54 protein-coding genes, 1 tRNA gene and 1 riboswitch (2 of these 56 running past the window's edge) are annotated in these 55,951 nt (G+C 67.4%); of the genes, 37 read left to right on the top strand and 18 right to left on the bottom strand.

The window, feature by feature from the left end:
• The 4 genes from purB to D6850_RS12335 form a co-directional block, all read right to left on the bottom strand.
• Window positions 1–118: the start of an adenylosuccinate lyase gene (gene purB / locus D6850_RS12350; RefSeq protein ID WP_121167359.1), read on the bottom strand. The gene continues 1,205 nt to the left of window position 1, outside the view; the window shows 118 of its 1,323 coding nt (coding positions 1–118); the start codon lies at window positions 116–118; its stop codon lies off the left edge, out of view.
• A 206-nt stretch (window positions 119–324) separates the two neighbouring features.
• A complete protein-coding gene (locus D6850_RS12345) occupies window positions 325–1,539 on the bottom strand; it encodes a bifunctional alpha/beta hydrolase/OsmC family protein (RefSeq protein WP_121167357.1) in 1,215 nt (404 codons plus the stop codon).
• Window positions 1,540–1,627: 88 nt separating this feature from the next.
• On the bottom strand, window positions 1,628–2,968 hold the full coding sequence (gene dddP, locus D6850_RS12340) for a dimethylsulfonioproprionate lyase DddP (RefSeq protein WP_121167355.1): 1,341 nt from the start codon (window positions 2,966–2,968) through the stop codon (window positions 1,628–1,630).
• 151 nt (window positions 2,969–3,119) lie between these two features.
• Window positions 3,120–3,204 (bottom strand) — tRNA-Leu (locus D6850_RS12335).
• Window positions 3,205–3,381: 177 nt separating this feature from the next.
• On the opposite strand from D6850_RS12335, the gene D6850_RS12330 reads away from it, so the two are divergent.
• Window positions 3,382–3,879: a Hint domain-containing protein gene (locus tag D6850_RS12330; RefSeq protein ID WP_121167353.1), complete on the top strand. Its 498-nt coding sequence runs from the start codon at window positions 3,382–3,384 to the stop codon at window positions 3,877–3,879.
• 9 nt (window positions 3,880–3,888) lie between these two features.
• Here the strand turns inward: D6850_RS12330 and D6850_RS19905 are convergent, their stop codons facing one another.
• Window positions 3,889–4,776 carry an NAD(P)H-hydrate dehydratase gene (locus D6850_RS19905; protein WP_121167351.1) on the bottom strand — a complete coding sequence of 296 codons (888 nt, stop codon included), beginning with the start codon at window positions 4,774–4,776 and terminating at the stop codon, window positions 3,889–3,891.
• A gap of 38 nt (window positions 4,777–4,814) precedes the next feature.
• Window positions 4,815–5,495 carry an NAD(P)H-hydrate epimerase gene (locus D6850_RS19900; protein WP_121167349.1) on the bottom strand — a complete coding sequence of 227 codons (681 nt, stop codon included), beginning with the start codon at window positions 5,493–5,495 and terminating at the stop codon, window positions 4,815–4,817.
• A gap of 173 nt (window positions 5,496–5,668) precedes the next feature.
• On the opposite strand from D6850_RS19900, the gene D6850_RS12315 reads away from it, so the two are divergent.
• From D6850_RS12315 to D6850_RS12305, 3 genes are all read left to right on the top strand, one after another.
• Complete coding sequence (locus D6850_RS12315; RefSeq protein WP_121167347.1) at window positions 5,669–6,007, top strand: P-II family nitrogen regulator; 339 nt, start codon at window positions 5,669–5,671, stop codon at window positions 6,005–6,007.
• 42 nt (window positions 6,008–6,049) lie between these two features.
• Complete coding sequence (gene glnA, locus D6850_RS12310; protein ID WP_121167345.1) at window positions 6,050–7,456, top strand: type I glutamate--ammonia ligase; 1,407 nt, start codon at window positions 6,050–6,052, stop codon at window positions 7,454–7,456.
• 300 nt (window positions 7,457–7,756) lie between these two features.
• Entirely contained in the window at window positions 7,757–8,449 is a 693-nt protein-coding gene (locus D6850_RS12305; RefSeq protein ID WP_121167343.1) for a hypothetical protein, read from the top strand.
• Window positions 8,450–8,468: 19 nt separating this feature from the next.
• Here D6850_RS12305 and D6850_RS12300 read toward each other — a convergent pair whose 3' ends face one another.
• The 3 genes from D6850_RS12300 to D6850_RS12290 all read right to left on the bottom strand — a co-directional run bounded on the left by D6850_RS12300 (window position 8,469) and on the right by D6850_RS12290 (window position 11,804).
• Window positions 8,469–9,104 carry an SH3 domain-containing protein gene (locus D6850_RS12300; RefSeq protein WP_121167341.1) on the bottom strand — a complete coding sequence of 212 codons (636 nt, stop codon included), beginning with the start codon at window positions 9,102–9,104 and terminating at the stop codon, window positions 8,469–8,471.
• Window positions 9,105–9,249: 145 nt separating this feature from the next.
• Complete coding sequence (ctaD, locus tag D6850_RS12295) at window positions 9,250–10,920, bottom strand: cytochrome c oxidase subunit I (protein WP_121167339.1); 1,671 nt, start codon at window positions 10,918–10,920, stop codon at window positions 9,250–9,252.
• Between the two features lie 218 nt (window positions 10,921–11,138).
• Window positions 11,139–11,804: an FAD-binding oxidoreductase gene (locus tag D6850_RS12290; protein WP_121167337.1), complete on the bottom strand. Its 666-nt coding sequence runs from the start codon at window positions 11,802–11,804 to the stop codon at window positions 11,139–11,141.
• A gap of 168 nt (window positions 11,805–11,972) precedes the next feature.
• Between D6850_RS12290 and D6850_RS12285 the strand changes: the two genes are divergently transcribed.
• The 4 genes from D6850_RS12285 (at window position 11,973) to D6850_RS12270 (ending at window position 13,738) form a co-directional block, all read left to right on the top strand.
• Entirely contained in the window at window positions 11,973–12,392 is a 420-nt protein-coding gene (locus D6850_RS12285; RefSeq protein WP_121167335.1) for an RrF2 family transcriptional regulator, read from the top strand.
• Window positions 12,393–12,407: 15 nt separating this feature from the next.
• Entirely contained in the window at window positions 12,408–12,791 is a 384-nt protein-coding gene (locus D6850_RS12280) for a DUF6522 family protein (RefSeq protein WP_121167332.1), read from the top strand.
• A gap of 105 nt (window positions 12,792–12,896) precedes the next feature.
• Window positions 12,897–13,238 carry a carboxymuconolactone decarboxylase family protein gene (locus D6850_RS12275; RefSeq protein WP_121167330.1) on the top strand — a complete coding sequence of 114 codons (342 nt, stop codon included), beginning with the start codon at window positions 12,897–12,899 and terminating at the stop codon, window positions 13,236–13,238.
• Between the two features lie 38 nt (window positions 13,239–13,276).
• Window positions 13,277–13,738, top strand: coding sequence for a group III truncated hemoglobin (locus tag D6850_RS12270; RefSeq protein WP_121167328.1), 462 nt, complete (start codon window positions 13,277–13,279; stop codon window positions 13,736–13,738).
• 18 nt (window positions 13,739–13,756) lie between these two features.
• Here D6850_RS12270 and nhaA read toward each other — a convergent pair whose 3' ends face one another.
• Window positions 13,757–15,571, bottom strand: a complete 1,815-nt coding sequence (nhaA, locus tag D6850_RS12265) for a Na+/H+ antiporter NhaA (RefSeq protein WP_166434061.1) — start codon at window positions 15,569–15,571, stop codon at window positions 13,757–13,759.
• A gap of 150 nt (window positions 15,572–15,721) precedes the next feature.
• Here nhaA and D6850_RS12260 point away from each other — a divergent pair, with 150 nt between their 5' ends.
• The 7 genes from D6850_RS12260 to tig all read left to right on the top strand — a co-directional run bounded on the left by D6850_RS12260 (window position 15,722) and on the right by tig (window position 23,220).
• Window positions 15,722–16,150: a DUF5602 domain-containing protein gene (locus D6850_RS12260; protein WP_206019257.1), complete on the top strand. Its 429-nt coding sequence runs from the start codon at window positions 15,722–15,724 to the stop codon at window positions 16,148–16,150.
• 1 nt (window position 16,151) lies between these two features.
• Window positions 16,152–16,667 carry a plastocyanin/azurin family copper-binding protein gene (locus D6850_RS12255; RefSeq protein WP_245964173.1) on the top strand — a complete coding sequence of 172 codons (516 nt, stop codon included), beginning with the start codon at window positions 16,152–16,154 and terminating at the stop codon, window positions 16,665–16,667.
• A gap of 2 nt (window positions 16,668–16,669) precedes the next feature.
• Complete coding sequence (locus D6850_RS12250; protein WP_121167324.1) at window positions 16,670–17,377, top strand: RNA polymerase sigma factor; 708 nt, start codon at window positions 16,670–16,672, stop codon at window positions 17,375–17,377.
• Window positions 17,378–17,471: 94 nt separating this feature from the next.
• Window positions 17,472–18,611 (top strand): metallophosphoesterase family protein, encoded by a 1,140-nt coding sequence (locus D6850_RS12245; protein ID WP_121167322.1) that lies wholly within the window; start codon window positions 17,472–17,474, stop codon window positions 18,609–18,611.
• Window positions 18,608–21,238, top strand: coding sequence for an AAA family ATPase (locus D6850_RS12240; protein ID WP_121167320.1), 2,631 nt, complete (start codon window positions 18,608–18,610; stop codon window positions 21,236–21,238). Before D6850_RS12245 ends, D6850_RS12240 begins: the two co-directional genes overlap by 4 nt.
• 39 nt (window positions 21,239–21,277) lie before the next feature.
• Entirely contained in the window at window positions 21,278–21,760 is a 483-nt protein-coding gene (locus D6850_RS12235; protein ID WP_121167318.1) for a flavodoxin family protein, read from the top strand.
• Window positions 21,761–21,888: 128 nt separating this feature from the next.
• Window positions 21,889–23,220: a trigger factor gene (gene tig / locus D6850_RS12230; RefSeq protein ID WP_121167316.1), complete on the top strand. Its 1,332-nt coding sequence runs from the start codon at window positions 21,889–21,891 to the stop codon at window positions 23,218–23,220.
• A 411-nt stretch (window positions 23,221–23,631) separates the two neighbouring features.
• Here the strand turns inward: tig and D6850_RS12225 are convergent, their stop codons facing one another.
• Complete coding sequence (locus D6850_RS12225) at window positions 23,632–24,651, bottom strand: Fe(3+) ABC transporter substrate-binding protein (RefSeq protein ID WP_121167314.1); 1,020 nt, start codon at window positions 24,649–24,651, stop codon at window positions 23,632–23,634.
• Window positions 24,652–24,870: 219 nt separating this feature from the next.
• Between D6850_RS12225 and D6850_RS12220 the strand changes: the two genes are divergently transcribed.
• Entirely contained in the window at window positions 24,871–26,754 is a 1,884-nt protein-coding gene (locus D6850_RS12220; protein ID WP_121167312.1) for an acyl-CoA synthetase, read from the top strand.
• Window positions 26,755–26,826: 72 nt separating this feature from the next.
• On the opposite strand, the gene D6850_RS12215 is transcribed toward D6850_RS12220, so the two are convergent.
• On the bottom strand, window positions 26,827–28,434 hold the full coding sequence (locus D6850_RS12215) for a 2-isopropylmalate synthase (RefSeq protein WP_121167310.1): 1,608 nt from the start codon (window positions 28,432–28,434) through the stop codon (window positions 26,827–26,829).
• Between the two features lie 241 nt (window positions 28,435–28,675).
• On the bottom strand, window positions 28,676–30,202 hold the full coding sequence (locus tag D6850_RS12210; protein ID WP_121167308.1) for an MORN repeat-containing protein: 1,527 nt from the start codon (window positions 30,200–30,202) through the stop codon (window positions 28,676–28,678).
• A 212-nt stretch (window positions 30,203–30,414) separates the two neighbouring features.
• Between D6850_RS12210 and D6850_RS12205 the strand changes: the two genes are divergently transcribed.
• Both D6850_RS12205 and wrbA read left to right on the top strand, forming a co-directional pair.
• The gene (locus tag D6850_RS12205; RefSeq protein ID WP_121167306.1) at window positions 30,415–32,073 is read left to right on the top strand and encodes an NAD+ synthase; all 1,659 of its coding nucleotides are present in this window, start codon (window positions 30,415–30,417) and stop codon (window positions 32,071–32,073) included.
• 108 nt (window positions 32,074–32,181) lie between these two features.
• Entirely contained in the window at window positions 32,182–32,775 is a 594-nt protein-coding gene (gene wrbA, locus D6850_RS12200) for an NAD(P)H:quinone oxidoreductase (RefSeq protein ID WP_121167304.1), read from the top strand.
• 9 nt (window positions 32,776–32,784) lie between these two features.
• Here wrbA and D6850_RS12195 read toward each other — a convergent pair whose 3' ends face one another.
• Window positions 32,785–33,180 (bottom strand): metallopeptidase family protein, encoded by a 396-nt coding sequence (locus D6850_RS12195; RefSeq protein WP_121167849.1) that lies wholly within the window; start codon window positions 33,178–33,180, stop codon window positions 32,785–32,787.
• 109 nt (window positions 33,181–33,289) lie between these two features.
• Here D6850_RS12195 and gltX point away from each other — a divergent pair, with 109 nt between their 5' ends.
• A complete protein-coding gene (gltX, locus tag D6850_RS12190) occupies window positions 33,290–34,615 on the top strand; it encodes a glutamate--tRNA ligase (RefSeq protein WP_121167302.1) in 1,326 nt (441 codons plus the stop codon).
• A 5-nt stretch (window positions 34,616–34,620) separates the two neighbouring features.
• Here the strand turns inward: gltX and D6850_RS12185 are convergent, their stop codons facing one another.
• The gene (locus D6850_RS12185) at window positions 34,621–35,229 is read right to left on the bottom strand and encodes a gamma-glutamylcyclotransferase family protein (RefSeq protein ID WP_121167300.1); all 609 of its coding nucleotides are present in this window, start codon (window positions 35,227–35,229) and stop codon (window positions 34,621–34,623) included.
• Window positions 35,230–35,411: 182 nt separating this feature from the next.
• A riboswitch (glycine riboswitch) is annotated at window positions 35,412–35,497 on the top strand.
• Between the two features lie 177 nt (window positions 35,498–35,674).
• Here D6850_RS12185 and gcvT point away from each other — a divergent pair.
• The 3 genes from gcvT (at window position 35,675) to gcvP (ending at window position 40,174) form a co-directional block, all read left to right on the top strand.
• Window positions 35,675–36,799 carry a glycine cleavage system aminomethyltransferase GcvT gene (gene gcvT, locus D6850_RS12180; protein WP_121167298.1) on the top strand — a complete coding sequence of 375 codons (1,125 nt, stop codon included), beginning with the start codon at window positions 35,675–35,677 and terminating at the stop codon, window positions 36,797–36,799.
• A 25-nt stretch (window positions 36,800–36,824) separates the two neighbouring features.
• Window positions 36,825–37,184: a glycine cleavage system protein GcvH gene (gcvH, locus tag D6850_RS12175; protein ID WP_121167296.1), complete on the top strand. Its 360-nt coding sequence runs from the start codon at window positions 36,825–36,827 to the stop codon at window positions 37,182–37,184.
• Between the two features lie 140 nt (window positions 37,185–37,324).
• On the top strand, window positions 37,325–40,174 hold the full coding sequence (gene gcvP / locus D6850_RS12170; protein ID WP_121167294.1) for an aminomethyl-transferring glycine dehydrogenase: 2,850 nt from the start codon (window positions 37,325–37,327) through the stop codon (window positions 40,172–40,174).
• 303 nt (window positions 40,175–40,477) lie between these two features.
• On the opposite strand, the gene fsa is transcribed toward gcvP, so the two are convergent.
• Window positions 40,478–41,131: a fructose-6-phosphate aldolase gene (gene fsa, locus D6850_RS12165; RefSeq protein WP_121167292.1), complete on the bottom strand. Its 654-nt coding sequence runs from the start codon at window positions 41,129–41,131 to the stop codon at window positions 40,478–40,480.
• 93 nt (window positions 41,132–41,224) lie between these two features.
• Here fsa and D6850_RS12160 point away from each other — a divergent pair, with 93 nt between their 5' ends.
• From D6850_RS12160 to D6850_RS12145, 4 genes are all read left to right on the top strand, one after another.
• Entirely contained in the window at window positions 41,225–43,423 is a 2,199-nt protein-coding gene (locus D6850_RS12160) for a primosomal protein N' (RefSeq protein ID WP_121167290.1), read from the top strand.
• 62 nt (window positions 43,424–43,485) lie between these two features.
• Window positions 43,486–44,718 (top strand): MFS transporter, encoded by a 1,233-nt coding sequence (locus tag D6850_RS12155; RefSeq protein ID WP_121167288.1) that lies wholly within the window; start codon window positions 43,486–43,488, stop codon window positions 44,716–44,718.
• A gap of 17 nt (window positions 44,719–44,735) precedes the next feature.
• On the top strand, window positions 44,736–45,608 hold the full coding sequence (locus D6850_RS12150) for a 50S ribosomal protein L11 methyltransferase (protein WP_121167286.1): 873 nt from the start codon (window positions 44,736–44,738) through the stop codon (window positions 45,606–45,608).
• Window positions 45,609–45,715: 107 nt separating this feature from the next.
• Entirely contained in the window at window positions 45,716–46,066 is a 351-nt protein-coding gene (locus tag D6850_RS12145; RefSeq protein WP_166434060.1) for a hypothetical protein, read from the top strand.
• Window positions 46,067–46,222: 156 nt separating this feature from the next.
• Here the strand turns inward: D6850_RS12145 and D6850_RS12140 are convergent, their stop codons facing one another.
• Window positions 46,223–46,423 (bottom strand): DUF1127 domain-containing protein, encoded by a 201-nt coding sequence (locus tag D6850_RS12140; protein WP_121167284.1) that lies wholly within the window; start codon window positions 46,421–46,423, stop codon window positions 46,223–46,225.
• A 322-nt stretch (window positions 46,424–46,745) separates the two neighbouring features.
• Between D6850_RS12140 and ruvC the strand changes: the two genes are divergently transcribed.
• The 4 genes from ruvC to D6850_RS12120 all read left to right on the top strand — a co-directional run bounded on the left by ruvC (window position 46,746) and on the right by D6850_RS12120 (window position 49,681).
• Entirely contained in the window at window positions 46,746–47,240 is a 495-nt protein-coding gene (gene ruvC, locus D6850_RS12135; RefSeq protein WP_121167282.1) for a crossover junction endodeoxyribonuclease RuvC, read from the top strand.
• Window positions 47,237–47,902: a Holliday junction branch migration protein RuvA gene (ruvA, locus tag D6850_RS12130; RefSeq protein WP_121167280.1), complete on the top strand. Its 666-nt coding sequence runs from the start codon at window positions 47,237–47,239 to the stop codon at window positions 47,900–47,902. Before ruvC ends, ruvA begins: the two co-directional genes overlap by 4 nt.
• A gap of 76 nt (window positions 47,903–47,978) precedes the next feature.
• A complete protein-coding gene (gene ruvB, locus D6850_RS12125) occupies window positions 47,979–49,007 on the top strand; it encodes a Holliday junction branch migration DNA helicase RuvB (RefSeq protein ID WP_121167278.1) in 1,029 nt (342 codons plus the stop codon).
• 47 nt (window positions 49,008–49,054) lie between these two features.
• The gene (locus D6850_RS12120) at window positions 49,055–49,681 is read left to right on the top strand and encodes a hypothetical protein (protein WP_121167276.1); all 627 of its coding nucleotides are present in this window, start codon (window positions 49,055–49,057) and stop codon (window positions 49,679–49,681) included.
• Window positions 49,682–49,716: 35 nt separating this feature from the next.
• Here D6850_RS12120 and D6850_RS12115 read toward each other — a convergent pair whose 3' ends face one another.
• Window positions 49,717–50,787, bottom strand: coding sequence for a tellurite resistance/C4-dicarboxylate transporter family protein (locus D6850_RS12115; RefSeq protein WP_206019256.1), 1,071 nt, complete (start codon window positions 50,785–50,787; stop codon window positions 49,717–49,719).
• A gap of 120 nt (window positions 50,788–50,907) precedes the next feature.
• On the opposite strand from D6850_RS12115, the gene ybgC reads away from it, so the two are divergent.
• From ybgC to ybgF, 7 genes are all read left to right on the top strand, one after another.
• Window positions 50,908–51,294, top strand: coding sequence for a tol-pal system-associated acyl-CoA thioesterase (ybgC, locus tag D6850_RS12110; RefSeq protein ID WP_121167273.1), 387 nt, complete (start codon window positions 50,908–50,910; stop codon window positions 51,292–51,294).
• 114 nt (window positions 51,295–51,408) lie between these two features.
• Window positions 51,409–52,104 carry a protein TolQ gene (gene tolQ, locus D6850_RS12105; protein ID WP_121167271.1) on the top strand — a complete coding sequence of 232 codons (696 nt, stop codon included), beginning with the start codon at window positions 51,409–51,411 and terminating at the stop codon, window positions 52,102–52,104.
• A gap of 3 nt (window positions 52,105–52,107) precedes the next feature.
• On the top strand, window positions 52,108–52,581 hold the full coding sequence (gene tolR / locus D6850_RS12100; RefSeq protein ID WP_121167269.1) for a protein TolR: 474 nt from the start codon (window positions 52,108–52,110) through the stop codon (window positions 52,579–52,581).
• Window position 52,582: 1 nt separating this feature from the next.
• Window positions 52,583–53,743: an energy transducer TonB gene (locus D6850_RS12095; protein WP_245964172.1), complete on the top strand. Its 1,161-nt coding sequence runs from the start codon at window positions 52,583–52,585 to the stop codon at window positions 53,741–53,743.
• Window positions 53,744–53,852: 109 nt separating this feature from the next.
• Complete coding sequence (tolB, locus tag D6850_RS12090; protein WP_121167841.1) at window positions 53,853–55,175, top strand: Tol-Pal system beta propeller repeat protein TolB; 1,323 nt, start codon at window positions 53,853–53,855, stop codon at window positions 55,173–55,175.
• A 100-nt stretch (window positions 55,176–55,275) separates the two neighbouring features.
• Window positions 55,276–55,788, top strand: a complete 513-nt coding sequence (pal, locus tag D6850_RS12085; RefSeq protein WP_121167267.1) for a peptidoglycan-associated lipoprotein Pal — start codon at window positions 55,276–55,278, stop codon at window positions 55,786–55,788.
• A 23-nt stretch (window positions 55,789–55,811) separates the two neighbouring features.
• Window positions 55,812–55,951, top strand: partial view of a tol-pal system protein YbgF gene (gene ybgF / locus D6850_RS12080; RefSeq protein WP_121167265.1) — the 5' portion only. The gene runs 694 nt beyond the window's last position; 140 of the gene's 834 nt are visible here — the first part of the coding sequence; it begins with the start codon at window positions 55,812–55,814; the stop codon falls past the right edge of the window.

Raw genomic sequence — 55,951 nt, 5'->3', positions numbered from 1 at the left:
TCACGCCGAGGTCGGCCATCGCGTCGCAGGCATGGGCCTCGATCTCGTACCAGATGCGGAACTTCTGCTCGGGCGACCAGATGGCGACCATGTCGGGGCGGGAATAGCGGGGAATCATGCGCGGGGTCCTTCTGGCAGGCAAGGGGTTGCGCGCGGTTTAGACGCAGCGCGCAGTCGCGGCAAGCCGCCACCCGCCCGCGCCGCTCCTCCGCCCTCGCGGGCGTCTCGCATCGGTAAGCGCCCGCTGCTTCTTCTTGCCGAGAAATATCCCCGCCGGGGGCGCCTGCCACAAGCCGCCGCCGCCTTGGGCTGAAAGAGCGCGGATCAGTCCGCGAGGGTGGTTTCGATGCGCGCGCTGGCCTCGAGCGTGCGGTGCACCGGGCACTTGTCGGCGATTTCGAGCAGGCGGGCGCGTTGATCCGCATCCAGATCGCCCTCGAGAAACACGGTGCGCGTGAATGTGTCCACCTTCGCGGCCTGGCCGGTTTCCGCGTCCTGCGCGTGAACCTTGTCATGGCTTACCTCGACCCGCACCCCGGCGAGCGGCCAACCCTTGCGCCGGGCGTACATGCGGATCGTCATCGACGTGCAGGCGCCCAGCCCAGCGGACAGGAACCCGTAGGGCGACATGCCGCGCCCGGCGCCGCCATAGGCTTCGGGTTCGTCGGCGAGCAGGTGGTGACGGGGGCCGGAAGTGATGTCCTGGAGGAAACCCTCGGGATCGGCTTCGGTGACGCGCACGATGCCTTCGGGCGCGCCCGGCGGCGGCGCGGGCGGCTGGAGGTCGAGGTAGCGCGCAGCCCATGCGGCGATCACCCCGGCGGCGTATTCCGCGTCCTCGGGGCGGGTGATCAGGTGGTCGGCCTCGTCGAGCGTGACGAAGCTCTTGGGATGTTTCGCGGCCTTGAATATCTCGGCGGCGTTCTCGATCCCGACGATGGCGTCGCGCGGAGCGTGCAGGATCAGCAGCGCGCCGCGCAGATTCGCGATCTCGGGGGCGAGGTTTTCGGCGGCGACGTCCCGCACGAAGGCGCGCCCGATGCGTACCGCGCGCCCGCCGAGGTCGACCTCGGCGGCGCCGTCCGCCTCGATCCGCTCGAGCGCCGCGCCGAAGTTGTGGGTCACGTGGCCCGGATCGAAGGGCGCGGCGATGGTGACCACCGCGCGCACGCTTTCGATCCGGCGCGCGGTGGCGAGCGCGGCCGCCCCGCCCAGCGAATGCCCGATCAGCAGCCCCGGCGCCATGTCGCGCTCGGCCAGCGCGGCCGCCGCGCGCTCGAGATCCGCGATGTTGGAGGTGAAGGTCGTGTCCTCGAACTCGCCCTGCGAATGGCCGAGCCCGGTAAAGTCGAAGCGCAGCACCGCGATCCCCGCCGCGGCCAGCCGCGCGGAGATGCGCCGCGCCGCGGGAATGTCCTTGGAGCAGGTGAAACAATGCGCGAAGAGCGCGGTCGCCAGGTGCGGCCCGTCGGGAAGGTCGAGCCGCGCGGCCAGTTCAGAGCCGTCGTGACCAGTGAATGTCAGGCGTTCCGTCGGCATCCGTTTCCTCCTGCGCGTAATGCTTGCGGCAGGATAGGCGCATGCTCGGCGCGCCGCCAGCTTGGTCACGGCAAGGTGACGCCCCGCCTCATTCGCCCATAAGCGCGGGATCGAAGGGATAGGTCGTGAGGTTCTCGTATCCGTCTTCGGTCACCAGCACCTGATCCTCGAGCTTGATCGAGAAATCACCGCCCTCGGGGCTGACCAGCGCCTCGACGCAGAGCACCATCCCGGCCTCGATCGGGTAGTCGTAAGCGCCCGCGACCGCGCGGTCCGGATAGGCCACCAGCGGCCATTCGTCGCAAAGGCCGACGCCGTGCATGAGGCAGCCGTATTTCTGCTTCTGGAATTGGGCGTCCAGGACATGGGTGTTGGCCGAAAGCTCGGGGATCATCACGCCGGGTTTCAGCATCTCCATGTTGGTGCGGATGTGGTCGACCGCGTGCCGCATGGCGTAGATCATGTCGTCGCGCGGGGCCGCGTCGCCGATCCACCAGCTGCGCGATATGTCTATACATATTCCGTAACTTCCGACCAGGTCGGTATCGAAGCTCACGATCTCGTTCTGCTGAACGATGCGCGGCCCGCATTCCTGGAACCAGGGGTTCGTGCGCGGCCCGGAGCTGAGCAGCCGGGTCTCGATCCATTCGCCGCCGCGGCGGATGTTCTCGGCGTGCAGCACCGCCCAGATGTCATCCTCGGACATGTCGCCATTCGGCACGCCGGCGCGGGCGGCGTCCTCCATCGCGCGCACGGCCGTGTGGCAGGCGTGGTTCGCGCAGCGCATCGCGAGGATCTCGTCCGGGCCCTTGACCGAGCGGGATTTCTCGGTGACTTCCTCGCCCTCCATGATCTCAAGGCCCTGGGCCTCGAGCGCGCGCAGCCCGTGAACCATCGGCTTGTCCACCGCGAGGCGCATGTTGCCGGGCGCGTGTTCGGCCATGAGCAGCCGCACCTCGTTGGAAAAGACGTCCGCCGCCACGTCGATCCTGTCGCCGCGATCGAAGTAGAAGAGATCCGCGCCGGAGCGCTGTTCGCGCACCAACGGGTTGAATGTGCTCAGGAAGGGCGAGTTCTTGTAATCCCAGATCACCATGTAGCCATCGGCGCAGAGCAGCACCGCGCGGAACGGGTTATGGGTGTTCCAGAGCTGCATGTTGGTGCTGTCGGTGGCGTAGCGGATGTTGAGCGGGTCGAACATCAGCAGGCCGCCGTAGTCGCGATCAACCACATGCCGCGTCAGCCGTTCCCATCGATAGCGGCGCATCGCCTGGAGGTCGGGCAATTCCAGCCCGGCGGCGGCCCATTCGGCAAAGGCGAGCTTTGTCGGCCCGATCTCGATCCGGTCGGCATTGTTGGGCGTGTTGTCGCCAAGCGTGGCGCCGCGGCTCGGGTCGATCTTGCGGGTGTCGCGGAAATGTTCGTTCATGGTGCTGTCCTCGGGCTGCGCGCGGGCATCTTCGCGGCCCCCTTTCCGCCTGTCCGGCCTGATTGCGACACCCGCGCCGCTTTTGAAGGCGCGGCGCGCGCCCGGGCGCCGGGAGGGTGAATCGCGTATTGCGCCGATTTCGAGGGAAGCATGGTGCGGGTGAAGGGACTTGAACCCCCACGCCTTGCGGCGCCAGAACCTAAATCTGGTGCGTCTACCAATTCCGCCACACCCGCACGGAGCCGCGGTCCCGAAGGGCCGAAGCCTGCCGCGTCTGTTAGCAAAGCGGCGAATGGGAAGCGAGCGAAAAACCGGTGGTGGCGGGACCTGCATCGAAAAAGTCGCGACATTTACCAAAAATTGACGTAAGCTGCGCGACAATAACGAGCAGACGAACAAAAAAGCAGGACGCCATGAAACCGAAAACGGTCGGGCGCGGCAGCGGGCATCTCCCCGCGCAGGCGCATATTTCATGCGCCGGGATCGGCCCCGGCAGCATCATCCTCACCCAATGCGGCGAAACCCCGATCGAGAGGATCGCGGCGGGCGACCGGGTCATCACCCGCCACAGCGGGCTCGCCACCGTGGTCAGGGTCGAGAAACGGCGGGTGACCACCCACGCCGTCCGTATCCTTGCCGGATCGCTGGGCGACACGCGCCCCGATCGCGACGTGGTGTTGCCCGCAGATCAGCAGGTTCTCGTGCGGGACTGGCGGGCGCGGGCGCTCTTCGGCAAGGCGCAGGCGCTGGCGTCGGCCCGCGCGCTGATCGACGGCGAATTCATCACCGCGGAGGGGGTGCGCACGCTCACGCTGTATGCGCTGTGTTTCGAGCAGCTCGAAGTGATCTACGTCGACGGGCTGGAGCTGGCCGCCGATCCGGCGGCTGTCGCGCGTTCCGACGCCGCCTGAACCGCGCGCTCAGAGCCCGAGCGCGCGGAAGACGCGCGGCAATTCCTCGGGCAGGTCCTCGGCGATGAGACCGGGTCCGAAGCTGCGGGCGCATTCCACGTGCAGCCACGCGGCGGCCTGGGCCGCTTGCATCGGGGCGAACCCGCGCGCCAGAAGGCCGGCGATGAACCCGGCCAGCACGTCCCCGGCCCCGGCGGTGGCGAGCCATGGGGCGGCGCGATCGTATTGCGCCGCGTTGATCGCACAGCGGCCATCCGGCGCGGCGATTACGGTGTCGGGGCCCTTGAAAAGAACGGTGCAGCCCGCGCGCTTCGCCGCCTCTCTTGTCGCGTCGACCTTGGAATGCGCCGGGCCGCTCATCGGCTCCTCGCGGAGCCTTTTCGCGATGTCGGGAAAGAGGCGGGCGAATTCTCCGCCATGCGGCGTCAGCACACAGCGGTCGTGCAACGCGCCGAACAGCGCCGCATCCCCTGCGAGCGCTGTGAGCGCGTCGGCATCCAGCGTCGTAGGGCGGGGTTTCACCCCGCCTTCCCCCAGCAGAACCTCCAACGCCTCTGCCGCGCGCTTCACGCCCATCCCCGGCCCGAGGCAGAGCGCGTTGATCCGGTCGTCTTCCAGAACGGAGCGCAACCCGTCAGCATCGTCGATGGGGGTGAGCATCAGCGCGGTGGTCTGGCTCGCCACCTCCATCTGCGCCGAGTGCGGCACGCCAAGCGTCACGAGCCCCGCCCCGATCCGCAGCGCCCCGCGTGCGGCGAGGCGGGCGGCGCCGGTCTGACCGGGGCCTCCCGAAAGCACGAGCGCATGACCGTGGTCGAACTTGTGCGCCTCGGGCCGTTTGCGCAGCAGGTCGATCATCGCGGCGGATCGGGTGATATGGCGGGGCTGCGAGAACATTCAGGCCTCCGGCAGGAGTATTTGCGCAAAGAAGAAGGTCACAGGCCGATATCCACGATCCTGAGGATGGCGTCCGCCATGTGAGGCATTGCGTGGATCGGTTTCGCGCCATGAAAGGTCACAATCAGATCCGCCGGGAACGGACGGCGGGCCAGAGCCTCGCCGGTATCCGCGTCATAACCGGTGGGCAAGTCAATGTTGACCATGAACGGAGTGGGCGCGGTGTTCTCGTCGAAAGCGGCATCGAGCAACGCGTTGAAAGGCGCGCAAACATCGTCAAGCGGGGCGCGTTGGCCAATGCCGAAAAGCGCATCGACCACGACCCATTCGTCGACGCCTGCCTCATGCGCTATCTTGCCGGCCTTGAGCAGGTGATCGGGACAGTATCGTTGCGTAGGCCCCAATGCCGCCCATCGTTCGTAATTCGTCCTGGCGTTCGGCGGAAGCTTGGCCGGGGCCCCGTAAAGAAACACGTCCACCTCCCAGCCGCGTTCCTTCAACAGCCGCGCCACGACGAACCCGTCGCCGCCGTTGTTGCCCGGCCCGCACAGCACGACCGCGCGGTGCGACGTTGCGGCAAGTTTCGGTCGCTCGTCGAACACCGCTTCCACCACTCCGCGCCCGGCGCGCTCCATCAGTTCGAGCCCGGTCACGTCGCCCGAGTTGATCGCGGCCTGTTCAACGGCGCGCATCCGGGCTGCGGTGAGGCGTTCGGTCATGGTGTCTCAATCTCTGCGTTTCAGAACTGCGCGAACTTTGTGCGGGTTGCCTAAATATTGGGCGCTCGCAGCGGGAACTGGCAGGCAACCCCCGCGTTTTCCACGCTACCCGATTGAGGCTGCCGCTTGGAAGTGCTCTTACCAGCGCGACAAATGCGAAAAGGAGGCGGGCCGTGAAGAAAATCGAGGCCATCATCAAGCCGTTCAAGCTCGACGAGGTCAAGGAGGCGCTGCAGGAGGCGGGCATCCAGGGTCTCAGCGTGATCGAGGTCAAGGGGTTCGGCCGTCAGAAGGGACACACAGAGCTTTATCGCGGGGCGGAATACGTGGTCGATTTCCTGCCCAAGGTGAAGATCGACGTGGTGCTCGACGACGACCAGGTCGACGCCGCCGTCGAGGCCATCGTCGAGGCGGCGCGCACCGACAAGATCGGCGACGGCAAGATCTTCGTCAGCCCCGTCGAGCAGGCCATCCGCATCCGAACCGGCGAGACCGGCTCGGACGCGCTCTGAGACAACAGCACCACAGGACAGGAAACCGAAAGGATCGACGCCATGAGCGCCACAGACCTGCTCAAGACCATCAAGGACGAAGACATCGAGTATGTCGACATCCGCTTTACCGACCCGCGCGGCGCGTTGCAGCACGTGACCATGATCGCCGATCTCGTGGACGAGGACTTTATCGAGGAAGGCTTCATGTTCGACGGCTCCAGCATCGCCGGCTGGAAATCGATCGAGGCGTCGGACATGAAGCTGATGCTCGACACCGCGAGCGCCTATGTCGATCCGTTCTACGCCGAGCGCACGCTGTGCGTGCATTGCACGGTGGCCGAACCCGACACCGGCGAAGCCTACGAGCGCGACCCCCGCGGCACGGCCGAGAAGGCCGAGGCCTATCTCAAGTCGAGCGGCATCGGCGACGAGGCCTTCTTCGGCCCCGAGGCCGAGTTCTTCCTGTTTGACGACGTGCGGTTTTCGAACACGGTCAACAAGGTCTCCTACGAGGTCGACGCGCAGGACGGGTCGTGGAATTCGGATGCCGAGTACGAGATGGGCAACATGGGCCACCGTCCCGGGCTCAAGGGCGGGTATTTCCCAGTCAACCCGGTGGATGACGCGCAGGACATCCGTTCGGAGATGCTGAGCACGATGAAGCGGCTCGGCATGAAGGTGGACAAGCATCACCACGAAGTCGGATCGTGCCAGCACGAGCTGGGGCTGATCTTCGGCACGCTGACGACGCAGGCCGACGAGATCCAGAAATACAAGTACGTCATCCACAACGTCGCCCATGCCTACGGCAAGTCCGCGACCTTCATGCCCAAGCCGATCTACGGCGATAACGGGTCGGGGATGCATGTCAACATGTCGATCTGGAAGGACGGCAAGCCGCTTTTCGCCGGGGACAAGTATGCCGACCTGAGCCAGGAGGCGCTGTGGTTCATCGGCGGCATCCTGAAGCACGCCAAGTCGCTCAACGCTTTCACCAACCCGACGACCAACAGCTACAAGCGGCTGGTTCCCGGCTTCGAGGCGCCGGTGCTGCGGGCCTATTCCGCGCGCAACCGCTCGGGCTGCGTGCGCATCCCGTGGACCGAGTCGCCCAAGGCCAAGCGGGTCGAGGCGCGCTTTCCCGACCCTGCGGCGAACCCCTACCTCGCCTTCGCCGCGCTGTTGATGGCCGGGCTTGACGGGATCAAGTCCAGGATCGACCCGGGCGAGGCGATGGACAAGAACCTCTATGACCTGCCCGCGGAGGAGCTTGAGGGCATTCCCACGGTATGCGGGTCGCTGCGCGAGGCGATGACGGAATTGCAGGCCGATCACGACTACCTGCTGGCCGGCGACGTGTTCACTCGCGACCAGATCGAGGGCTACATCGCGCTGCGCATGGAAGAGGTCGAGCGTTACGACCAGACCCCGCATCCGGTGGAGTTCGGGATGTATTACAGCTGCTGAGCTTCCGGGGCCGGGCAGGGCGGACGAAACCACGTCCCTTCGGCCCGGGCCCTTGCGGCGCTCCTCGGAGATGTCTTCGGGGGGCGCCGCGCGGCCACGGCCCCTCAAAAAGCCGCCATCCGGCTGCCGCGCCGCGACGTGCGAAAGGCCGGGCTTTACGCCGCGTCACCTGGGGCGCCCGCGCCCGCATAGGGCGAATTTCCCCATTTCGGTCACGTTTCGGTCGCACGAAGACCAGTTTCCTCAATAAGCCTTTATCGCGAGTGAATGACGCTCAGCAGGACTTGGGGATGCCAACCAATGACCGGGCATAAACAGAATATCGCGGCATGGCTGCTGCAATCAGAAGCGGACGCAACGGTGGTGGAGGAGACGTTGCGCCATATCTCGGACGCCGTCGAAACCCTCGATCCGGGCATCAGCCAGGGACGGGTGCTGACCGAACGTTCGGCCTGTCTGGTGACGCCGAACCACGTTCTATGGATCACGCATGGCAGGGGCAAGCAGGCGGGCGGGTCGGCGACCGCGCCCTTGCTGCGCCTCGTCATACATCCCATCGCGGCCTCCGTCAGCATGAATACGGCCGGGGCGCTTTTGGCGCGGCTGGTCTGCACGCTGCCGGCGGAGAGGGTGCGCTGGAACGAGCATAGCGTCTGGCTGCCGATCGAGGGCTTCCGCGCCGCGGTCGATCCGAGCGGCCAGCGGCACGCTCGGCCGGCAGAGGCGGCGCGCCCCTCGGGTTTCGCCGTCGCGCAGGGCGCAGTGCTGCCGCGGATCGACGAGACATGCGATTACCTGTCGGCGCGGCTCGAAGGGCTCGACCTCGAGCGGGAGCGCAAGGACGACAAGAGCGAGCCGGCCGTCGAGGCGGCGCAGGCCGCCGCGGCCACGCAGCGCCTCGGCGCCTTTACCAAGGCGCTGGCGGCGTCGCGGATCGCGCTGCCCGGAGTCGGGCGCCGCGTCGAGCGCGCCGCCGATCCCCTGCAGGGCTGAGACCGGCGCGCGGACCGCTTCAGTCGCAGGTTCCGCGGACGCCGGGCACGGTCTCTTCAGGCGTGCAGATGATTCCGCCCCAGACATGGCCGGTCTCGCCGTCGGGCTTTCGGATGACGAACCAGTTGTAGCCGTCCAGTTCCTCGCCCGTATCCTGCATGAGCGTGATGGAAGTGCCGCGCGCCAACGTGCCGATCCTGGCATGCTGCGTTCCCGGCCCGCTGCGGATATTGCCGCCAAGCGCCTGCGCGGACATGCCTTCGACGTCGGGCGCGTCGGGCAGGGGCCCGTCGCCGTCCTGGGAGGGGGGCGCCGTCGCCTCTTCCATCATCCAGGCCGGGGCGACGCCGCAATGCATCTTCTCTTCGCCGTCGATCAGCATGGCGTCGTCGCTCTTGCCGATGAATTCCAGCCCCTCGCCGAGATACCGGAACCCCGATCCGCTGACGGCGCGCTCCATCTCGTAGGGGCTGCTTTCGCCGCCGCCGCTGTCGAGGCCGAGCTTGAAGACAGCCGTTGCGATGTCGGGGGTCTCATCTAGGATGAACACCCGCCACGCGCCGTCGTCCACCGCCTCGCACTCAAACAATGCGCCTGCGGGTGCGAGCGAAGGCGCCAGCGATCCCGCGAGGACCAGGCCGAGTATCCGTTTCATGTCATGCCCCTTTCCCGGTTCGCGCGCCCGTGGCGCGTCCTGTCGACCGGGACAGTCTAGGGCGTCGGACCGGGGCGGACAATCGGGGCGTCTTCACCGGAGCGTGAGCGCGGGGCGAGCGCTTGGCGCCGCCCACCCGCATCGTTCAGTGGCTGTGTTCGTTATCCCAGGTCTCGCGCTTGGGCAGTTGCTCGAACGTGTGCTCGGGCGCCGGGGTCGGCACGGTCCATTCCAGCGTGTCGGCGTATTCGTTCCAGTAGCTCGCCCGCGTTTCGCGCCTGCCGGCGAACAGTGTGTAGAAGATGACGCCGATGAAGAACAGGAACGACGCGAAGGACAGCAGCGCGCCCCAGCTCGAGACGTGGTTCCAGAAGCCGAAGGCCTCGGGGTAATCGATGTAGCGGCGCGGCATGCCCTGCCGCCCGAGAAAGTGCTGCGGGAAGAAGGTCAGGTTGGCGCCGATGAAGAACATCCAGAAGTGCAGCTTGCCAGCCCATTCGGGGTATTGCCGCCCGGACATCTTGGCCATCCAGTAATAGACCCCCGCGATCAGCGCGAAGATGGCGCCGAGGCTCATCACGTAGTGGAAATGCGCCACCACGTAGTAGGTGTCGTGATAGGCGCGATCCAGGCTGGCCTGCGCCAGGACGACGCCGGTGACGCCGCCGACGGTGAACAGGAACACGAAGCCGAGCGCGAACAGCATCGGCGTCTTGAACTCGACCGATCCGCCCCACATCGTCGCCAGCCACGAGAAGATCTTGATGCCCGTCGGCACCGCGATCGTCACCGACGCGATCTGGAAATAGCTCTGTTGCGTGATCGACATGCCAGCGGTGAACATGTGGTGCGCCCAGACGAGAAAGCCGAGCGCGCCGATCGCGATCAGCGCCCAGACCATGCCGAGATAGCCGAAGATCGGCTTTTTCGAGAAGGTGGCGACGACATGGCTGATGATGCCGAAGCCGGGCAGCACGACGATATAGACCTCGGGGTGCCCGAAGAACCAGAACAGGTGCTGGTAGAGCACCGGGTCGCCCCCGCCCGCGGGGTCGAAGAAGGTGGTGCCGAAGTTGCGGTCCGTGAGCAGCATGGTGACCGCCCCCGCCAGCACCGGCACGGCCATCAGCAGCATCCAGGCGGTGACGAAGATCGACCACGCGAACAGCGGCGCCTTGAACAGCGTCATGCCCGGCGCGCGCATGTTGAGGAAGGTCGTGATCATGTTGATCGCGCCGAGGATCGAGCTCGCCCCCGAGAGGTGGATCGCGAAAATCGCGAGGTCCATCGATATGCCGCCGTCATGCACCGTCAGCGGCGCATAGAGCGTCCAGCCCACGCCCGCCCCGTGCGAGGCGTCCCCCCCCGGCGCAAAGAACGACGCGATGGCGAGCCCGGTCCCCGCGACGAACAGCCAGAAGCTGAGATTGTTGAGCCGCGGGAACGCCATGTCGGGCGCGCCGATCATCAGCGGCATGAAATAATTGCCGAATCCCCCGAAGAGCGCCGGGATCACCACGAAGAACATCATCAGCAGGCCGTGATAGGTGACGATGATGTTCCACAGGTGCCCGTCGGGCGAACAGGTGGCCGCGGAGGGCCAGAAGCGCAGCCCCTCGACGCAGAGGAACTGCACGCCCGGCTCCATCAGCTCGAGCCGCATGAAGACCGAAAGGAGCGCGGCGATCAGCCCGACGCCCGCGGAGGTGAACAGGTAGAGAGTGCCGATGTCCTTGTGGTTCGTGGACATGAACCACCTGGTGAAGAAACCGCGATCGTCGTGTTCCGGACTGGGGTGCAGTGTTGCTTCGGTCATCGCGGCCTCCTTCGGGGGGTGTTCGGCGGGGAATCCGGCGCGGGGCATGGGATCGGGACGCGAACGCCACGCGCGGCGGGCCGCGCGTGGTTCCGGGCCGGGGCGGCCGGGAGGCTGCTCAGGAACAAGATGAAAAGGCTCATCATCCGCGCCCATGCTCCTTCAAGGTCGTGGGCGTTCCGCGCGGGGTCCGTGCCTTGGGCCTCGTGCGAAGCGCGTCAGAATTTCTCTTCGACGATGCGGGAGTCCTCGACCCCCAGATCGTGCAGCGCCGTGCGGACGGCGTCCATCATCGGCGGCGGGCCGCAGAGGTAGCAGCGGCTATCGGACCCGACGAACCTGTCCAGGAAATCGCGATCGAGCCGCCCCTCGGGAACGTCGCCCGAGGACTCGTCCACGACGAACGCGGTCCTGAGCCCCGTCATCGACTCGAAATAGTCGCGCCAGATGATGTCGGCTTCGGTCTTGTTGGCGAACAGCAGGGTCGAACCCTCGAGCGTGCCGTTCTCGTGCAACTGCTTGCGCAATACGGCGATCATCGGGGTGATCCCGGCGCCGCCGGCGATGAAAACCCCCGGTCCCTGATCCGAGATCGCACCGAACGGGCCTTTCATCTCGACCTCGTCGCCGGGCTTCATCTCGGCGATCTGCTCGGTCACGCCGTGGTGGTCGGGATAGGACTTGATGACGAATTCGAGCGTCGGCTCGTGCGGGAGGGTGACCGGGGTGAAGGGGCGTCCTTCCTCTTCCCAACCGTCTTTCTGGAGATGCAATTCCACGCCCTGGCCGGGCGTGAAGTCGAAATCCTCCGGGCGGTCGAAGATCAGGTGATGGGTGTCGGGTGTGACGGGATCGATCTGCTTCAGCGTGAGGTGATGTGACATGTGCCAATACCTTCCTTTTGTCCAAACAGGCGGCCAATCCACGTTGGCCCCAATGACACTGACGCAGCTTGGGCGTGCGGGTTCCCGGAATTTCCCGTATTTGGTGTTTGCCTTGGAGATTATCCAACGGTACAATAGGCATTGTCAATACCATTTAGAGGAGCGCCCATGCGCCTTGCGACATTCACCGATTACGGATTGCGGATTCTCATGCGGCTCGCCAGCACCCCGGAGGAGCGGCTCAGCACCGCCGACCTCGCGGCGCAGTTCGAGGTGTCTCAGCATCATCTGACCAAGGTGGTGCAGGACCTGGTGCGCGGCGGCTTCATTGAGACGCGGCGTGGTTCGGGCGGGGGCATGCGGCTTGCGCGCGATCCCGCGGAGATCGGGCTTGGCAGCGTGGTGCGCCACCTCGAGCGGCGTTTCGCGCTTGTCGAGTGCTGCCAGGCCAATGGCGGCAACTGCGTTCTGAAACCGCGCTGCCGCCTGAAGCCGCGCCTTCTGGCCGCGCAGGATGCGTTCCTCGCGGAACTCGACCGCTCGACCGTCGCCGACTGCGCCTGGAACGACGACGCGGCGGCGGCCTGACGGGAAGGAGTGAGCATGTCACAGATCGAAATCGGCCCCGACCGGGTCCAGATCGACGCCGAGATCGTCGCGAGGGCGCTCAAGCTCGCGCCGCAGGAGCTTCGCGAGAGGATGCGCGAAGGCGCCGTCACCAGCCGGTTGGAGCGGGGCGAGGGCGAGGATGAGGGGCGTGTGCGGCTGACCTTCTTCTCCGCTACGCGGCGCGCGCGGATCACCGCCGACGCCTCGGGGGCGGTGCTGTCCTGCACCGGGGCGGATGTCGCGCAACCGTCCAGGTCGGAGCATCCGGCGAAGGCCGCGCCGGCGCGGGGAAGGCCCGGCGCGATGCGCGACGTGCCGCCGGACGACACGTTCCCGGCGAGCGACCCGGTCGCGCGCGGCCCTGACGCACCGGAATGAGCGGGGCGCGCGCGGAAGAGGATATGCTTTCAACCCGTTTGCAAGGGGCCGGGCAAGGCCCGCCCGTTGCACGGCCATGCAATGAATTCCCGGAAAGGAAAGACCATGACAGACCCGCTTTTCCCCACCAATACCGCCGCGTTGGCCAAGCGCCGCAAGGAGGCGACCCCCGAGACGAGCGCTGCGTTCGAGGCCTTCAGCAAGGCGGTCTTCGCCGAGGGCGCGCTTGACGTGAAGACCAAGCAGTTGATCGCCGTCGCGGTCGCCCATGTCACGCAATGCCCCTATTGCATCAAGGGCCACACCAAGGCCGCGCTGCGCCACGACGCGAGCGAGGCCGAGATCATGGAGGCGATCTGGGTCGCCTCGGAGATGCGCGCGGGCGGGGCCTATGCGCATTCGGTCCTCGCGCTCGAGGAAACCGAGAAGAAGGCGGCGCGCGACTGACCCGCGCCGTGTCGCACATTTTCAGAGGATGGCCGTAAATGACCGCACCTTTCGCAATCGAAGCCTCCTTCGCCGAGAAGAAGCGCGCGCAGATCAGGGAAGCCGCCCGCATCATGGGCATCGACGAGGACTACCTGTCGCTCATGGTCGATGAGTTCTACGCGCGCATTCGCGCGGACGCGCGGCTGGGTCCGATCTTCGAGGCCGAGATCGGCGAGGATTGGGGCCCGCATCTTGACCGGATGAAACGATTCTGGGCGTCCGTCGCGCTGAACGCGGGAACGTACGCCGGCAAGCCGGTCGTCGTGCATCAGCGTCTGCAAGGCGTGGAGCCCGACGATTTCGGGCGCTGGCTGTCGCTGTTCAAGGCGACGCTTGACGAAACCGCCCGCACCCCCGAGGCGGCGCAATACCTGATGTCCCGCGCCGAGAGGATCGCGCAAAGCCTGCGCATGGCGATGTTCGAGAGAAACCCCGCCGGAGTGCCCTCGCTGCGCTGAGCGACCGGGCGGGGCGGCTCAGGCGCGCCTTGTCGTAGCCGCGCCGGCGTGGGCCAGGAGCGACGCCCCGACGATCGCGGAGGTGACGGAGCCCAACAGCACCGCCAGCTTGACCGACGCGAGCTGCGGACCCTCGAACGCGGCGCTGGCGATGAAGATCGACATGGTGAACCCGACCCCGGCGAGGCAGCCGGCGCCGATGAACTGGCGCCAGTTGATCTCGGAGGACAATTGCGCCCATCCAAGCCGCACCGCGAGCCAGCAGGCGCCGACGATGCCGAGCGGCTTGCCGATCAGCAGCCCGAGGATCACCCCGACGCTTTCGGGCGCCAGCGGCGAGAAATGCGACCCCGCCAGCAGGATGCCCGTGTTGAAGAACGCGAACAGCGGCAGAATCAGGAAGTTGGTCCAGTTCTCCAGCGCGTGTTGCAGGTGGTGGCCCGGCTCGCGCAGCCGGTTGATCGCGTTTTCCAGCGCAAGGACCGCGTATTCCGCGATGTTCTCGCGACGGGGTTCGTCGTCGGGTTCGACCGCGTCGGCGATCACCGTGGCCTGCGCCGCCACCTCCTCGACCTTGGCGGGGCGGCGTGCGGGGATCAGCATCGCGGTCACCACGCCCGCCATCGTCGCATGTATGCCCGAGGCGTGGGTGAAGGCCCACAGCACGATCCCGAGGACGAGATAGGGCGCGAGCGCATAGACCCGCGCGCGCCCCATCAACGCCATCAGCGCGATGCAAGCGAGCGCCCCGAGCATCGGCGCGACGTTCAGCCCGTGACCGTAGAACATGGCGATCACCACGATCGCCCCGAGGTCGTCGGCGATCGCCAGCGCGGCGACGAACACCTTGAGCGAATTGGGCACGCGCCGCCCGAGCAGCGCCATCAGCCCCAGCGTGAAGGCGATGTCGGTGGCCATCGGCACGCCCCAGCCATGCGCGCCCGCGCCGCCGAAGTTGAACGCGGCATAGATCAGCGCCGGCGCAGCCATGCCGCCCAGGGCGCCGATGATCGGCAGCATCGCGCTCGACAGGTCGGACAGTTCGCCCGAAACCACCTCGCGCTTGATCTCGATCCCGACGATCAGGAAGAAGATCGTCATCAGGCAGTCGTTGATCCACTGCTCGACCGTCAGGCCGAACCGGCCGTCGCCGAGTTCGAGCGCAAAGGTGGTCAGGCGCAGCCGTTCATAGACGCCATGCAAGCCCGAATTGGCCACGATGAGCGCCGCCAGCGTCGCCAGCACGAGCAGCAGCCCGCCCGAGGCCGCCCAGCCGAAGAACCGCTGGCTCGCCATCTCGACGCGGAATCCGAAAGGGCGTTCGACCGCGTCCATGATCGACAGTTCGTCCCACGCGCCGAAATATGGCTCACCCTCGATGAAGAGCGCCGGCGTGCGGGTGACGTTCATCGCCTTGGCGAATTCGCGGTCGCGGGCGAGGTGACGCCCGACCGCGTCCGAGCGCATGTCACGCCTGAACTTCGAAAGATCGAGCCCGACCTCTTGGGCGAGGGTTTCGATATCCTCGGCGCCAAAGCCCTGGCCCCTGCCGAAGAGGACCTGGTGCATGTCCCAGAACATGCCCTGCCGGCCCGCGGCGATGGCGGCGCGCGCCGCGCGGTCCGCATCCGCGTTTCCAGGGTCGAAGAACTGGCGGTAGATATAGACCACCTTGCCGTCCTGCCGGTCGGCGATGCGGCGCAGGATGTCGCGCAGGCGGCGGCAGGCGTTCGAGGTGTAATCGCCATAGAGCACGACCGCGCGCCGGCAATCCGGCTCTCCGAGGTAGAAATCGCGGTCGGGGTCGAAACTTCGGATGTTTGCGTGGGACATGGCTGCGCAGTCTCTTCTGGCGTTACCGGACAGATAGACGATTTTTCGAAAAAGTCCGGGAACCTTTTGCGCCGCGCCACATCCAACAGGGCAGACGCGCCGGAAACGGCCTGTCCTCGATATGATGAAACACGACGAAAGGAACATGCAATGACCCGTCTCATCAGCACTCTGGCGGCCCTGTCGCTGTCGTTTGCCGCCGCGCCTGCGCTCGCGGCAGGCGCGGACGATTCCGTGGCGACCGCCCCGCCCGACGCCCCCTACCAGAAGGTGAGCGACCTGGTGAAGCTGCCGGATTTCCTGCCCGGCATGGGGCAGCTCTTTGTCGATCCCGAAACGCTTCCGGCGGGGCCGTTCCTGGCCTATGACCACGACGGCAAGCTGGTCAGCACCACCTACATGATCCCGATCAAGGCCATGAACGCCGACACCAGCTTTGACAACCTCGCCGCGCCGGGGGGCGACGTCGATCACGTCGACATTTATTTCAACGCCGGCCACCCCGGCGTTGCGGAGCCGCATGAACATATCGTGCTCTGGCATGTGCCGGTCGCCGACGAAGCGCGCGTCGCCGAATAACATGCGACGCCGTGCATTCATGTGGGGGAGCGGCGGGCTCGCCGCCGCTCTCACCCTCTCGCCGGGGTTTGCGCTGAGCGACTCCGTGGTCGAGATCGGGATGGGCGGACGGCCCGACGGATCGAAGGTCTGGTTCGATCCTTACGGCCTGCTGATCCGTCCCGGCCAGACGGTCCGCTGGACCAACGAGGACAAGAGCAATTCGCACACCGCCACCGCCTATGCGCCGGAGATCTACGACCACCCGCGCCGGATTCCCGACGGGGCCGAGCCGTTCGACAGCGACTACCTGTTGCCGGGGGAGACCTTCGAGGTGACGTTGGACGTGCCGGGCGTGTATGATTACTACTGCATCCCGCACGAACTGTCGGGCATGGTCGGGCGGATCATCGTGGCCGATCCGGGCCAGACGGATTTCACCGGCTATCCCGAGGACGGGCTTGACCAGGTGATCCTCGACGGGTTTCCGCCGATCGCGGAGATCCTGAAACAAGGCAGCGTGCGCAAGGAGGGTTGACCATGCAGACTGCTCCGATTCCGATCCGCAAATCCTGCGATGAGCTGGGCGAGGCCGAACTGGTCAACCTGGCGCGGGGGGGCAACGACGACGCCGTGCGCGTGCTGGTGCGGCGCAACAACCAGCGGCTCTTTCGGGTTGCGCGCGGCATCCTAAACAGCGACGCCGAGGCCGAGGACGCGGTGCAGGCCGCCTATGTCAACGCCTTTACCAAGCTGGACGGCTTTCGCGGCGACGCGGCCTTCTCGACCTGGCTGACCCGGATCGTGATGAACGAATCCTACGGTCGGTTGCGGCGCCGGAAACATGTCGTCGACCTGGCCGAATACCGTGAAGGCATGCAGGATATGCAGGAGGGAGGTGAATATGCCTCGATGACGACCCCACCCATGAACCCGGAAACCGAACTCGAGCGCGCCGAGGTGCGCAAGGTGCTGGAGGCGTCGATCGACGCGCTGCCCGAACCGTTCCGGCTGACCTACATCATGCGCGACGTGCAGGAGATGACGACGCGCGAGGTGGCGATGCTTCTCGGGATCAATGTCGTCACGGTCAAGACTCGGCTGTTCCGCGCCCGCCGCCTGTTGCGGACCGCGCTGCGCAAGAGCATGGCTGACGAATTCTCGGGAATATTCCCGTTCGACGGCGCGCGTTGCGACAACATGGCGGATCGCGTCGTGCAGGCGCTCGCGGAACGTCGCGACGGCTGAGGGCGCGGCGCCTTGCGTTGAAATCGGCGATTCAAGTTTCCCCGGAAACGTCCTAAGTCATGGTCGCACCCGTTTCACCCGGACGGGTGCGATCATGTTCGTTGGGAGGTTCCGCGTGCGCGCCATTCGCTTCATCCACTGCTCGGATCTGCATCTCGGCAAGGGGTTCGGCCCCTATGCCGACGGGGCGCGGCTGACCGAGGCGCGCCACCAGTCCATCGCCCGCCTCGCCCGCGCGGCGCGTGACCATGACGCGGCGCATATCCTGGTCGCGGGCGATGTGTTCGACGTGCCCACGCCCTCGCCGGCCACGCTGCGGCAGGGAATCGCGAGCATGGCCGAGGCGCGCGACGTCACCTGGTGGCTGCTGCCCGGCAACCATGACAACCTGCGCGAAGCTCAGGCCACGTGGGAAGAGGTAACCGCGCTGGGCCATGATTCGATCCGCGTGCTGACCTCGCCCGACCCGGTCGAGCTTCAACCCGGCGCGGTGCTGCTGCCCGCGCCCTTGCTGACGCGGCATCCCTCCTCGGACCCCTCGGCGGTGATCGGGACCGGCACGGATGAGGCGATCCGCATCGGGCTCGCCCACGGGCCGATCACCGGCTTTGGCGAGGACGACGCCCGCCCCGGCGTGATCGCGCCGGACCGGGACCGGCTGGCGGGGCTGGATTACCTCGGGCTCGGGGACTGGCACAGGCAGATGAAGGTCTCCGACAGGGTGTGGTATTCCGGCGCGCCCGAATACACCGATTTCCGCCACGCGGGGCGCGGCGGTTGCCTTGTCGTGAGCATCGACGCGCCTGGCGCCGCGCCCGAGGTCACGCCGGTCGAGACGGGCGCGTTCCACTGGGCGCCGCTGTCGGTCGCGCTGCTTCCCGGCGACGATCCGCGCGCCGCCGTCGCCGCGGCGCTGCCGCAAACGCCGCGGCGCGACACGCTTGTGCGGCTGGACGTGACCGGGCGCGCGCGGCTTTCCGATGCGTCCGGCCTGAGCGCGCTGGAGGCGGAGATCGGGCCGGAATTCTGCCATTTCGCGTTCTCCACGGCGGGGCTCGCCCTCGATCTCGAAACCTCCGACCTCGACGAGATCGCGCCGACCGGCGCCTTGCGGCAGGCGGCCGACATGCTGGCGGGCGACGCCGAAGCGGCGGAGCTGTCCGAACGCGAACGCCAGGTCGCGGCGGCGGCGCTGCGGCGGCTGCACTCATTGGTCGCGGGGGGTGGGGCATGAGGATCCGCTCCGTCACGCTCGACAACGTGCGCCGCTTTACCGAGCCGGTGACGGCGGGGCCGTTCAATGACGGCATCACCTTGCTCTGCCAGCCCAATGAAAGCGGCAAGTCGACGCTGTTCGACGCGCTGCACGCGCTCTTTTACGTCAAGTATTCCGGCTGGCCCGCCGAGGTGTCCTCGCTCCAGCCCTGGTCGGGCGGCAAGGTGGCGGTCACGGTCGAGCTCGAGATCGACGGCGAGAGTTGGCGCGTGCGCAAGCAATGGCAGCGCGGCGCGGGCGGCGAGGCGCGCGTCTGGAAGGACGGCCGGCTGCGCCACCAGGGGGACGATGCGGAGCATTGGCTCTCAAGCATCGTGCGCGGCGACGGGACCGGGCCATCGGGGCTGTTGTGGGTGCGGCAGGGCCGGGTGTCGCTGTCGGTGGACGGCAAATACGCCAGGGGCGACGAGAAGGGGCAGGAGCATGAAGAGCGGCGCAACCTGCTGACGCTCATCACCGGCGCGATGGACGATCTCACCGGGGGCAAGACGATGGACGCCGCGCGCGACGCCTGCGCCGCCGAGCTTGGCCAGCTTCAGACGGCAAGCGGCAGGCCGAAGGCCGGCGGCGCGTGGGCGCAGGCGCAGGCGCAGGTGGAGGCGCTGGAAAAGGACGAGGCGCATCTTGCCCGGCAGGCGGATGAACTTCACGAGGCGCTGGAGGAGCGGCGCCGCCTGCGCGCGCAACTGGCGGAACTCGAGGACGACGAAACGCGGGCAGCGCGCGCCCGCGACCTTGCCGAAGCGGAGGCCGCGTTCAGGGACGCCGAACGGCACGCCTCATTGGTCTCACAGGCCGCGACGGAGGCGGCGCTTGCCCGCCAGACCGAAAGCGCGGCGCGCGCCGAGGCGGAGGCGGCGCGGGCGCTGCGGGACGAGTTGGCCGAGGCTGGCGGGATGGCAAGGGACGCGGCGGAGCAGGCGGAAACGGCGGCCAAGCGGCTGGCCGAGGCCGAAACCGCCTGGCAGGCCGCGCAGGAGACGCTGAAGACGGCGGACGCCGAGGAGGCGCGCGCCCGCGCCACGCTCCAGCGCGTGACACGGCGCGACGCGGCCCGCGCGGCGGCGGAGCAGCGGCGCAAGATGGCCGACATGCTGGCCAAGGCCGAGGACGCGGACCGCCGCGCCGCCAGCGCGCTGGCCGAGGCCGGGCGCGGCCCCGACAAGGACGCGGTCGACGGGATCGAGAAGCTGGCCCGCGCGGTGGACACGGCGCGCGCGGTGCGGGACGCGGCCGCGCCGCAGGTGGCCGTGAGCTACCTTCCCGGCGCGCCGGAGGTGCGGCTTGACGGCGCGCCGGTTGCCGAGGGGGCCGCGCAGGTGGTGACCGGGCGCGCCAGGTTCGATCTGCCCGGCATCGGCGCGCTGACCGTCACGCCGGGGCGGGAGGGCGCCGCGGACCCGGCGCCGGAGGCCGAAACGGCGCTTGCCCGTGCGCTCGAGGTCGCGGGGTTCGATGACCTCGACGCCCTGCGCGCCGCCGCGCGGGCGCGCGCCGAGGCGCTGCGCACGGCCCATCTCGCGGCGCAGGCGCGCGACACGCTGGCGCCCGAGGGGGTGCAGGCCTTGCGCAATGACCTCGCCCGGCTGCCCGCGCCAAGCGATGTCGAAGACGCGGCGCTGCCCGATGCCGTCGCGGCCCAAAAGGCGGCGCAGGACGCGAGCGGCGCGCTTAGCTCCGCGCGCGCGGCCGAAGCCGAGCGGCGCACGCGGCGCGATGCGGCCAAGGACGCCGCGACCGCCGCGCGCAGCACCGCGACGGCGGCGAAAGAGCGGCTGGACCGCGCCCGGCAGGCGATGCGCGATTTGCCCGAACGGGAGGACGCGGCGCTGGCCGAGCGGCTGGACCGATTGCGCGCGGCGGCCGAGGCGGCGGAGGCGCTGCACCGCGAACGGCAGGAAGGCGCGCCCAATGTCGCGGCGGCTGAGGCCCGGCTCAAGCGCATCCGCAGCGTGATCCGCGAGGCCGAGACCCGCGCGCAGGCGGCGCAGCTGCGCCTGGCCGAGCTGCGCGCGCTGATCCGGGCCCGCGCCGAGGAGGGCGTGGAAGAGGCGCTCGAGGATGTGCGGCTGCGGCTTGGCGCGGCCCGCGAGCGGCTGGAGCGCGTGAGTTTCGAGGTCGAGGTGCTGCGCCGGCTCGACGCCGCGCTGGAAGCGGCCCAATCCGCCGCGCGCGACCGCTATTACGCGCCCATCGCGCGCGAATTGCGCCCCCTGCTCGAGGAGTTGTGGGACGACGCCGAACTGGTCTGGTCCGACGACACGCTGCTGCCCAGCGGCATGATCCGCAAGGGCGAGTCCGAGCCGATCGACACCCTCTCCGGCGGCACGCAGGAGCAGATCGCGTTCCTCGTGCGGCTGGCCTTCGCGCGACTGCTGGCGAAAGCGGGGCGCCACGCGCCGCTGATCCTCGATGATGCGCTGGTCTATTCCGACGACGACCGGATCGAGCGGCTGTTCGACGCGCTGCACGGCGCGGCGGGGGATTTGCAGATCATCGTGCTGTCCTGCCGCCAGCGGGCGTTCCGCGAACTCGGCGCGCCGCAGGTCGTCTTCCGGCCCGCCGATGCGCGGGCCGAGGGCTGACGGTGGCGCCGCGGCGCCGCGCGCGGTAGCATCGCGCGCATGACCCTGTTGATCGTCTATCACACCCGCACCGGCGGCAGCCGCCAGATGGCCGAGGCCGCGGCCGCGGCCGCCCGCGCCGAGATCGAAACGGTGCTGAAACCCGCCGCGGAGGCCGGGCCGGACGACCTTCTGGAGGCTGCCGGCTACATCTTCTGCGCGCCCGAGAACCTCGCGGCGATCTCGGGCGTAATGAAGGATTTCTTCGACCGCTGCTACTATCCCGTGCTGGGCAGGATCGAGGGGCGGCCCTACGCGCAGATGGTCTGCGCCGGATCGGACGGCTCCAACGCCGCGCGCCAGACCGCACGGATCGCCCAGGGGTGGCGGCTGCGCGAGGTGCAGGAGGCGCTGATCGTCTGCACCCATGCGCAATCGCCCGAGGAAATCCTGGCTGAAAAGGTGATCCCCGAGGCCGAGCTCGGAAAATGCCGCGAAATCGGGCAGGCGCTGGGCGCGGGGCTGGAAATGGGCGCGTTCTGAACCGCGCCGGGTCGCGCGGGCCGGGCGAAGACTCCGCTTGCGCCTGCACCGCCGCACCCATAGAAGACCCCTGATTTTGACCGCTGCGGACGCCTCCGCGGCCCGAATGCAATGGACAAGGACGAACGATGCAGGTCACCGAGACACAGAACGAAGGGCTGAAACGCGCCTACACCATGCTGCTGACCGCGCAGGAGCTGGACGACAAGGTCATGGACAAGCTGAAAGAGGCCCAGCCCGAGGTCGAAATGAAGGGCTTTCGCAAGGGCAAGGTGCCGCTGGCGCTGCTGAAGAAGAACTTTGGCCAGCGCGTGCTGGGCGAGGCCATGCAGGAGGCCGTGGACGACGCCATGAAGGCGCATTTCGCCGAGAGCGGCGACCGCCCGGCGGGTGAACCGGCGGTCAAGATGACCAACGAGGACTGGAAGGAGGGCGACGACGTCGAGGTCGAGATGTCCTACGAGAAGCTCCCCGACATCCCGGAACCGGACCTGAAATCGATCAAGCTCGAACGGATGAAGGTCGTCCCCGACGATGGGGCGGTGGACGAGGCGCTGGCGAGCCTCGCCGAGAACGCGCAGAACTTCGAGGACCGCAAAAAGGGCTCCAAGGCCAAGGACGGCGATCAGGTGACGATGGATTTTGTCGGCCGCGTCGATGGCGAGGCGTTCGAGGGCGGATCGGCCGAGGATTATCCGCTGGTGCTCGGCTCGGACAGCTTCATCCCCGGCTTCGAGGAGCAGCTTGTCGGCGTCAAGGAGGGCGAGGAAAAGGACGTCACCGTCAATTTCCCCGAGGATTACCAGGCCGAACATCTGGCTGGTAAGGAAGCGGTGTTCAGTTGCACGATCAAGGCCGTGAAAGCGCCGAAACCCGCGGAGATCGACGACGAACTGGCCAAGAAGTTCGGCGCCGAGGATCTCGACGGTCTCAAGGGCCAGATCCGCGAGCGGCTCGAAGTGGAGTACGCCGGGGCGGCCCGCGCGGTGATGAAGCGCGCGCTTCTCGACAAGCTCGATGAGATGGTCGATTTCGACCTGCCCCCGTCGATGGTCGAGGGCGAGGCGAAGCAGATCGCGCACCAGCTTTGGCATGACGACAACCCGGACGTGGAAGGCCACGATCACCCCGAGGTGGAGCCGACCGAGGAGCACGAGAAGCTGGCCGCGCGCCGCGTGCGTCTTGGCCTGCTGCTCGCCGATCTGGGCCAGAAGGCCGAGGTGCAGGTCAGCGACCAGGAGATGACGCAGGCGATCATGGAGCAGGCCCGCCAGTATCCGGGCCAGGAACGCCAGTTCTTCGAGTTCGTGCAGCAGAACCAGCAGATGCAACAGCAGCTGCGCGCGCCGATCTTCGAGGAAAAGGTCGTCGACTATGTGGTCGAGCTGGCCGACGTGACCGAGAAGGAGGTCACCAAGGACGAGCTGCAAAAGGCGGTCGAGGCGCTCGACGACGAGTAATCGCCGGGGCTGGCTGATGCCTTGGAGAAGCGGATAAGGGGGCCTCGGCGGGCCCCCTTATTTGTCGTCCGATACCGGGACCGACAGCGATAACGACGCCGAATGCTACTCTTTGTCGAAGAAATCGGCATGTGGGGAATCCGTGGCCATTCCGTCCCCGTTCATGTCGCGTGCGCCTGCCCGTGCGTCCGAACCCGGCGCCAATCGCCTTCAAGGCCATGTGCCGCCCCCTGTTTTCGCCTCGATCATGCAAGACGGTAGCGCAAGCGCAGGGATTTATCGAACGGCGACTCCGGTCCGCAAAGCGACGGTTCGGGCCTTCCAGGATGCAGCCCATCCGTGAATGCAAAAAAACCCGGCACGCGTTGCGCACCGGGTCATTCTCGCTGTCTGCGCGCGCCTGTGCGGCGTTTACTTCCAGCCGACCTCGTTGAAGATCTCCTGCGCCTTGGCCGCATTGGTCGAGAAGGCCGCGGTGGGCGTTGACGTATCGGGCACGAAGAAGCCCAGCCGCGCGGTGTTGGCGTCGAGGCCGACGCCCGGCACGGCGGGATATTCGTTGTTCTGGCTGGCGAAGTGCTGCTGCGCGAAGTCGCTGACGAGGAATTCCAGCAGCGCCTTGGCCGCGTCCGGATGCGGGGCGCCCTTGGTCATGGCGGCAGCGGTGAGGTTCAGATGCGCCCCCCGGTCAGACTGGTTCGGCCAGACCCAGCCGAGATTGTCCATCCCCGACGTCAGCCCCTCGACGTCCTTGTCGAAGCCGCGCAGGAAGTAATAGTGGTTCGCCACGGCGATGTCGCATTCGCCCGACACGAGGCCGCGCAGCTGGTCGGTGTCGCCGCCCTGCGGTTCGCGCGCCATGTTGTCGACGATGCTCTGCGCCCAGTCGCGGGCGGCCTCTTCGCCGTCGGCCTCGATGATCGAGGCGAGCAGCGACTGGTTGTAGACGTTGCTGGAGGAGCGGATGCAGATCCGGCCCTTCCATTCGGGGTCGGTCAGGGCCTCGTAGGTGCGCGGCGGGTTTTCGACGCGGTCCTTGGCGTAGAAGATGATGCGCGCGCGCTGGCTGACGCCGAACCAGAGGTCGTCGGGGTGGCGCAGATGTTCGGGCACGGCGTTCTCGATCACCTCCGAATCGAAGGGCTGGATCACGCCGGCCTGCTCGGCGCGGCCCATGCGGCCGATATCGACGGTGATGAACACGTCCGCGGGGCTGTTCTTGCCCTCGGCCTTGAGCCGCGCGATGAGTTCGTCCGCCTTGCCTTCGACGCGGTTGACGGTGATGCCGGTTTCCTTGGTGAATTCCTCGTAGAGCGCGTCGTCGGTGTCGTAGTGGCGCGATGAATAGACGTTGACGTCCTGCGCCATGGCGCCTGCGGCGATCGCGGTCAGCGACAGCACGGAGGCGATCCGGGTGGTGATGCGGAGCATGTGAGGGTCCTCTGTTAGTCCGAGTGAATTACTCGGGCATTCGTGAATATTCTGACTAAATTAGTCAAGTCGAAAGATGACGCCGTGCGAAGCGCCCGGATTCGCGGCCCCGCGGCTTGCAAACGCAGCGTAAAACTTGCGCTCCGATCCGCCTGCCACCATGCTTGCGCGCAGGGAAGGGCCGCGCCCCGGCAAGGGCGCGCAGAAGGAGGATGCGCCATGACGTTCGCCGTGCGGCAGGATGTGATCGATATCGAAAATGAAATGCCGTGGGAGGCGCGCGAGCGGCCCGAAACGATCTACCGGATGCTGAAGGGGACGACCGATGCGTTTCCCGACCGCCCCGCGGTCAGCTATCAATTGCTGTCGGGTGCGAACGACAAGGCCGAGACGCTGACATGGCGGCAGTTTCACGACCAGGTCTGCCAGGCGGCCAACCTGTTTCACGGCCTCGGCATCCGCGAGACGGACGTGGTCGCGCTGGTGCTGCCCAACTGCATGGAGGCGGCGACCGCGACGATCGCCGGCATGATCGCCGGGATCGTGAGCCCGATCAACCCGCTGCTCGAGGCGGAGCAGATCAGCTCGATCCTGCGCGACACCGGGGCGCGCGTCGTCGTCACGCTCAAGGCGTTCCCCAAGACCGACATCGCCCAGAAGACCGCCGAGGCGATCCGCGACGCGCCGGACGTGAAGACCGTGCTCGAGATCGACCTGAACCGCTATCTCACCCCGCCCAAGAGCTGGCTCGTCCCGTTCCTGCGGCCCAAGGTCACCGCGACGCATGACGCCGAGGTGCTCGATTTCGCCAAGGCGGTGGCGGGGCAGCCCACGACGCTTGCCTTCGAGGACGGGGGCAAGGATCGCGTCGGCGCCTATTTCCACACCGGCGGCACCACGGGCATGCCCAAGGTCGCGCAGCATCTCTATTCAGGGATGATCTACAACGGGTGGCTGGGGCATACGCTTCTTTTCACCGAGAAGGACAATGTCATGTGTCCGCTGCCGCTCTTTCACGTGTTCGCCTGCCACGTGATCCTGATGGCGATGATAAAGTCCGGCGCGCATGTGGTGTTCCCCACGCCCGCCGGCTATCGCGGCGACGGCGTGTTCGACAACTTCTGGAAGCTCTGCGAACGCTGGAAGATCACTTTCGTCATCACCGTGCCGACCGCGGTGTCGGCGCTCATGCAACGCAAGGTGGACGCCGATCTCTCGACGGTGAGAAACGCCTTCTCGGGGTCCGCGCCGATGCCGCTCGAGCTTTTCAAGCGGTTCGAGAGCGCGACCGGAATGACCGTGATCGAGGGTTACGGGCTGACCGAGACGACCTGCCTCGTGTCGGTGAACCCGCCGGAGGGCGCCAAGAAGGTCGGCTCGGTCGGGCTGCCGTTTCCCTATACCGATGTTAAGATCGTCAAGGTGTCTGACGGCAAGCCGATCGAATGCGAGCCCGACGAGGTGGGCGAGATTTGCGTCGACAACCCCGGGGTTTATCCCGGTCACACCTATACCGACGCGGCCAAGAACAAGGATCTCTATCACTTCGATACCTTCCTGCGCACCGGCGATCTGGGCCGGATCGACGAGGACGGCTACCTGTGGATCACCGGACGGGCCAAGGACCTGATCATCCGCGGCGGCCACAACATCGATCCCGCCGTGATCGAGGAGGCGCTGATGGGCCATGACCAGGTGGCCTCGGCAGGCGCCATCGGCCAGCCTGACGCCCATTCCGGCGAGTTGCCCTGCGCCTATGTCGAACTGGTCGACGGCGGCAGCGTCACCGCGGAGGATCTGCGCGCCTTTTGCAAGGAGCATGTCCACGAGCGCGCCGCGCACCCGAAGTATATCGAGGTGATGGACGAACTGCCCAAGACCGCCGTGGGCAAGGTGTTCAAACCCGACCTGCGCAAGCGCGCGATCACACGCGTCTACGGGGCCGCGCTGCAAGAGGCGGGGGTGAACGCAAAGGTCGCAAGCGTGATCGACGACAAGAAACGTGGTCTTGTCGCGCAGATCGCCAAGACCGGCGAAGTGACCGAGCCGCAGGTTTCCGACGTGCTGGGCAAGTTCACCCGGCCCTGGGAATGGGCGGAGTAACCCCCGCTGCGGCCGGGTGAAGAAAATTTACCAAATTTTCTCAGCCTGAGATTCTTCGGCGAATGATCCCGTTCAGGTCAGATCCTTGTAGCTGACCTCGGCCACGTCGCCGTCCAATTTCTCGCGCCGCGTGCGCAGCCGGTTGAGCGCGGCGATATAGGCCCGCGCCGAGGCGACGACCGTGTCGGTATCCGCCGATTGCCCGGTGGCGATCAGCCCGTCCTCTTCCAGCCGCACGCTGACCGTGGCCTGCGCGTCGGCGCCTTCGGTGACCGCGCTGACCTGGTAGAGTTGCAGCCGGGCGTCGTTGGGATAGATCGCGCGCACCGCCTTGAACGTCGCGTCCACCGGGCCGTCGCCCTGGCAGGTCGCGTTATGATCGCTGCCGCCGACCTCCATTTCAAGTGCCGCCTCGGCCGGGCCGGTGCCGCACACCACCTTGAGGTTGACGAGCTGGAGATGTTCTTCGCCCTCGCCCGCGGTATGGACCAGCGCGAGGATGTCGTCGTCGTAAACCTCCTTCTTGCGGTCGGCGAGGTCCTTGAACCGCACGAAGATGTCCTTGAGCTGGTTGTCCCCGACCTCGATCCCGAGTTCCTTGAGCTTGGCGCGCAGCGCGGCGCGCCCCGAATGCTTGCCCAGGGGCAGGGACGTGCCGGCAAGGCCGATATCCTCGGGGCGCATGATCTCGAACGTCTCGGCGTTCTTGAGCATCCCGTCCTGGTGGATGCCGCTCTCGTGCGCGAAGGCGTTCTTGCCGACGATCGCCTTGTTGAATTGCACCGCAAACCCGCTGACCGCGGCGACGCGGCGCGAGATGTTCATGATCTTCGTCGTGTCGATCCCGGTGGTCCAGGGCATGAGATCGCCGCGCACCTTCATCGCCATCACCACCTCCTCGAGCGCGGTGTTGCCGGCGCGTTCGCCAAGGCCGTTGATCGTGCATTCGATCTGGCGCGCGCCGCCCGCCACGGCGGCGAGGCTGTTGGCGGTCGCCATGCCAAGGTCGTTATGGCAATGGGTCGAGAACACGACCTCGTCCGCGCCCGGCACCTCATTGATCAGGCGGCGGATCAGGTCCGCGCTCTCGACCGGGGCGGTATAGCCTACGGTGTCGGGGATGTTGATCGTGGTCGCCCCAGCGTTGATCGCGATCTCGACCACGCGCGCGAGGTAGTCCCATTCGGTGCGCGTCGCGTCCATCGGCGACCATTGCACATCGTCGCAGAGATTGCGGGCGTGGGTCACGGTTTCATCGATGCGCTCGGCCATCTCGTCCTGGGTGAGGTTCGGGATCGCGCGGTGCAGCGGTGAGGTGCCGATGAAGGTATGGATGCGCGGGCGCCGCGCGTGTTTCACCGCCTCCCAGCAGCGATCGATGTCCCGGAGGTTGGCGCGCGCGAGACCGCAGATGACCGCGTTTTCCGCGCGTCTGGCGATCTCCGAGACGGCGGCGAAATCGCCCTCGGAGGCGATGGGAAAGCCGGCCTCGATGATATCGACGCCCATCTCGTCCAGCAGCCCCGCGATTTCGAGCTTCTCGGCGTGGGTCATGGTGGCGCCCGGGGATTGTTCGCCGTCGCGCAGCGTGGTGTCGAAGATCACCACCTTGTCCCCTGTCGTGCGGGATGCGGGTTTCTGCGCCTCGTCCGCGGCGCGGTTCTTCTCTGTCTGGGTCATGTCGGGTCTCTTTGTTCCGGATTTCCTAAGCCATGGCGCGCGGGCGTGCATATCCTCTGAGCGGTCGCGCCGAAAGGCACGCTCAGAGGCGGCTTAGGACGGGCAGGCGCGCAGCATGGACGACCCCGGCGACGGGGCGGCGCTGCAACAGGATATGGGCCTGCATGGTCATGCGCCGGACTATAGGAGCGCCACTGCCGGTTGAAAACCCCGATTCTTCGCGCGGCCCGGCGTGGCGGGTCTACTCGGCCGGGGGCGTTTCGGCCTGCCCGGCGGGCGTCTCTTCCGCGGCGGCAGGCGTTTCAGCCCCGGTTTCCGCCGCGTTCTCTTCGCCGGTCTGCGGTTCCGGCGGTGTGGTCACCGCGCCGTCGCTGTCCAGCGCGCCGTCGATCCATTTGCCGCTGGCGCTCGCGCCGTTGGAATAGCGCATCGTGCCGCTGCCCTGCCGCTTGCCGGCCTTGAACGCGCCCTCGTAGACATCGCCGTTGGTATAGGTGGCGACGCCTTGCCCGTCGATCTCGCCGTTCTTCCATTCGCCTTCGTAGGTGAAGCCGTCGGGCATGACGATCTTGCCTGTGCCGTGGCGCTGACCATCCTTGAATTCGCCGACATAGACGGTGCCGTCCGGGTAGGTCGCGGTGCCCTCGCCCTGGCGCTGGCCCTCGACCCAGTCGCCCTCATAGCGGTAGCCGTCAGCGTAGGTCATGATCCCGTAGCCGTGGTTGCGCGCTGATTTGAACCCGCCCTCGTAGACCAGCCCGTTGGGATAGGTGGCGCGGCCCTGGCCCTCGATCACGCCGTCGACCCATTCGCCCTCGTAGGTGGAGCCGTCGGGATAGGTGATCTTGCCCTCGCCATTGGCGAGATCGTCGCGGAATTCGCCGACATAGACCGATCCGTCGGGATAGGTGACCGTACCCTTGCCAGCGATCGCGCCGGCGACCCATTCGCCCTCGTAGACGAAACCGTCATCGCCGATGAACTTGCCGGCGCCGTCGCGTTTGTCGTCGTGAAAATCGCCCTCGTAGACGTCGCCGTTGGCGTAGGTCACGCGGCCCTTGCCCTCGCGGCGGCCGCTGACGAGCGCGCCCTCGTAGACATCGCCGTTGGGCTGGGTCAGCTTGCCGGCGCCGTCGATCTGCCCGTCCTTCCACAGCCCCTCGTAGATCAGACCGTCGGGCATGGTGAGCGTACCTTGGCCGTGGCGCGCGCCGCGCAGCACCTGGCCCTCGTAGATCGCGCCATCCGGATAGGTGATCGTCGCCCGCCCGTCCTTCACGCCGTTGACCCAGGTGCCGTCATAGACGTAGCCCCCCGGCGAGGTCATCTTGCCGTGGCCGTGATGCATGGCGTTCAGGAACTCGCCCTCGTAGCGCACGCCGTTGGCGTAGACGGCGACGCCGCGCCCGGTGATCTTGCCGTCCTTCCATGTGCCTTCGTAGGTGCCGCCGTCGGTAAAGACGATCTTGCCCAGGCCGTTGGGCTTGCCCTGCGCGAATTCGCCCTCGTAGACCGAACCGTTGGGGAAACGCGCAACACCCTGACCCTTGATTTCGCCATCGACCCACTCGCCCACGTATTCATAGCCGTTGGGCAGCGTATAGGTCCCGGTGCCATGCTGAAGCCCGTCGCGGAATGCGCCCTCGTATACGCCGCCGTCGTCGTACTGCTTGATCTGGACATCGCCGTCCTGCGCAGTGGCGAATCCCGTCAGCGCGACGGAAAGCGCCGCGCCCAGAACAGTCCAACCTATCCGCGATTTCACCATGCCATGCCCCGCTGCCCCGTTTCGCGCGCCCTTGCGCGCGCGCTTGGGAAATCTAGTGGACCGGTCACCGGGTGACAACGGGTTTCGCTCAATTCGGCTTTCGCTTGCCTGTCGATCTGGTAAATCCGGTGAAAGCAATGCCGCGTCGCGCGCCCCGGCCTCGGTGGAGGGCGTCGCGTTCGGGCGCGTCGCGTCGAAGGAAAGGCATCATCATGGCTGACCGTTTCCGCCTGACACTGGCGCAGCTCAACCCCACGGTGGGGGACATCGCGGGCAACGCCGCGCTGGCCCGCGACGCGTGGGAGCAGGGGCGCGCGGCGGGCGCGGACATGGTCGCGCTGCCCGAGATGTTCATCACCGGCTACAACACGCAGGACCTGGTGCTGAAGCCGGCGTTCCACCAGGCGGCCATTGCCGCGGTTCACCGGCTGGCCAGGGATTGCGCGGACGGCCCCGCCATCGCCATCGGCGGTCCGGCCTTCGGCGGGGCGCGTCTGCACAACGCCTATTACATTCTCAGGTCCGGCGAGGTGAGCGCGATCCTGCGCAAGCACCATCTGCCCAACGAGACGGTTTTCGACGAGGTGCGGCTGTTCGAGTCGGCCGACATGGGCGGGCCTTACGCGGTCGGCGGCGTGCGCATCGGCAGCCCGATCTGCGAGGACGCCTGGCACGAGGACGTGGCCGAGACGCTCGAGGAAACCGGCGCGGAACTGCTGCTGGTGCCCAACGGATCGCCCTATTACCGGCGCAAGATGGACGTGCGCCAGACGCTGATGGTCAGCCGCGTGATCGAGACCGGGCTGCCGCTGATTTATCTCAACCTCGTGGGCGGGCAGGACGACCAGGTGTTCGACGGCGGCAGCTTCGTGCTGAACCCCGGCGGGGCGCTCGCGCTGCAGATGCCGGTCTTCGAGGAGGCGGTCGCGCATGTCGATTTTACGCGCACCGCGCAGGGATGGCGCGCCGAGGAGGGCGCGCGCGCCCACCTGCCCGACGAATTCGAGCAGGATTATCACGCGATGGTGCTGTCCTTGCGCGATTATTTCCGCAAGACGGGGTTCACGCAGGCGCTTCTGGGTCTGTCGGGCGGGATCGATTCGGCCATTGTGGCGGTGATCGCCGCAGACGCGCTGGGGCCGGGGAACGTGCGCTGCGTGATGCTGCCGTCGGAATACACCAGCCCCGGGTCTCTCGAGGATGCGCAGGCGGTGGCCGACGCGCTGGGCGCGCGCTATGACTTCGTCCCGATCGGGCACGCGCGCGCGGCGATCACCGAAACGCTGGCGCCGCTCTTCGAGGGGACGGAGCCGGGCCTGACGGAGGAGAACATCCAGTCGCGGCTGCGCGGGCTGCTGCTCATGGCGCTGTCGAACAAGTTCGGCGAGATGCTGCTGACCACCGGCAACAAGTCCGAGGTGGCGGTCGGTTACGCCACGATCTACGGCGACATGGCTGGCGGCTACAACCCGATCAAGGATCTCTACAAGACCCGCGTTTTCGACATCTGTCGCTGGCGCAACGCCAATCACCGCGCCTGGATGAAGGGCCCCGAGGGCGAGGTGATCCCGCCGCGCGTGATCGACAAGCCGCCGAGCGCGGAGCTGCGCGCCGACCAGAAGGACAGCGATTCGCTTCCGCCCTACCCGGTGCTGGACGGAATATTGCAGATCCTCGTCGACGGAGACGGCAGCATCGCCGATTGCGTGAAGGCGGGCTATGAGCGGGCCGATGCGAAGAAGGTCGAGCACCTGCTTTACATCAGCGAATACAAGCGGTTCCAGTCGGCGCCGGGCACGCGGCTCAGCAAGGCGGCGTTCTGGCTCGACCGGCGCTACCCGATCGTCAACCGCTGGCGGGACCCGTCCTGACCGCTGACGCGGGGCTTGCCACTCGCCGCGGCGCCACTAGATGCGGGAGGTATGGCAAACCGGCGGCGCGGGCGCTGACCCGCGCGGGCCAGATCAGGAGGTGACGAGATGGCCAAACCCAAGGTCGCGGTGATTTTCTATTCCACCTACGGGACCAACCACCAGATGGCGCAGGAGGCCGCGCGCGCGGCCGAGGAGGCCGGCGCGGAGGTGCGCCTGCGCCGCGCCGCCGAGACCGCGCCGAAAGCGGTGGTCGAAGGCCAGGAGGCGTGGAAGAAGCAATTGGCCGCGATGCAGGACATCCCCGAGGTCACGCCCGACGACATGGAATGGGCGGATGCCTATTTCTTCTCGACGCCCACCCGCTATGGCGCGCCCGCAAGCCAGATGCGCGCCTTCATCGACACTCTGGGGCCGCTGTGGCAGGCCGGCAAGCTCGCCGACAAGGCGGCGACGGCGACCAGCTCGGCCCAGAACGTCCATGGCGGACAGGAGGCGACGATCCTGTCGCTTTACACCACCTTCATGCATTGGGGCGCGATCATCGTCGCGCCGGGCTATACCGACCCGGTCAAGTTCGAGGATGGCGGCAACCCTTACGGATTCTCGACCCAGGCCGGCAAGTTCGACGACACGGGACGCAAATCCGTCGCTCATCAGGCACGCCGCCTGGTCGAGAAGGCCCGCAAGCTGATCGCCTGAGCGGCCGCGTCATTCCCACCAGCGATCGATCCGCGCGATGTCGGCGTCTGACCAGCCGAAATGGTGCGCGAATTCATGCACCGTCACATGCGCGACCAGGTCGGCCAGCGTGACGTCGCCGCGGTGCCGCCATTCGGCGAGGATCGGTTCGCGGAAGAGCCAGACGACATCCGGGTAAGGCTCGGGGTAGGACAGCGATTTTTCGGTCATCGGGACGCCCTCGTAGAGGCCGGTCAACGCGATGCGATCGTCCATCCCGAGGCTGCGCAACATCTCCGGCTCGGGCCAGTCGACCACGCGCAGCACCACGTCCGCCGCGCCGTCCCGGAAGGGCGCCGGCAGGGCCTTGATCGTATCGCGGGCGATCGTTTCGATATCGTCGAGGGTTGGGGCGCGGCTGTCCATGGCGCAGATATGGAGGGTTCGGGCGCAGAAGGGAATGGCGGGCTGGCGCACATTCTGGACAAACCGGCGCGCCTGTGACAGATCCCGCGCATTCTCAGGAGCGCCCCCCATGACCGTCACCCGTTTCGCCCCGTCGCCCACCGGCTACATCCACGTCGGCAACCTGCGCACGGCGCTGATGAATTTCCTCATCGCGCGCAAGGCGGGCGGAACCTTCATCCTGCGCATCGACGACACCGACCCGGAACGCTCCAAGGAGGAGTATGTCGACGCGATCAAGGAGGATCTCGAATGGCTGGGCCTGACCTGGGACCGCGTCGAGCGGCAGTCGCAGCGGCTTGACCGCTACCACGCCGCCGCCGACCGGCTGCGCGAGATGGGCCGCTTCTACGAGGCGTTCGAGACGCCCACCGAGCTTGACCTCAAGCGCAAGAAGCAGCTCAACATGGGCCGGCCGCCGGTCTATGACCGCGCCGCGCTGGACCTGACGGACGCCGAGCGCGACGCGCTGCGCAAAGAGCGCGGCCCCGGCGTGTGGCGCTTCAAGCTCGACCGGGAGCGGATCGAGTGGGGCGACGGCATCCTCGGGCCGATTTCCATCGACGCGGCCTCGGTCAGCGATCCGGTGTTGATCCGGGGCGACGGGCAGGTGCTTTACACGCTGGCTTCGGTGGTTGACGATACCGAGATGGGCGTGACCCACGTGGTGCGCGGCTCGGACCACGTGACCAACACCGCGACGCAGATCCAGATCATCGAGGCGCTGGGCGGCAGCGCGCCGCAATTCGCGCATCACTCATTGCTGACCGGCCCGCAGGGGGAATCGCTGTCCAAGCGGCTGGGCGTGCTCAGCCTGCGCGATCTGCGCGCGCAGGGCGTGCAGCCGATGGCGCTGCTGAGCCTGATGGCGCGGCTCGGGTCGGCCGATCCGGTGGAGTTGCGCAGCGACATGGGCGAATTGATCGAAGGATTCGACATCGAACGCTTCGGCGCGGCGCCGACCAAGTTCGACGAGGCGGATCTCTTTCCGCTGACCGCGCGGAGCCTGCACGGCCTGCCTTACCCGGAGGTCGCCGACCATATCGCCGCGCTTGGCGTGCCCGCCGGGCAGGGCGAGCGGTTCTGGGCCGTCACGCGCGAGAACATCACCACGCTCAACGACCTCGAAGGGTGGTGGCGCCTATTCCGCGACGGGGCGGAGCCCGACATCGCCGAGGAGGACCGCGAATTCGTCGCGCAGGCGATGGCGCTGCTGCCCGAGGGGCCGCTTGACGGCGACAGCTGGGGCGCATGGACCGCCGCGGTGAAAGAGGCGAGCGGGCGCAAGGGCAAGGCGCTCTACATGCCGCTGCGCAAGGCGCTTACCGGGCAGGCGCATGGGCCGGACATGGCGCAGGTGCTGCCGCTGTTGCAGGTGATCCGCGCGCGGGGTTGATCCCGCTACGCCATTTCGATCCGCACCGGCAGCGCGGCAAGCTGCGCATCGACAAAGGCGCGCTCCTGCGGGCTCAGCGCACAGTGGCGCGGATATGCGGGCGCGGCGCGGTCGTTCAGCACCGGCACGTCCCAGCCCTGCGTCGTCTCGAAAAACCGCCGCGCGCCCGCTTCGCCGAATTCGCGCAGGTAGCCCTGCACGACGACGTCGATGTAGCTTAGCAGCACGGGATGCGCCCGCGTCGGGCGGCCATGCTTGCCCTCGGGGATGGTGTAGACCGCGATCCGCGCGTCGGGGCCGAGCGCATGGCGCACCTGCCCGTCCGCCGGCACGCGGTCATAGGCGCCCTCGCGGATGTCGAGCGCCTTCCAGTCGCCGCCGGGGACGCCGGCGATCAGCCCGTCGATGGCGCAATCCGCATCCGGGACCACGGTGAGATAGGCCACCTGCCGCAGATCGGTATGCCGCCAGACGCGACGCCAGCCGCTCAGCGTCGCGGGCTGCGCGTCCGGGTAAGCGTGGGTGGCGCGGTTCACGAGGCTGCCATAGCCGAAGAACCAGGCGTCATGCCGCGCGTCTTGTGTCGCGCGCCGTTGATTTCGATCGAGGGCCATGCCCCGTTTTGCAGGCGGATTGCGCGGAAATCAACCGGCGCGGCGGACCGGACGGAAAGCGGGCGACATGCGGATCACCGAACGCGGCGACATCGCGATGCGCGCGCTGAGGATGCGCGCGGGTTGAACGGCGCGGGCGCGAAGCCTCTTGCCGAAACAGGGGGGGTATACTACCGTCCACCGGGATCGGACCGGGAGAATCGGCGCATGCCGATGCCGAAGGAGCAACCGCCCCGGAAACTCTCAGGCGCAAGGACCGTCCGATCGACAGAACTCTGGAGAGATCTCGCGCCGTGCGCGCGGGGCGCCGAAGGGATAGCGATCTCAGGCGGAAGGACAGAGGGGGCATCGTGCGCGGCCTTGCAGGGCATGCGCTTGGGGACGATGCCGCATTTTCTTCCGGGTCGGGCATGATCAGGGCGGCGCCATGAAGAGAGGAAGCCGGATGAGCGATCTGCGCGTCACGCCGCTGCATGCACTCCATCAGGAACTGGGGGCGAAGCTCGTTCCTTTCGCGGGCTACGAGATGCCGGTGCAGTACCCCGCCGGGGTGATGAAGGAACACCAGCATTGCCGCAATGCGGCCGGGCTCTTTGACGTGAGCCATATGGGCCAGGTCGTGATCCGCCACCCCGACGGGGTCGAGGCGGCGGCCGCCGCCGTCGAGGGGCTGGCGCCGGTTGACGTGCTGGGACTGGGCGAGGGCCGCCAGCGTTACGCGCTCTTCACCAACGAACACGGCGGGATCGAGGACGATTTCATGATCGCCAATCGCGGCGATCACCTGCTCGCGGTGGTCAACGCCGCCTGCAAGGCAGCCGATGTCGCCCGCATGACCGAGGGCCTGCCCGGCTGCGAGGTGAGCGAGCTAAGCGATCGCGGGCTGCTCGCCCTCCAGGGGCCGGAGGCGGAAACCGCGCTCGAAGGGCTCGTGCCGGGGGTGGGTGAGATGAAGTTCATGGACGTGGCGACGCTGCCGTCGGACTGGGGGGATCTGTGGATCTCGCGCTCGGGCTATACCGGCGAGGACGGCTACGAGATCTCGGTCGAGGCCGCGCAAACCGAGGCGCTGGCGCGCGCGCTGCTGGCGGTCGATGCGGTGGAGCCGATCGGCCTCGGCGCGCGGGACAGCCTGCGGCTCGAGTCGGGGCTGTGCCTTTACGGCAACGACATCGACAGCGGAACCACCCCGGTCGAGGCGGGGCTCACCTGGGCGATCCAGAAGGTGCGCCGCGCAGGCGGCGCGCGCGCCGGCGGATTCCCCGGCGCCGAAACGATACTCAGGCAGATCGAGGACGGGCCGGCGCGCCGCCGCGTCGGGCTGCGCCCCGAGGGCCGCGCGCCGATGCGCGAGGGCACGCAGCTTTACGCAAGCGAGGATGGCGGGGACGCGGTGGGCCACGTCACCTCGGGCGCGTTCGGCCCGACGCTGGGCGCGCCGATGTCGATGGGCTACGTTGCCGCGCAGTTCGCGGAGAAGGGAACGACAATCTGGGGCGAGGTTCGCGGCAAGCGCCTGCCGGCCACGCTGGTCGCCATGCCCTTCGTGCCCGCCAATGTAAAACGCTGACAGAGACCAACAGAGAGGGAAAGCGATGAAATACACCGAAGAACACGAATGGCTACGCGAGGAGGACGGGCTCATCGTTGTGGGCATCACCGAGCACGCGGCCGAGCAACTGGGCGACATCGTCTTTATCGAGCTCCCCGAGGCCGGCAAGGAGGTCGCCAAGGATGACGAGGTCGTCGTGATCGAGAGCGTGAAGGCGGCGAGCGACATCCTCGCGCCGATCGACGGCGAGATCGTCGAGGTGAACGAACCGCTCGCCGACGAGCCCGGCAAGGTCAACGAGGACGCCACCGGCGACGGCTGGTTCTTCAAGATGAAGGCCAGCGACCCAAGCCAGATGGACGATTTCATGGACGAGGCCGCCTACAAGGATTTCGTCGGCTGAGCGGGGGCAAGACTTTTCAATGAAAAGTCTTGGGCAAAATCTTCGGGGAAGATTTTGCGCCTTCGACGAGAGTATTTTGGGAACATTGAAAGGGTGCGGCGGAGACGGCTCCGGCGCGCCTTCGATCAGCGGAGGGCCAGATGGCTTTTGAACCGACCGACTACCTGCCTTACGATTTCGCCAACCGCCGGCATATCGGCCCCTCGCCCGAGGAGATGGCCGAGATGCTCGACGTGGTGGGCGCGGCCGATCTCGACGCGCTGATCGAGCGCACGGTGCCCGAGGCGATCCGCCTTGAACGGCCGCTCGACTTCGGCAAGGCCAAGTCCGAGCGCGAGTTGCTGCACCACATGCGGGTGACGGCGAGCAAGAACAAGGTGCTGGTCAGCCTGATCGGGCAGGGCTATCACGGCACGGTCACGCCCCCGGCGATCCAGCGCAACATCTTCGAGAACCCGGCCTGGTACACCGCCTACACGCCCTATCAGCCGGAAATCAGCCAGGGCCGACTCGAGGCGCTGCTGAACTTCCAGACGATGGTGAGCGACCTCACCGGGCTCGAGATCGCGAACGCGTCGCTGCTGGACGAGTCGACCGCCTGCGCCGAGGCGATGACGATGGCGCAGCGCGTCGCCAAGTCGAAGCAAAGGGCGTTCTTCATCGACCGGGACTGTCATCCGCAGAACATCGCCGTGATGCAGACGCGCGCGGCGCCGCTGGGGATCGAGGTGATCGTCGGCAACCCCGACAAGATGGACGCCTCAAAGGTCTTTGGCGCGATTTTCCAGTACCCCGGCACCTATGGCCATGTGCGTGATTTTACCGATCACATCGCGAAGCTGCATGAGAATGGCGCGATCGGGATCATGTCCGCCGATCCGCTGGCGCTCACCCTGTTGAAGGAGCCGGGCGCGATGGATGCCGATATCGCCGTGGGCAGCACGCAGCGCTTCGGCGTCCCGCTGGGCTATGGCGGCCCGCACGCGGCCTACATGGCCTGCCGGGACACCTACAAGCGCGCGATGCCCGGCCGGCTGGTAGGGGTGAGCGTGGACAGCCACGGCAACCGCGCCTACCGCCTCGCGCTTCAGACGCGCGAACAGCATATCCGCCGCGAGAAGGCCACCAGCAACGTCTGCACCGCGCAGGCGCTGCTGGCGGTGATGGCGTCGATGTATGCGGTGTTCCACGGGCCCAAGGGGCTGAAGGCCATCGCGCAGCGCATCCATCGCAAGGCCGTGCGTCTGGCCAAGGGGCTGGAGGCGGCTGGGTTCAAGGTCGATCCGAAATCGTTCTTCGACACGATCACCGTGGACGTGGGGCCGCTGCAATCGGCGGTGATGAAATCGGCCGTGGACGAGGGCATCAACCTGCGCCGCGTGGGCGAAACGCGCGTCGGGATCAGCGTGGATGAGTGCACCCGTCCCGAGAATATCGAGGCGGTCTGGCGCGCCTTCGGGATCACCGAACGGGACGACGATTTCACGCCCGAATACCGCATCCCAGAGAACATGCACCGCCGCTCGGATTACCTCACCCATCCGATTTTCCACATGAACCGGGCCGAGACCGAGATGATGCGCTACATGCGCCGTCTTGCCGACCGTGACCTCGCGCTCGACCGGGCGATGATCCCGCTGGGGTCCTGCACGATGAAGCTCAACGCCGCTGCCGAGATGATGCCGGTAAGCTGGCGCGAGTTCTCGCGGATGCACCCGTTCGTTCCCAGGGACCAGGCGGAGGGGTATCGCGAGTTGATCGACGACCTGAGCGCCAAGCTCTGCGCCATCACCGGCTACGCCGCCTTCTCGATGCAGCCCAACTCGGGCGCGCAGGGGGAATACGCGGGGCTGCTTTCCATCGCCGGCTATCACCGCGCCAACGGCGAAGAGCATCGCAACGTCTGCCTCATCCCGGTCAGCGCGCATGGCACCAACCCGGCCAGCGCGCAGATGGTCGGCTGGAAGGTCGTGGTGGTCAAGTCGGCGGAAAACGGCGATATCGACCTCGAAGATTTCCGCGCCAAGGCGGAAAAGCATGCGGAGAACCTTGCCGGTTGCATGATCACCTACCCCTCCACCCATGGCGTCTTCGAGGAGACGGTGAAGGAGGTTTGCAAGATCACCCACGATCACGGCGGGCAGGTCTATATCGACGGGGCCAACATGAACGCCATGGTCGGCCTGTCGCGCCCCGGCGACCTGGGCGGCGACGTGAGCCATTTGAACCTGCACAAGACCTTCTGCATCCCGCATGGCGGCGGCGGCCCGGGCATGGGGCCGATCGGCGTCAAGGAGCACCTCGTTCCGCATTTGCCGGGCCATCCTGAAACGGGCGAGGAGGTGGGACCGGTGAGCGCCGCGCCCTTCGGCTCGCCCTCGATCCTGCCGATTTCATGGGCCTATATCCTGATGATGGGCGGCGAAGGGCTGACGCAGGCGACGCGGGTGGCGATCCTCAACGCCAACTACATCGCCAAGCGGCTCGAAGGCGCCTATGACGTGCTCTACAAGGGCGAAAACGGCTGTGTCGCGCATGAGTGCATCCTCGACACGCGCCCCTTCGAGAAGAGCGCGGGCGTCACCGTGGACGATATCGCCAAGCGGCTGGTCGATTGCGGCTTTCACGCGCCGACGATGAGTTTCCCGGTCCCCGGCACGCTGATGGTGGAGCCCACCGAGAGCGAGACCAAGGCCGAGCTCGACCGGTTCTGCGACGCGATGCTGGCGATCCGCCAGGAAATTCGCGACATCGAGGAAGGCCGCATCGATGCGGCGAACAACCCGCTGAAACACGCGCCGCACACGGTCGAGGATCTGGTCGGCGATTGGGAGCGGCCCTACAGCCGCGAACAGGGCTGCTTCCCGCCGGGCGCGTTCCGGGTGGACAAGTACTGGCCGCCGGTCAACCGGGTGGACAACGCCTATGGCGACCGGCACCTGATCTGCACCTGCCCGCCGCTGGAAGACTACGCGGAAGCTGCCGAATAGGAGCGGCGGGGCGGGCCGGCGCCCGCCCCTCGCCACACGCGGCGAGTGCCCATGCCTGGCGTCCGGCGCAACACGGTTGCGGTCGCGGAATCAGTCCGCACAGCCTGCGATCGAGCGCTCAGACCTTGATAAACTCCATGCGGTAAACGACCTCTTCGCCAGTTGCCGGGTCGATGCCCGGAGCGCCGCTGATCACCTTCGAATCGAAACGGGCGGATGAGATCGCCGTGCGAGTTCGGGTGAGAACCGGCAGGAGCGGCGCCTGCGCGCCGCATTGCTCGGACCCTGCCGACGCCTCGTTTCTCAGACGATCTTCTGCCCGGTCTGCTCCCAGTCCTTCAGGAACGCATCCAGCCCCTTGTCGGTCAGCACATGCTCGGCCATCGCCTTGATGACCTTGGGCGGGGCGGTCATCACGTCCGCGCCGATCATCGCCGCCTGGTGCGCGTGGTTCACCGTGCGGATGCTCGCCGCGAGGATCTGCGTGTCGAACCCGTAATTGTCGTAGATCTGGCGGATATCGGCGATCAGTTCCATCCCGTCGAGGTTGATGTCGTCCAGCCGCCCGATGAAGGGCGAGATGAACGTCGCCCCCGCCTTCGCGGCCAGCAACGCCTGGTTGGCCGAGAAGCACAAGGTCACGTTGACCATGTTGCCTTCGCCCGAGAGCGTGTTGCACGCCTTCAGCCCCGCCCATGTCAGCGGCACCTTCACCGCGATGTTGTCGGCGATCTTGGCGAGTTTGCGACCCTCCTCGATCATTGCGTCGGCCTCGAGCGCGACCACCTCGGCGCTGACCGGGCCGTCGACCATGTCGGCGATCTCCTTGGTCACCTCAAGGATATCACGCCCGGATTTCATGATCAGCGACGGGTTGGTCGTGACCCCGTCCACCATGCCGAGGTCGTTCAACTCTGCGATCTGGTCCACTTCGGCGGTATCGACGAAAAATTTCATGGGGGCGGTCCTCTCTGGCAGGGATTGGCGTTTGTCGCCCCATCCATTACCTCATGGGCTGACCCGCCGAAACCCCTGTCGCGGAGGCATCGCTTGCCCGCCACCACCGATTTCTTTGACGAAGGCGCGCTGGTGGGCGTGCTGACCACGCAGCCCCTGGGCCGCGCGCTGGATTACCGCGCGCCCGAGGGCGGCTGCATGCCCGGCGCGTTTGTCGAAGTGCCGCTTGGCCCGCGCAAGGTGGTGGGCGTGGTCTGGGGGCCGGGGAAGGGTGACTTCGACATCAAGAAGGTGCGCAGCGTCATCCGCGTGCTGGACGTCGCCCCGATGCGCGAGGAGATGCAGATATTCCTGCAACGCGCCGCCGATTATACCCTGACGCCGCTGCCTTCGATGCTGCGGCTCGCCACCCGCGCGCCGGGGCTGGGTGATCCGCCCTCGATGCGCAAGGTCTACCGGCTGGGCCATGGCGCGCCGGATCGCATGACCGAAGCGCGCGCGCGCGTGCTGGACGCGCTCGAGGCGCAGGGGGAGGCGGCCTATACCCTCAAGGAGCTTTGCGACGAATCCGGGGTGAGCGCCTCGGTCGTCAAGGGGCTGGTGAAACAGGGCGTTGTGGCCGAGGAGGACACGCCGCGCGACCTGCCTTACCGGCGGCTCGATCGCGGTTTCGCGGGCAAGGAACTGACCGCCGACCAGGCCGCCTGCGCCGACGCCTTGCGTCGCGCGGTCAAGGGCGGCGGCTACGGCGCGACCCTGCTGCGCGGCGTCACCGGGTCGGGCAAGACCGAGGTCTATCTCGAGGCCGTCGCGGAAACGCTGCGCCAGGGACGGCAGGCGCTGGTGCTGCTGCCCGAGATCGCGCTCAGCGCCGAGTTCATCGCGCGGGTCGAGGCGCGGTTCGGCGCGAAACCGGCCGAGTGGCATTCCGGCGTCACCATGACCGAACGCCGCCGCGCGTGGAAGATGGTGGGAGAGGGCGGCGCGCAGCTTGTCGTGGGCGCGCGTTCGGCGCTGTTCCTGCCGTTCCGGGACCTTGGCCTCATCGTCGTGGACGAGGAACACGACACCTCCTACAAGCAGGAAGAGGGTGTGATCTACAACGCCCGCGACATGGCCGTGCTGCGCGCGTCGATCTGCGGCGCGCAGGTGGTGCTCGCCTCGGCGACGCCCAGCCTTGAGAGCTGGACCAACGCGGAGGCGGGCAAATACGCGCGCCTCGACCTTGCGGCGCGGTTCGGCGCGGCGGTGATGCCCGAGATCCGCACCATCGACATGCGCAGCGAGACGCTGCCGTCGACGCGCTGGATCTCGCCCACGCTGCAACGGGCGGTCGAGGCGCGCATTGCCGCCGGTGAGCAGGCGATGCTGTTTCTCAACCGGCGCGGTTATGCGCCGATCACGCTCTGCCGCGCCTGCGGGCATCAGATCGGCTGCGACCACTGCGACGCCCGCATGGTCGAGCACCGGTTCCTGAAACGCCTGATGTGCCACCAGTGCGGCGAGACGAAACCGATGCCCGACACCTGCCCCTCCTGCGGGGCCGAGGACCGGCTCGCCGCCGTGGGCCCCGGCGTGGAGCGGCTGGGCGAGGAGGCGGCATCGCTGTTCCCCGACGCGCGCATCGCGACGCTGAGTTCGGATCTCTTCGCCAGCGCCCGCGCGCTCAAGGAGCAGATCGCCACCATCGCAGAGGGCGGCGCCGACATCATCATCGGCACGCAGCTGGTGGCCAAGGGGCACAACTTTCCGCTCTTGACGCTGGTGGGGGTGATCGACGCCGATCTCGGGCTGCAAGGGTCCGACCTGCGCGCCGCCGAGCGCACGTTCCAGCTGATGCGCCAGGTCGCCGGGCGCGCGGGGCGGGCGGAGAAACCGGGCGTTGCGCTTCTTCAGACCTTCCAGCCTGAACACCCGGTGATCCGCGCGATCCTCGCCGGGGACGAGGAAGGCTTCTGGCGGGCCGAGGCGGCAGGGCGCGAGGCGGCGGGCGTGCCGCCCTTCGGACGCATGGCGGGGATCATCCTGAGTTCGACCGAAATGCAGGACGCCTTCGATCTCGGCAACGCGCTGGCGCGCAACGACGCGCCGCTGCGCCGGATCGGCGCGCAGGTTTTCGGCCCCGCGCCGGCCCCCATCGCGCGCGTGCGGGGGCGTCATCGCGTGCGCTTGCTGGTCAAGGCCGACAAGGGCGCGCCGCTGCAGGCGGCGCTGGCGCGCTGGATCAGCGGGGTGCGGGCCCCAAAAACCACGCGGCTCAACGTCGATATCGACCCGCAGAGCTTTTACTGAGCTTGCATGTCGCGCGGGGTTTCCCGCTCGCCAACGGCTTTCCGTTGACGTAAAGCGGATCAATGACACGCTACGTCCCACTTGGGCGGGCACGGCGCCTGCCGCTATGGCAGCGTCCCGTGACGCTGCTGTTCCTGATGGCCGCCGCGATGCCCGTGGCCTTCGCCACGTGGTCGGCGCTGCTCAACAACTTCGTGATCGAGGTGGCGCAGTTCGACGGCTCGGATATCGGCTGGCTGCACACGGTGCGCGAGATTCCCGGTTTCCTCGCCATCGGGGTGATCGCGATCATCATCTTCGTGCGCGAACAGGTGCTGGGCCTCGTGTCGCTGGTCCTGCTCGGGGTCGCGACCGCGCTCACCGCGCGGTTCCCGTCGATGGGCGGGATCCTGACGATCACGATGCTCAGCTCCATCGGCTTTCACTATTACGAGACGGTCAACCAGTCGCTGCAACTTCAGTGGCTGGACAAGGCGCGTGCGCCGCGCGTGCTGGGTTGGCTGATCGCGGCGGGGTCCCTGGCGACGCTGGTGTCCTATGGCCTGATCGTCGCCCTGTGGGAACCGCTGGGCCTGAGCTTCGACAACGTCTACATGGTCTCGGGCGGGATCACCGCCGTTGTCGCCGTTTTCGCCATGATCGCCTACCCGCAATTCGAGGCGCCGAACCCGCAGGTCAAGAAGATGATACTGCGCCGGCGCTACTGGCTGTATTACTGCCTGCAATTCATGTCCGGGGCGCGGCGGCAGATCTTCGTCGTTTTCGCGGGCTTCATGATGGTGGAAAGGTTCGGCTTTCACGTGCACGAGGTGACGGCGCTGTTCCTCATCAACCTCGTCGCCAACATGATCTTCGCGCCGCTGATGGGCGGGGCCGTCGCGCGCTATGGTGAACGGCGCACGCTGGCATTCGAATATGTAGGGCTCACGATCGTGTTCCTCGCCTATGGCGGGATCTACCTCTTCGGCTGGGGCGTCGTGCTGGCCGCGACGCTCTACGTGATCGACCACATGCTGTTCGCGCTGGCGCTCGCGCTCAAGACCTATTTCCAGAAGATCGCCGATCCGGGCGACATCGCGCCCACCGCCGCCGTGGCCTTCACCATCAACCACATCGCGGCGGTATTCCTGCCCGCTTTGCTGGGCTATCTATGGCTGGTCTCGCCGGCGGCGGTATTTATCATGGCCGCTGGCATGGCGGCGGGATCGCTGTTATTGGCGTTGCTGATCCCGCGCCATCCCGAGCCGGGGAACGAGACGATATTCTCGCGCTTCGCGCCCGCCCCGGCGGAATAGCCGCGCCAGGAGGCAACATGCCCACGTTCACTGCCCTCACCACGCTCGACAGCCGGCAACAGGCCGAGGCGCTGGCGCTCGCGATGGAGCGGCTCACGCCCGAGCCGACCGGCATCGGCACATTCGAGGTCGAAGACGGCAGCGGCACATGGGAGGTCGGCGGCTATTTCGAGGGCGAACCGGACCTCGCGGGCCTTGCGCTGCTGGCAGAGCTGCATGGCGCGCGGCCCTTCGCCGTGTCGGAGCTGCCCGAAACCGACTGGGTGGCGCATGTGCGCCGTGAACTCAGCCCGGTCGAAGCGGGCCGCTTCTTCGTCTATGGCGGCCACGACGCCGACCGCGTGCCCGAGGGGCGCGAACCGCTGCTGATCGAGGCGGCGATGGCCTTTGGCACCGGGCATCACGGCACGACGCAGGGCTGCCTGCGCGCGTTGGACCGGCTGGCGAACGATGGCTTCACCGCGCGCGCGGTCGCCGATATCGGCTGCGGCACCGCCGTGCTGGCGATGGCGGCGGCGCGGATCTGGCGCGCGCGCATCCTCGCCAGCGACGTCGACGCGGTCGCGGTCGAGGTGGCGCGCGTCAACCTCGCCGCCAACGGGCTTGCCGACCGTGTGGCGTGCGTCGAGGCCGAGGGGGTCGATCACCCCGATCTGCGCGCCGCCGCGCCGTTCGACCTGATCTTCGCCAACATCCTGATGGGACCGCTCATCAGCCTCGCGCCCGACCTGAGCGCGGCTCTCGCCCCCGGAGGGCATGTGATTCTCTCGGGCGTTCTCAATGAACAGGCCGACGAGGTCATCGAGGTTTATCGCGTGGCTGGAAACAGTCTCATCCACCGCGAGGTCATTGGTGAGTGGACGACGACAACTCTTCGTAAAAGTGTTTGAAAACACGTCCAAAAGCAGCAAATTTGGGGCGGCCGCCCAAAAATTGCCACAATTGGGGCGCAGTTTAACCATGTGATCTGGCGGGGGCCGGAAAACAGGAAGCTGCTATGACTTATACCTATGTTGACGCACGGTTCGCCGCCCGTCTCAAGAAACATCGGCGCAACCGGATCCGCATGGCGAACGGCTATGTAAGCAAGGTCGGCCGCGACGGCCTGATCGTGTTCCGCCCGAAACGCCGCAAGCGCCCTGTTCCCGTTCGCGGCCTGATGCTGCTGGTTGTGGGCGTTCTCTGCTTCAAGGGGCTCATCATGGCCCAGTATGGCAACGCAATCTACGACGCGCGCGTCGCCGACCTTCGCACCGGCACGACCGTCGAACAGGTCGGCGCTTTGATCATGCAGGCCGACCCGATCAGCCAGTTCATCGCCGAAAGGGCCGCGCCGCTCTTCCGCTAGCGCGCGTTCGCGCCCGCTTCCCTGCCCGTGACGGCCCCACCAGGCGCAGCAGCTTCCTCCAGGCCTCTCTAACGAAAACACCCCTGCACCTTGGTCCCGGTGCAGGGGTGTTTTGCATTTCCATCACCCGTGCGGGCGACTGCGCAAGGCGCGCACTCAGCCGCGCGACGTGACGCGGGCGATGTCGTGGCGGCTGAGGCCAATGTCCTCGAGCGCGCGGTCGGACAGTTGCGACAGCGCCTTGCGGGTGGCGCGGGCGTCGTTCCATGCGGCGATCGCGCCAAAGGCGCGGGTGAAGAAACCGCCGAACGAAGTGGAGGCGGTCGGTGCGGTGCGGGTTGCGTCAAAGCTTGCCATGATAGCGGTCCTTCTTTCTGCGTGTGCAAAGTCGATCATATTCTGAGCGGCAGATAGACCCTGCGCCGACCCCGAGCAAGGGCTCCGCCTGCATAGTCACTATGCAACCGCTGCATAGCTCTTGTGGAGGTTAAAATATTGTTTTTTATAAATTTATTCCACCAAAGGAGTGTGGTATAAATACACCCGGCGATCTATTTCTGCGCCGCAGCATCCGCGGCCTTCGGAAAACGCGACCCCGGCGCGCGCGCTCCTATCCCCTTGGCGGCTGTTCCTGTTTCGTGCTATCAGCGGATCAAACGGACAGGGCGGGGCAGCCAAAATGCGGGTACTGGGGATCGATCCGGGTCTGAGAAACCTCGGATGGGGCGTGATCGACATGACGGGCAGCCGCCTTGGGCATGTCGCGAACGGCACCTGCCGCCCCGACGGAGACAGCCTGCCGGCGCGGCTGGCGTCGCTCTTCGAGCAACTGCGCGCAGTGCTGGCGGAATACGCGCCCGATGCGGCGGCGGTCGAACAGACCTTTGTGAACAAGGATGGCGCGGCGACGCTTAAGCTTGGCCAGGCGCGCGGCGTCGCGCTGCTGGTTCCGGCGCAGGCGGGGCTCGAGGTAGGCGAATACGCGCCCAACACCGTCAAGAAGACCGTGGTCGGCGTCGGCCACGCGGACAAGCAGCAGATCGCGCACATGGTGCGGCTGCAACTGCCCGGCGTCACCCTGCACAGCGCGGACGCGGCGGACGCGCTGGCCATCGCCATCTGCCACGCGCATCATCGCCCGGTGATCCGCCCCGCGGCGGCGCTGCGCGCATGATCGGGCGGCTGGCAGGGCGGATCGACTACCGCGCGGCGGATCACGTGCTGATCGACGTGCGCGGGGTCGGGTATCTCGTCTATTGCACCGAGCGCACCCTGCAGGCGCTGCCCGGCGCGGGCGAGCACGCCGCGCTATACACCGACCTTCTGGTGCGCGACGACCTGCTGCAACTTTTCGGTTTCGCCACCCTGATCGAGAAGGAATGGCACCGCCTGCTGATGAGCGTGCAGGGCGTCGGCGCGAAGGCGTCGCTCGCGATCCTCGGCGCGCTGGGCCCCGAGGGCGTGGGCCGCGCCATTGCGCTCGGGGACTGGAACAGCATCAGGGCGGCAAAGGGCGTCGGCCCCAAGACGGCGCAGCGCGTGGTGAACGAATTGAAGGATCGCGCGCCCGAGGTGATGGCGATGGGCGCGGGGCCGGCGACGGCCCCGGCGGGGCCCGCCGGCGATGACGACGTGATCGAGCCAGCCCCCACGCGCGCGCCCGCCCCGCCCGCCGGCCCGGGCGCCCAGGCCGAGGCGCTCTCGGCGCTTGCCAATCTCGGCTACGCGCCGGGCGAAGCGGCGGGCGCGGTCGCGCAGGCGGCGGGCGATGCTCCGGAGGCCGAGACGCCGGCGCTCATCCGCGCGGCGCTGAAACTGCTGGCGCCGAAATCATGAGCCGCGCGGCGCCGCTCATCCGCCCTGCCGGGCGTCTTCGCGAGGAAAGCCCGCAAGGGCTTGAGGAGCGTCCCCTGTGACCGAACCCGACCCAGCCCTGCGCCCCGACCCGCTGCCCGAGGATCGCGACCGTTCGCTGCGCCCGCAGATGCTGGGCGAGTTCATCGGGCAGGCCGAGGCGCGCGCCAACCTGCGCGTCTTCATCCAGTCCGCCCGCCAGCGCCGCGAGGCGATGGACCACACGCTGTTTCACGGCCCCCCCGGCCTGGGCAAGACGACGCTGGCGCAGATCATGGCGCGCGAGCTGGGCGTCGGATTTCGCATGACGTCCGGCCCGGTGCTGGCCAAGGCGGGCGACCTCGCCGCGATCCTCACCAATCTGGAACCGCGCGACGTGCTGTTCATCGACGAGATCCACCGCCTCAATCCGGCTGTCGAAGAGGTGCTCTATCCGGCGCTCGAGGATTTCGAACTGGATCTGGTGATCGGCGAGGGGCCGGCGGCGCGCACCGTGCGGATCGAGTTGCAGCCTTTCACGCTGGTCGGCGCCACGACGCGGCTGGGCCTGCTGACCACGCCGCTGCGCGACCGTTTCGGCATCCCCACGCGGCTGCAATTCTACGAGGTTGAGGAACTGCACGAGATCGTGGTGCGCAACGCCGCGCTTCTCGACATTCCCTGCGCCCCGGACGGCGCTATGGAGATCGCGCGGCGCGCGCGCGGCACGCCGCGCATTGCCGGGCGGCTTCTGCGCCGGGTGGTCGATTTCGCGCTGGTGGACGGTGACGGGACGATCACCCGCGCGCTCGCCGATGCGGCGCTGACGCGGCTTGGGGTCGACCAGCTTGGCCTTGACGGCGCGGACCGGCGCTACCTGCGGCTCATCGCCGAGGCCTATCAGGGCGGGCCGGTCGGGATCGAGACGATGAGCGCCGCGCTCAGCGAGAGCCGCGATGCGCTCGAAGAGGTGATCGAGCCGTTCTTGTTGCAGCAGGGGCTGATCCAGCGCACGCCGCGCGGGCGGATGCTGGCGCAGCGGGCATGGACGCATCTGGGGCTGGCGGCGCCCGCGAGGCCCGGGCAGAGCGATTTGTTCGACGGGTAGGGTTTGAGTATCTCTGGAACATTGAAAGAGACGCGGAGTATCTGCCGATGACGCCCGAGGAGATCGAGGCCTGTTTCACACGCAGCGACGGCAGCTATGCATTCGCGCGCTGGGGGCGTCCCATCGCGCCGATCGTGTTCGGCGTGGACGACGCGACGCTCGGCGTCGTGAAGGGCGCGATCGAGGCGGTCGCGCAACTGGCCGGGCACGAGATGGCCGAGACCGACCCGGAGCTGGGCGCGAACCTCATGTTCTTCTTCTTTCGCGACTGGGATGAGTTGCGGGGCGTGCCCGATCTCGACCGGTTGATCCCGGATCTCGGCCCGCTGGTGACGCGGCTCAAGGACGAGAGCGCGAACCAGTATCGCATGTTTCGCTTTGACGAGGCGGGGGCGATTCGCGCCTGTTTCGTCTTCCTGTGCATGGACGACCGGCTGAGCGCGATGCCGGCGGAGACGCTGGCGCTGGGGCAGGTGGTGCAGAGCATCCTGCTGTGGTCCGACGCCGCTTTCCGGGACCGTTCGCCGCTGGCTCGGGCGCCGGGGCAGGGTACGGTGATCCTGCGCCCGGACGTCGCGGCGCTGATCCGCGCGGCCTATGATCCGGTGATGCCGGCGCAGGCGGGGGATGCGGCGCATGCGCTCCGGCTGGCGGCGCGTATCGGGCAGGGGTGACGGCGCCCGGCCGCTTTTCCGGAGACGGGCGGGCGTCAGCCGGCCTCGCCGCCTCGCAAGCCGATGAAGTAGGCGACGAAGGCGACCGCCCATGCGGCGACGGCGACATGGGCGAAGACGGCCGGCAGGGCGGGCATGAAACGCAGGTCCATCGCCAGCGTCATCTGCTGCGTGCCGACCGCATACATCCCGAGCGGAAAGACCGCGCCCCAGTAGAGCGGGTCGTAGCGCAGCGGAAAGCGCATCCAGACATAGCGCCAGACCCCGAGGATCAGCAGCATCGGGATCCACCATGTTCCGCTCGCCCAGTAGAAGACGGTGAAGCCCCGCAGGAACGGCTCCATCGACAGCAGGAACGGCGCGTCCGGGGCGTTGGCGATCAGCAGCGATCCCGCCAGCGTCGAGATCGCCATCGCGCCCATGTTGATCCAGTAGGGCGGGGTCAGGCTGTCCGGCGAGAGCCGGAAAAACGTGTAGCGATAAAAAATCAGCGCCATCAGCCAGATGTAAAGCATCCCGCCCCACAGCCACATCGACAGCGCGACAAAGTTCATCTCCTGCCGCCAGGGCTGCTCGGCCTGCGCGGCGAGCAGTGCGGCCAGCACGGCGATCGACTGCGTCCCGACGACCGAGAGCAGCCAGGCGCCGCTGATCCCCTCGGCGAGACCGGGCTTGGTCTGCTTGACCGTGAAGGCGGCGAAGATGGCGTAGGTCAGCACCCCCCAGAGCAAAAACGCCACACACCAGAGCGCAAAGCCCACCGCCCAGCTGTCCGCGAGCACGACGGACGCGCTGCCCAGGACGCCCGAGGCGGCGATCATGGTGAAGAAGCCGGGGCCGCGCTTGTGATCGACGAGGTCGCCGAAGAACAGGCGCGGGTGACGCAGCGCGCGCAGCGCGCTCAGCGCCCAGAGGACGCCGTAAGCCACGGCCGCGACGGTGAACAGTGCACAGGCGATGCGGGGATGGGCGATCTGGTCGGCCGCCAACGCAACGATGCCGGTCGCCATGACCATGCCGAAATAGGCCGGCGACATGGTCCTGACGCCAAAGCGCCAGCGGCGCTTGCCGGCGTCGGGGGGCGTCACTGTCCGTGGGCCGGGCATTCGCATCTGTCCTCATGGAGCGCCGCGTCGCGATTCCCCTTCCCATAGCTCCGGCGCCCGACCCTGTCGAGGCGCCGCGCCCGCTTGCGCGCGCCGCGAGGCCGCCCTACGCTGCAGCGCATGGCCCATGTCTTTGCGATCCGCGTCTATTATGAGGACACCGACATGGGCGGGATCGTCTATCACGCCAACTACCTCAAGTATATCGAGCGCGCGCGCAGCGACTGGGTGCGCGGGATGGGGATCGACCAGAACCTCATGCGCGAGGCTGGCGTGGTGTTCGCCGTGCGGCGGATCGAGTGCGACTATCTCGCCGCGGCGCGATTCGACGACCGGCTCGATGTGACGACGCATGCGCAATCGGTCAGCGGCGCGCGGCTGGTGCTCGAGCAGAGCGTGACGCGCGATGCGCAACCGGTGTTCCAGGCGGTCGTCACAATCGTGTGTATCAACTCTGCCGGGCAGCCCGCGCGCCTTCCGGCGAATATCCGCCTGCTTTTGCACTAGTCTGCGAAAATTGCCGCCGATGACGCGTTGTCATTGGCTTTCCCCATGGAAATCGCGTAGTTTCCGAGGCAACAGGCCGGAAACAAGGCCACCCGAGCAAGAAGAGCAGGCAGAATGGAAGCAGAAACCCTCGCATTGGCGCAGGAGATTGATTTCTCGCTGTGGGCGCTGTTCGCCCGCGCCACGATCGTCGTGAAGCTGGTGATGGTGCTGCTGGTCGCGGCGTCGTTCTGGGCGTGGTCGATCATCATCCAGAAACTCATCATGTATCGCAAGGCCCGTACGGAGGCCGACACGTTCGACCGGCAGTTCTGGTCGGGCGAGCCGCTTGACGAGCTGTTCGAGGAGATCGGCGCCGATCCCGACGGGCAGTCGCAGCGCATCTTCGCCGCCGGGATGATGGAATGGCGGCGCAGCCACCGCACCGACGGCGGCATGATCGCCGGGGCCACGGCGCGGATCGACCGCAGCATGGACGTCGCCATCGCCAAGGAGGCGGAGGATCTGCAACGCGGGTTGTCGGTGCTGGCGACGGTGGGCTCGACCGCGCCCTTCGTCGGGCTGTTCGGCACTGTATGGGGCATCATGCACGCCTTCATCAGCATCGCCGAGCAGCAGAACACCAATCTCGCCGTCGTCGCGCCCGGCATCGCCGAGGCGCTGCTGGCCACGGGGCTCGGCCTGCTGGCGGCGATTCCGGCGGTGGTCTTCTACAACAAGCTGAGCGCGGACGCGGACCGCATCGTCGCGGGCTACGAGGCCTTCGCCGACGAGTTCGCGACCATTCTCAGCCGGCAGCTGGACAGCTAGGCCGTGGCCGGCGGAGTGGTTCAGAAATCCGGCGATGGCGGGCGTCGCCGGCGCGGACGCGGGCGGTCGCGCCCGATGGCCGAAATCAACGTCACCCCCTTCGTGGACGTGATGTTGGTGCTGCTCATCATCTTCATGGTGGCGGCGCCGCTGATGACGGTGGGCGTGCCGGTCGAGCTGCCCAAAACGGCGGCCAACGCCCTGCCCGGCGAACAGGAGGAACCGCTCGCGATCACCATCACCGCCGAGGGCGTGGTGATGATCCAGACCACCGAGGTCGCCCGCGACGAGCTGGTGAACCGTCTGCGCGCCATCGCTGCGGAGCGCGACTCCACCAAGGTCTACCTGCGCGCCGACGGGGCCGTGCCCTATGCGGACGTGGTGCAGGTGATGGGCGCGCTCAACCGGGGCGGTTTCGACAATATCGGCCTGGTGACGGATACGGGCGGCCCGGCGCTGGATGCGTCGGACGGCTGAGATGCTGCGCAGCATGGATACCGGGCAGATCGTTTCGGGGGTGGGCCATGCCGTCCTGATCCTCTGGGCGCTGTTCGGCAATGTGCTGAACAGCGATCCGATACCGTTCGAGGTGACGCAGGTCAGCGCGGTCAGCGAAGAGCAGTTCGAGGCGGCGATGGCCGGCCAGAGCGCGCCGCAAGCCGAAGCGGAGGTGATCTCGCCTCCCGCGCCGGAGGCGCCGACCGATACGCCCGACCTCAGCAGCGCGGTCGACGCGGCGCCCGAGCAGCCCGCGCCGGACACCGCCGAGACCCCGGTCCCCGACGCCGCGCCCGAGGAGGTGCAGACCGCGCCGCCCGCCGACGCCGAGGTGAGCACCGACGCCCCCGTCCTCGCCCCGCCCGAGGAGCAGGACATGGCCGCGCTGGTGCCCGAGGAATCGCCGCGCCCGCAGGAACGCCCGGCCGAGCGCGTCGCCCCCGAACCGGTGGCCCCGCCCGAGCCCGACACCGCCATCGACGAGGTCGAGCGCGAAGAGGTGACGCCGGACGAGACCGCCGAAACCCAGGCCCCCGAGGAAGAGGCGACCGCCCCCGAGGAGGCCGCGACCGAGATCGTGACCGAGGCCGAGGAGACCGCGCCGTCGCGCTCGGTCCGTCCCAAGGCGCGCCCGAACCGTCCGGCCCCGCCCGAAGAGACGCCGGTCGAGGAGACGCAGACCGCCGAACCCGAGACGCCCGCGCCGGCGCCCACGGATGAGAGCGACATCGCCGCCGCGCTGGCCGCCGCCGGGGCCGGGGAGACGGAAGAGCCGCAGGAGACGGCTCAGGAAACCGCCGCGCCGCTCGGCAATGCCGGTCGGTTGACCGCCGGGCAGGAGGATGCGCTGCGCATCGCGGTGTCAAACTGCTGGAACGTCGGTTCGCTCAGTTCGGACGCGCTCAACACCACGGTGGTCGTGGCCATGCAGATGACCGAGGACGCCAAGCCGGTCAACGGCTCGATCCGGCTGGTGAGCTCCACGGGCGGCTCCGAGGGCGCCGCGCGCCAGGCGTTCGAGGCCGCGCGCCGCGCCATCATCCGCTGCGGCGCGCGCGGCTTCGACCTGCCCGCCGACAAGTTCGCGACCTGGCAGAGCATTGAGATGACCTTCAATCCCGAGAAGATGAGGATCAAATGAAACCAACGATCCTCTCGGCAGTTTATTTGTTCGGCCGGCCGCCCGAGCGCTATGATGACTGGATGACCATCGAGACGACATTCACCCCGGAGTAGATGAGGATCACATGATGAACCGTTTCCTGACCCTTCTGGCGGCCCTGCTGTGCGCCCTGTCCGTGCAATCGGCGCAGGCGCAGGACGGCCCGCTCCGGATCGAGATCACCGAGGGCGTGATCGAGCCGCTGCCCTTCGCCGTGCCCGATTTCGTGCCCGGCAGCGCCGCGGCGGCGCAGGCGGCCAGCGACATTTCGGGCCTGATCGCTGCCGACCTCACCGGCACCGGCTTGTTTCGGGAAATTCCCAAGGACGCGCATATCAGCGGCATCACCAGCTTCGAGAGCCCGGTGCAGTTCGCCGACTGGAAGGCCGTGAACGCGCAGGCGCTTGTCACCGGGGCGGTGGACGTGGACGCGAGCGGGCGGCTTACCGTGCGGTTCCGGATCTGGGACGTGTTCGCGGGCCAGGAGCTTGGCAACGGACTCCAGTTCGTCGGCACGACCGAGGGCTGGCGGCGGATGGCGCACAAGGTGGCCGACCAGGTCTACAGCCGGATCACCGGCGAGGGCGGTTATTTCGACAGCCGCGTCGTCTTTGTCGCCGAAAGCGGGCCGAAGGACGCCCGCCAGAAGCGGCTGGCGATCATGGATTACGACGGCGCCAACGTCACCTACCTCACCGACAGTTCGTCGATCGTGCTGGCGCCGCGGTTCTCGCCCACCGGCCAGCGCATCCTCTATACCAGCTACGAGAGCGGCGCGCCGCGCATCTATGTGCTCGACGTCGAGACCGTGAGCCGCCGCGTCCTCGAGAACCAGGACGGCACGATGAGCTTCGCCCCCCGCTTCGGCCCAGACGGCAGGACGATCGTCTATTCGGTCAGCCGCGGCGGCAATACCGATCTCTACCGCATGGACATCAACAGCGGGCAGAGCACGCGGCTCACCAACGCGCCCTCGATCGAGACCGCCCCGAGCTTCAGCCCGGACGGCAACCGGATCGTGTTCGAGAGCGACCGGACGGGGTCCAATCACCTCTACATCATGCCTGCGTCGGGCGGCGAGGCGCAGCGCATCAGCACCGGGAGCGGCAATTACGGCACGCCGGTCTGGTCGCCGCGCGGCGACCTGATCGCCTTTACCAAGCAGTCCAAGGGCCGCTTTCACATCGGCGTGATGCGCACCGACGGAAGCGAGGAACGGCTGCTGACGGCGTCCTTCCTCGACGAGGGGCCGACATGGTCGCCCAACGGGCGCGTCATCATGTTCACCCGCGAAACCCAGGGCGCGCAGGGCGCCGCGAGCCTCTATTCGGTCGACATCACCGGGCGCAACCTGCGCCGCGTGCCGACATCGACAGGGGCGAGCGATCCGTCGTGGTCGCCGCTGCAATGACGGAACAGGGCGCGCAGCGCGGCGTTCCCTTGACGCGGCCTGTGTGCTAAAAACGGGAAAATACGATGTTCACCAAGACACAATCGAGCGGGGCAAACCGATGACCTACCTGAAAACGATCCTTATGCTGTGCGCCGGCCTGGCGCTTGCCGCCTGTACTGACCCGGCGCGCTTTGACGACAGCAATACCGTCGACCTGAACGGCGGCAGCGGCGCCGGCGTGGCCGGCACGGCGAGCGATCCGACCTCGCCGGCCTATTTCCAGCAGGCCGTGGGCGACCGGGTGCTCTTCGTGATCGACCAATACACGCTGACCCCCGAGGCGCGCGGAACGCTGGACGGCCAGGCTGAATGGCTGATGACCAACCGGGATTACAACGCGCTGATCGAGGGCCACGCCGATGAGCAGGGGACGCGCGAATACAACCTCGCGCTGGGCGCGCGTCGGGCCAACTCGGTGCAGGAATACCTGCTGAGCCGCGGCGTGCCTGCCAGCCGCCTGAGCACCATCAGCTACGGCAAGGAACGCCCGATCGAGATTTGCAGCGAGGAAAGCTGCTACGCCAAGAACCGGCGGGCGGTGACCGTGATCTCGATCGCCCCGACAAGCTGACGCCCCAAACGCAGGAGCCCGAGATGCGCTGCATCCTGTCCTTCGCCCTTGCCCTCGTCCTCGCCATGCCCGCCATGGCGCAGACCCGGGCCGAGACCCTTGCCGACATCCGCCAGGAGCTGACGGTTCTCAATGTCGAGCTGAAGAAGCTCAAGCGCGAGCT

The organism is Roseovarius spongiae, assembly GCF_003651245.1.
GTDB lineage: Bacteria > Pseudomonadota > Alphaproteobacteria > Rhodobacterales > Rhodobacteraceae > Roseovarius > Roseovarius spongiae.
This window is presented reverse-complemented; position numbering and strand designations above follow the sequence as displayed.

Bases quoted from the DNA above. Each gene is read 5' to 3' on its own strand.
- D6850_RS12345 (WP_121167357.1), bottom strand. From the start codon at position 1,539: ATGCCGACGGAACGCCTGACATTCACTGGTCACGACGGCTCTGAACTG.
- dddP (WP_121167355.1), bottom strand. From the start codon at position 2,968: ATGAACGAACATTTCCGCGACACCCGCAAGATCGACCCGAGCCGCGGC.
- D6850_RS12330 (WP_121167353.1), top strand. From the start codon at position 3,382: ATGAAACCGAAAACGGTCGGGCGCGGCAGCGGGCATCTCCCCGCGCAG.
- D6850_RS19905 (WP_121167351.1), bottom strand. From the start codon at position 4,776: ATGTTCTCGCAGCCCCGCCATATCACCCGATCCGCCGCGATGATCGAC.
- D6850_RS19900 (WP_121167349.1), bottom strand. From the start codon at position 5,495: ATGACCGAACGCCTCACCGCAGCCCGGATGCGCGCCGTTGAACAGGCC.
- glnA (WP_121167345.1), top strand. From the start codon at position 6,050: ATGAGCGCCACAGACCTGCTCAAGACCATCAAGGACGAAGACATCGAG.
- D6850_RS12305 (WP_121167343.1), top strand. From the start codon at position 7,757: ATGACCGGGCATAAACAGAATATCGCGGCATGGCTGCTGCAATCAGAA.
- D6850_RS12300 (WP_121167341.1), bottom strand. From the start codon at position 9,104: ATGAAACGGATACTCGGCCTGGTCCTCGCGGGATCGCTGGCGCCTTCG.
- ctaD (WP_121167339.1), bottom strand. From the start codon at position 10,920: ATGACCGAAGCAACACTGCACCCCAGTCCGGAACACGACGATCGCGGT.
- D6850_RS12290 (WP_121167337.1), bottom strand. From the start codon at position 11,804: ATGTCACATCACCTCACGCTGAAGCAGATCGATCCCGTCACACCCGAC.
- D6850_RS12285 (WP_121167335.1), top strand. From the start codon at position 11,973: ATGCGCCTTGCGACATTCACCGATTACGGATTGCGGATTCTCATGCGG.
- D6850_RS12280 (WP_121167332.1), top strand. From the start codon at position 12,408: ATGTCACAGATCGAAATCGGCCCCGACCGGGTCCAGATCGACGCCGAG.
- D6850_RS12275 (WP_121167330.1), top strand. From the start codon at position 12,897: ATGACAGACCCGCTTTTCCCCACCAATACCGCCGCGTTGGCCAAGCGC.
- D6850_RS12270 (WP_121167328.1), top strand. From the start codon at position 13,277: ATGACCGCACCTTTCGCAATCGAAGCCTCCTTCGCCGAGAAGAAGCGC.
- nhaA (WP_166434061.1), bottom strand. From the start codon at position 15,571: ATGTCCCACGCAAACATCCGAAGTTTCGACCCCGACCGCGATTTCTAC.
- D6850_RS12260 (WP_206019257.1), top strand. From the start codon at position 15,722: ATGACCCGTCTCATCAGCACTCTGGCGGCCCTGTCGCTGTCGTTTGCC.
- D6850_RS12255 (WP_245964173.1), top strand. From the start codon at position 16,152: ATGCGACGCCGTGCATTCATGTGGGGGAGCGGCGGGCTCGCCGCCGCT.
- D6850_RS12250 (WP_121167324.1), top strand. From the start codon at position 16,670: ATGCAGACTGCTCCGATTCCGATCCGCAAATCCTGCGATGAGCTGGGC.
- D6850_RS12245 (WP_121167322.1), top strand. From the start codon at position 17,472: ATGTTCGTTGGGAGGTTCCGCGTGCGCGCCATTCGCTTCATCCACTGC.
- D6850_RS12240 (WP_121167320.1), top strand. From the start codon at position 18,608: ATGAGGATCCGCTCCGTCACGCTCGACAACGTGCGCCGCTTTACCGAG.
- D6850_RS12235 (WP_121167318.1), top strand. From the start codon at position 21,278: ATGACCCTGTTGATCGTCTATCACACCCGCACCGGCGGCAGCCGCCAG.
- tig (WP_121167316.1), top strand. From the start codon at position 21,889: ATGCAGGTCACCGAGACACAGAACGAAGGGCTGAAACGCGCCTACACC.
- D6850_RS12225 (WP_121167314.1), bottom strand. From the start codon at position 24,651: ATGCTCCGCATCACCACCCGGATCGCCTCCGTGCTGTCGCTGACCGCG.
- D6850_RS12220 (WP_121167312.1), top strand. From the start codon at position 24,871: ATGACGTTCGCCGTGCGGCAGGATGTGATCGATATCGAAAATGAAATG.
- D6850_RS12215 (WP_121167310.1), bottom strand. From the start codon at position 28,434: ATGACCCAGACAGAGAAGAACCGCGCCGCGGACGAGGCGCAGAAACCC.
- D6850_RS12210 (WP_121167308.1), bottom strand. From the start codon at position 30,202: ATGGTGAAATCGCGGATAGGTTGGACTGTTCTGGGCGCGGCGCTTTCC.
- D6850_RS12205 (WP_121167306.1), top strand. From the start codon at position 30,415: ATGGCTGACCGTTTCCGCCTGACACTGGCGCAGCTCAACCCCACGGTG.
- wrbA (WP_121167304.1), top strand. From the start codon at position 32,182: ATGGCCAAACCCAAGGTCGCGGTGATTTTCTATTCCACCTACGGGACC.
- D6850_RS12195 (WP_121167849.1), bottom strand. From the start codon at position 33,180: ATGGACAGCCGCGCCCCAACCCTCGACGATATCGAAACGATCGCCCGC.
- gltX (WP_121167302.1), top strand. From the start codon at position 33,290: ATGACCGTCACCCGTTTCGCCCCGTCGCCCACCGGCTACATCCACGTC.
- D6850_RS12185 (WP_121167300.1), bottom strand. From the start codon at position 35,229: ATGGCCCTCGATCGAAATCAACGGCGCGCGACACAAGACGCGCGGCAT.
- gcvT (WP_121167298.1), top strand. From the start codon at position 35,675: ATGAGCGATCTGCGCGTCACGCCGCTGCATGCACTCCATCAGGAACTG.
- gcvH (WP_121167296.1), top strand. From the start codon at position 36,825: ATGAAATACACCGAAGAACACGAATGGCTACGCGAGGAGGACGGGCTC.
- gcvP (WP_121167294.1), top strand. From the start codon at position 37,325: ATGGCTTTTGAACCGACCGACTACCTGCCTTACGATTTCGCCAACCGC.
- fsa (WP_121167292.1), bottom strand. From the start codon at position 41,131: ATGAAATTTTTCGTCGATACCGCCGAAGTGGACCAGATCGCAGAGTTG.
- D6850_RS12155 (WP_121167288.1), top strand. From the start codon at position 43,486: ATGACACGCTACGTCCCACTTGGGCGGGCACGGCGCCTGCCGCTATGG.
- D6850_RS12150 (WP_121167286.1), top strand. From the start codon at position 44,736: ATGCCCACGTTCACTGCCCTCACCACGCTCGACAGCCGGCAACAGGCC.
- D6850_RS12145 (WP_166434060.1), top strand. From the start codon at position 45,716: ATGACTTATACCTATGTTGACGCACGGTTCGCCGCCCGTCTCAAGAAA.
- D6850_RS12140 (WP_121167284.1), bottom strand. From the start codon at position 46,423: ATGGCAAGCTTTGACGCAACCCGCACCGCACCGACCGCCTCCACTTCG.
- ruvC (WP_121167282.1), top strand. From the start codon at position 46,746: ATGCGGGTACTGGGGATCGATCCGGGTCTGAGAAACCTCGGATGGGGC.
- ruvA (WP_121167280.1), top strand. From the start codon at position 47,237: ATGATCGGGCGGCTGGCAGGGCGGATCGACTACCGCGCGGCGGATCAC.
- D6850_RS12120 (WP_121167276.1), top strand. From the start codon at position 49,055: ATGACGCCCGAGGAGATCGAGGCCTGTTTCACACGCAGCGACGGCAGC.
- D6850_RS12115 (WP_206019256.1), bottom strand. From the start codon at position 50,787: ATGCCCGGCCCACGGACAGTGACGCCCCCCGACGCCGGCAAGCGCCGC.
- ybgC (WP_121167273.1), top strand. From the start codon at position 50,908: ATGGCCCATGTCTTTGCGATCCGCGTCTATTATGAGGACACCGACATG.
- tolQ (WP_121167271.1), top strand. From the start codon at position 51,409: ATGGAAGCAGAAACCCTCGCATTGGCGCAGGAGATTGATTTCTCGCTG.
- D6850_RS12095 (WP_245964172.1), top strand. From the start codon at position 52,583: ATGCTGCGCAGCATGGATACCGGGCAGATCGTTTCGGGGGTGGGCCAT.
- tolB (WP_121167841.1), top strand. From the start codon at position 53,853: ATGAACCGTTTCCTGACCCTTCTGGCGGCCCTGCTGTGCGCCCTGTCC.
- pal (WP_121167267.1), top strand. From the start codon at position 55,276: ATGACCTACCTGAAAACGATCCTTATGCTGTGCGCCGGCCTGGCGCTT.